This is a genomic window from Desulfovibrio sp. MES5 (assembly GCF_002237645.1).
Classification (GTDB): Bacteria; Desulfobacterota; Desulfovibrionia; order Desulfovibrionales; family Desulfovibrionaceae; genus Desulfovibrio.
Genome location: NZ_MJUZ01000022.1, coordinates 57672 through 114001 on the forward strand (window position 1 = coordinate 57672; position 56330 = coordinate 114001).

A 56330-nucleotide genomic window follows, 5' to 3' on the forward strand; every position below is an offset into this window, starting at 1 on the left:
CCACAAGCGCAGGGCTGTTGCCGCCGTGGAGCTGGACGCGCCTTCCATGCGAACAATGGCAAGCACAAAGCGGGCGCGGCGCTCGCTTTCCTGCGCAAAACGATTGAGAAAATCACCGTGACCGCACAGCGTGGCCTGCCCGGCGTCTGCGGCATATGCGGCATTTGCGGCGTCCACGGCATTCAGGGCAGCCACGGTATCTGGCGCAAGGGCGGCGGGTTCGCCCTCAGCCTGGGCATGCCCTGCCGTGGCGCTTCCTGAAGTTGCCGTAAAGGATGCGGCAAAGGATGCCGCTTTGCCAGCGTCCCGCTCGGGACTGGCCCCCGGGGCGGGGCTGGCTGCCGGGGCCACGGAATCCGTTTCGACCTGCTGCCGCGCGTGCCCGGGTATTTCGGCAGCCGGAGCAACGTCGGCGTTCTGTTGCCCGGCAGTAACGGATGGCACGGGCGGTATGGAATGCATACCCTGCGCGTCGGAAAAATGCAGCACGGGATCATGTCCGTCGAGGTCAGGACTGAGCACCGGGCTTTGCCCAAGAAGCGCCAGACTGTCGCCGGGCGCAGGCAGGAACGTGGTGTCGACCAGATGCAGAATTTCGGCAATGGAATCCCTGTCGCCCACACGCAGCAGCACGATTTCGCCCTTGTGGCGCGCCTTCTGGTCGGGTTCGGCGCTCCACACGGCAAAGCGCATGCCTTCGCGGGCCTTGGCCTGTCGCCCAAGACTGATGCGCAGACGACCCACCGGCAGTGTTTCCAGCACAAGCCCGCCCTCTTGCAGGATGCGCGCAAAAGGCATGACGCGCCCTTCGCAGGAACGGCTGGCTGCTGCTCCGGCAGCGGTCTGACCCGCAACATCCGCCGCAAGCCGGGCTCTGGCCATGAGCAGCCGGGCCTGCTCATACATGCCAAGCCTCATTTCTGCTCCCTGCATGTCCTGCGGATACAGGGCGTGCCCGGCGCACAGGCGTGGAGCCACCCCTTGCTTTGTCAGGGGCGGGACGGGACGCAACGCCTGCATGCGGGCCAGAACGGCGCAGGCCAGCTTGTGGCATGCGCCACGCCCGCTGGCGGAAAGCAAGAGCGCCATCTCGTGCGTTCCCACCCGTGCGGCAAGCACGTCCGAAGGCAGAACGGCGCGACAGGCGGCGGCAAGCTGGCGCATGACATTCTCGTCAAAGGCATAGCCATACCGCCGAATCATATCAGGCCCGTTGCTCAGGCGCAGCAGCACGATGCCCATACACATGCGGTACATGGGGGCTGCAAGGCCTTCCGGGGCTGAAGGCTCTTCAAGATGGGCGCGCACCCTTTCAGCCTCGCCTTCCATACGGGCAAACAGGCTTTCCTCCGTGGCAAGACCAGTAACGGCGTCTGTGCGTACGGCCTTGGCGCGGGCCAGATTTTCCAGACACAGGGAGGCAAGGGCAGGCAACACCTTCAAAAGAGGCCGCACCTCACGGACACGCACGCCGTGCAGCATGACCATGCCAAGCTGACGCCCGCCCCAGTGCAGGGGCAGAAGCAGCCTGCGCTCGCGCGTCAACAGCCGTGGTTCTTCCGGGGTGTGCTCTCTGGGAAAATAGAGCGCGTGACCGCTGAAGCTCAAGAACGCCGATAACTGGCGGCACAGCAGACCTTCCATTTCCATAAGGTCTTCACGGGCCAGCTTTTGTATGGCCACCAGTTCAGACCACTCCCGCGTGAGGCTGCTGTCGCCGTGTGCTTGCACGCCCCAAAAATTCTCTGTCCCGCCCGTCCAGTCCAGATGGGGAGCACCGGCGGGCATATCCGCCTGGGCGGCTGTGCCGGGCCTGGAGTCCGCCATGTCATGAGACCTGCCCTTGGGGCTTGCTCCGGCGATTTTTCGCGTTGTATTCCGGGTCATTTACTCAAATCCTTCTGCGGTCGGCAAACTCTGTTTTATGGCGGCAGTGTAGTGCGCTGACAGAAGCTTGTCTAGAAAATATCTTGAAAAACCGCCTCTGGCGCGTCAAACACTCCACACAGGCTTGCCCAGCGAAAATTAAGAGGGTAGTATCTGGTCTGCGAAAGTTGTTATCGCGCTGCGGATCCGCAGCGTGCCGCCGACATCCGAACCGCAATCCCCACATACAAGGAAAACCCACATGGCAGTTGCTGCTTTTCCCATAGGCCCTTTACAGACCAACAGCTACCTTATCCACACGGCTTCCAAGGCCGTGGCCATTGACGTAGGCGGCGACCCCGCGCCCATGCTGGAATACATGAATACGCACAACCTGAAGCTTGACGCCATCTGCATAACCCATCGCCACTTCGACCATATGTACGGTGTGGCCGCTCTGGAAGAAGCCACCGGCGCGCCGATATACATTCCACAGGACGACGACAGCCTCGCGGGTACGGAATCCGGCAAGGGCGGCGTCTGGGGCTTTCCGCCGGTTCCGGAGTTTACGGCCAGCCCGATGCCTCTGGGCAAAACAATCTTTGGCGACATGGTTTGCGATGTTCTTAAAACGCCTGGTCATACCCCCGGCGGCGTCTCCCTTTACTTCCCTGACGAGCATGCGGTCTTTTCCGGCGACGCCCTGTTCTACCGCTCCATCGGACGCACGGACTTTCCCGGCGGCGATCACGACACGCTTTTGCACTCGGTCAAGGATGTGCTCTTCAAACTGCCCGCCGACACCACGGTCTATCCGGGACACGGCCCGGCAAGCAATATCGGCGACGAAATCGCCAATAACCCCTTTTGTGGTGAGTTCAGACCATGAGCAGGCCGCTAACCCTTCTTTGCAGTCCGCACCCCAATGGGGTGTCTGACACTGTGGCCCGCCTTGTGGTCGAAGGGGCGGCCGAGGCCGGAGTCGATTGGCAGCTTGTGGCCTTGCGCGACTACGCGTTTGAAGGATGCGTCGATTGTGGCGGCTGTACCAAGCCGCCATACAAGTGCACGCTGTCGGGACGGGATTACGGCGGCATGAAAGACAGTGCGGATGAAATATTTTCACTTATTGAAGCCGCGCCCCTGCTCTTCATATCCGCGCCCATCTATTTCTATTCCCTGCCCGCGCATTTCAAGGCGCTCATTGACCGCACCCAGCGCTTCTGGGCCGCCCAAAACCTCAACCCGGCGCCCAAGCCCATATTTCCCCGTCCGCCGATCAAGCCCACACTGGTGAGCCTCGTAGCCGGAAGGCCGCGCGGCAACCTGCTGTTCTCGGGCTCCCTGCTGACGCTGCGCTATTTTCTTTCTCCGCTGAACGCGACAATCAGCGAAACACGGCTGCTGCGCGGGCTTGAAAAGGTGAAGGATCTTGAAGAACGCCCCGCTGTGCGCGCCGCGCTGCACGCCTGGGGGCACGATTGGGGTTGCAGGCTCATGGCGGGCAAGGTGCCGGGATATGACCCGGCCGCCAGCCCCGGTTCGGGCTGCGCCAAGGACAGCCCTTCTGCCGTCTGCTGACCGTGCCGATCCGGGGCCCTGACCCCTTGGCCCCCTTGCTGACCAGGTGGCAAACACAATCGTCAGGTTGCCCGGATGAGCATACAATTTACCCGAAAAATCTCCACAGCCGCCCGTTTTCTGGGGCTTGCCCAGGCCCGGTGCTTTCACTGCCTGCGCCCCTTCAGCCCTGACGCGGAAAAACGCTCTCCCGACAGTGCTTCGCCGCCTGCGGGTCTTTTCGACCCTGCCGCGTCCCTGTGCCCCTCGTGCCGCAACCTGCTTGCCCCCTACAGAGGCCCGCGCTGCCCATTGTGCGGCCTGCCCGCCCCTGCGCCCAACGGCCTGCCCGCTCCTGTGCCAGCTGGCGACTGTGAGGCTTCACAGAAAGAATACCAGGGCAGTTTGTGCGGGCGTTGCCTCACAGATCCGCCACCCTGGACGCAAGCCGCGTTTTATGGGCTTTACCGCGAATCCTTGCGCCATGCGCTTTTGCGGCTCAAGTTTGACGGGCATATCTACCTGGCCCCGCTGCTTGGCGCATTTCTTCTGGAGGCCGCACGCTGTCTGCCCGGTCCCGACGCCCTGCTGGCTGTGCCCCAGTATCCGGGGCATCTGCGGCACAGGGGCTACAACCAGGCGCATGAGCTTGCAAAGGCCCTGCATGTGCAAACCGGCCTTGCGCTTGCTCCCGACCTGCTCAGCCGCACCCGCCCCGGCCCTGCCCAGGTTGGCCTCAACGCCCGCTCGCGGCCTGAAAACGTGCGCCACAGCTTTGCGGCCTCCCCTGAGGTAAAAGGGTTGCGCCTGTGGCTGGTGGACGACGTCATGACAACGGGCAGCACCCTCCGCGCGGCGGGCCTCGCGCTGCTCAAGGCGGGGGCCAGCCGTGTGGATGTGCTGGTGGTGGCCCGCACGCCCAAAGAAGATATGGAATTCACCGACAACAGCACGTCAGCAGAGGCAAACTGGCCAAAAAGTCACAGGTCTGCCACATGACAATGCGAAAACGTTCTGCTATGTTCTCGCAAACGGGACGATCCGCCCCTGGCTCCGGCATATCCGGGGCTGCAGGGCTCACATCCGGCATTGCAGGAGCCTTCATGCCGCGCTTTTCTTTTTCATCCAGCCTGCCCCACACGGTGGGCGCCATTTTGTCCGCTGCCCTGTGGGCTGTTGTGTGCTGCGCCTTTACTGCTGTCTCAGCCAACGCCCAGGTAACCTTGCTGGTGCCGAGTCAGCCCAGCATCGAGGCTCCGGCCAAAACCGACAAGGCAGACCCATCCGCCAAGCGCGACGACAAAAAGCAGGAAAGCAAGCAGCCTGCGCCCAAACCGGAAAAAAGCGCTGACACCGGCAAGACCGCTGCCAGCGCCCGCAAGCCGGAAGCAGCAAACGCGCCCACAGCCAAAGCCGCTCCCGGCGCTGAACAAGGGGCCGCAAAAGCGCCCGCGCCGCAGGGAACGCCGCCTCAGGCAACTCCCCCACAGGGAACGCCTCCGGTTGCGGAGGCCCCCGCGCCGCCGCCACCCCCGGAGCTTCCCGCCATCGACGAACAGGTTGATGTGCTTATCACCATGATGCGCCCCTTCCAGTATCAGAGCATCGTCATGGATATGCCGCAACTGTTTGCCGTGCTGCGCTATGACAACGCCAGCCCGGTCAAGGACGGCCTCATTCAGCCGGAACGCCGCGATCTTCTGGGCGATGTGGAAGAAATAGGCTACCTTGACCAGAAAGCCTGGGGAGCCAACGTAGCGCTGACCATTCCGGGCCTTTACCAGTTCATCATTGAAGGCCGCCCCTGGTGGGACGCCGCCCGTGGACAGTTTTTGCAGCACTACGTAAAAACCATGCTGCCAGTACACGGCGTTGAACGCGGGTGGGAGCAGCCCGTTGGTCAGGTGTTTGAAATCCAGGCCCTTACCCGCCCCTTCGGGCTCACCGCGCCGGCCCTCTTCACTGGCGTCGCCCTGCTGCACGGCAAAGCCCTGCCCAACGCCCCCGTGCGCATGGTTCGCATCAATACGGAAAAACGCCCCGTCCCCACGCCCTGGCATGAGGAGATGGAGGCGCGCACCGACAAGGCCGGTCAGTTCTCCTTTATTCTCAACCAGCCCGGCTGGTGGTGCTGTATGGCAATCGCGCCTGGTGACCCCCTCAAGGGGCCGGACGGTCAGCCCAAGCCCCTGAATCTGGGCGCGCTTTTCTGGCTGTATGTTGATGGCGCCGCCGATGCCCGCAAGCGCTGATTCAGGGCGGGACGTAACGGCGGCATGACGGTTGGGCGCAGTATGCCAGCGCCATGGCACATAGAATAAAAAACCGTCAGGGCAACTTCAAAAATAAAATTGTACTGGCCAGCCATAAAAATATTTTTGACGTTTCACTGCAGGGCCGGGCGAAAATCCGGCCCTTGCCTTTTCTGTCACAATGTTTATGGTAAGTAAGGCTAAACAGAAGGTGCGACTATCGCACCCTGCAACCCAACAACCCCCTCCCGGGAGCTGTTCATGAAATTAAGTGCCTTTCTGACCATTGTCCTCTTTCTTTGCTGTTCCATCATGCTTGCCGTGCCCGACGCTACTGAAGCCGCCCGCCTGGGTGGCGGCAGTTCCTTTGGCAGCAAGCCCTTTATGAGCACCCCTGCGCCAAGACCCACCATGCGCCAGGACGCCACGCAAGCGCCACGGCAGTCCATGAACCAACCCCAGGCTGCGCCTCAGGCTTCCCGACCCGGCATGTTCGGCGGTATGGGCGGTCTTTTCGGCGGCCTTCTGGCCGGCACCCTGCTTGGCTCGCTGCTGGGCGGTCACGGTTTTGCTGGCGGCGGCTTTATGGATATCATCATCATTGGCCTCCTGGTCTTTTTTGGGCTCAAGCTCTTTGCCCGGTTTCGCGGTCAGCAGGCTCCTGCTGGCGCGGGAGCACGGAGCGGGCAAGGCGAACAGGACGGCGCGTATGACGACCGCCAGGGCATGCGGCGCGAATCTACGGGCAGCAACGGATGGGATGTGCTGCGCGGCGACGGGTCTGGCTCGTCATCGCAGGCAGCCGCTGGTCCCAATATCCCCATGCCCGAGGGATTTGACGCTGAAGAATTTCTGCGCGGGGCCAAGATGGCATACACCCGGCTGCAAAAAGCCTGGGACAAGCGCGACATGGACGACATCGCCCAGTTCACCAGTTCTGCCGTGCAGCACGCCGTGCGTGAACAGATGGAAGCCGACCCCAAACCCGGCAATACTGAACTCCTTCTGGTCAATGCCCAGCTGCTTGGTGTGGAAAATGAAGGCAATGAGCAGTACGCCCAGGTCTTCTTTGATGTGCTGATGCGCGAAAGTCCCGACCAGCAGGCTCCGTCCACCGTGCGCGAAGTATGGCATTTCATGCGTCCTGTGCAGGGCGGCAGCTGGAAGCTGGACGGCATCCAGCAGGTAGAGTAACATAGGCCTTCCGCAATGGCGGAAATGCTCCAGCATACAATATGCCGGAAGCCTTTGGCTTCCGGCTTGTTTTTGGCAACCTTGGAGAATATATGAGAAATTATGTCGAAAAACACGACAAACTGCTACGACACCTGCAAATGACCATTGAAACCGCCACTCCTGATTTTGCCAGAGTGACGATGCCCCTTACCGAAAACCACAAGAACGGCATGGGCTGCGCCCACGGCGGAGCCATCTTTTCGCTGGCTGACGTGGCTTTTGGGGCTGCGGCCAACGCAGGCAAGGATATGGGAGTGGTGAGCCTTTCGACCACCATCGAATTTCTGCGTCCCGGCAAATGCGGTCCTCTGGCTGCTGAATCCTATGTGGTACGTAAGGGTCAGCACATACAGAGCTATACCGTGAAGGTTTTTGACGGCAATGGGGAGCTTATCGCCCAGTGCATGGCTTCCGGATACCAGACAGACATTTTGCTGCCAACCTAGATTACACAGCGACAACACGCTTTTCAGCCCGGCGGCCTTCAAGGTTTTGCCGGGCTGCTTCCTTTTTATGCCCCCGGACTTATATTCACCATACGGGCTGCCGACAACTCGGCCAAAAAAACAGGGAGGACGCCATGGCAAGCGGTTGGGCCGGAGACGGCGCAGTACAGGACCAGATTCAGGATTCCATCAATGACGAAGTCGCCCGCGCGCGGCGCAACCTCCCCAGCGGCGAAAGCCTGAGTCATTGCGAAGAGTGCGGGGAGCCTATCCCGCAGGCCCGGCGTGAGGCCCTGCCGGGCGTGCGCCTGTGCGTCGCCTGCCAGCAGGAGGCGGACAAGGAACAGCAGGCGGTTTCTCTCTACAACCGGCGCGGCAGCAAGGACAGTCAGTTGCGGTAGCGCATGCCGCTGGCCCCGGCCCGATAAACGTTGTTTCGCGCTTTTTTCATGCTCTCAATTGCGTCCGGCCAGATATGTCACGGGATCACAGAAGATTCTGTTGCGCGCGTAGGGAGCTGGCGGCGCGCCTGCAGGCCCGTGCAGCCGCCAGAACAGATATCCCTGAAAGACATTCTCAGAGCCTACGGAACGCCCGTTACGGCGCGTAACAGTACCCCATAAACCGCGATTGCGCCTTTGCGCGTTCGCCTGCCCCCACAGATCCCAGAACACATTCAAAATGAACTTTCCCCTGCCCGCCACTTCTGGCGGCACAGCCTGCTGCGTTTCCGTGCAGCATGAACTGGCTCCAGAACGCTGACAGTCGCCCGCCTTTAAGGTACCGTGCTGCGCATGAGACAGCACTTCAGTGATTTCAGCCAAATTGAACAGCATCTGGACAGTCTTGGGCTTTTTCATATGGACATGGGCCTGGACCGCATGCGGCGCGCCCTGTCAGCCCTGGGCCTTGCCCGGCCCCCCTTTGTGACTGTGCAGGTACTCGGCACCAACGGCAAAGGGTCCACCGCCTCCTTTCTTTCTTCCCTGTGCGCTGCCCACGGCCTGCGCACGGGCCTGTACACCTCCCCGCACTTTGTCAGCCCGACGGAGCGCATCCGCATTGACGGCAGGCCCTGGCCGCAGGAATTATGGGCCAGCCAGGCCAATAAGGTCATGGATGCCGCCCCGGAACTGACGTACTTTGAATTCATTACCGTGCTCGCCTTGCTGGCCTTTGCGGAAGAGCGGGTAGATGTGGCCATTCTCGAAGCAGGGCTCGGCGGCAGCCACGACGCCACCACAGCCGTCAGCGCCGACGCGCTCTGCTTTACCCCCATAGCAATGGACCACAAGGACGTGCTTGGCGGGAGCCTTGCGGCTATCGCCACGGACAAGGCCGGGGCCATCCGTTCGGCGGCTCCCGTATGCTCGACCTTTCAGTTCCCTCAGGCTGCGCAGGCCATTGAAGCCGCCGCGCTCGGCCACAAGGCTCCGCTGATCTGGGCTGGCGCGGCCGACGCATCACTGAAACTGGGCCTCCCCGGGCCGCATCAAAAAAACAACGCCGGCCTCGCGCTGACCGCGTGGCAGCTGCTGGCCCCCAAGCTGGGCAAAGACCCGCAGGATGCTCAGGCGCAAAAGCGCGGCCTTGCCCAGGCCTTTATTCCCGGCCGCCTGCAGTATGTGCCCGGCACGAACGCCATGCCGCCTCTTCTGCTGGACGGCGCGCACAACCCACACGGCATGGCCGCGCTCATAGCGGCCCTGCGGCAGGCGGACACACAACCCGCCGCCATTGTGTTTTCCTGCCTGGGCGACAAGGACTGGCAGACAGCGGCGGCCATGCTGAAAAAGCAGACAGGCGACGCCCCCATCTTCGTGCCCCCGCTGGACAACCCCAGAGCGGCCAACGTGCAAGACGTGGCGCGCTTTTTCAACGCCACGCCTCCGGCAACCGCCCAGGCCATGCCCGACGCTCGGGGCGGCCCGGTCAGCGGGTCCGCCGATGTCCCGCCGCTGGCGCAGGCCCTGGCCCATGCCGCAGCAGCGGCGCGGTCCTGCCCGGGCTGCTCGGGCCGCCCGGTGCTGGTCACAGGCTCGCTCTATCTGCTGGCAGAATTTTTCAGCCTCCACCCCGCTTGCCTTTCGCCTCAGGACGCAGATTGCCAGAACGCCAATCACCAGGACGCAACTCAAGGGAGAAAAGCCCATGAATAAACTCTTTCGCGCCATCCCTGCCATGGACCTTTGCCTTGCGGCCCTTCATGAGGCCGACCCTCATATGGCCGATGCCCCGCGTCCCCTTGTGCGAGACCTGGTGACAGCATACTGGGACCAGCAGCGGCAGGCCATCCGGGAAGGCCGATACAGTTCCGCCGATGAGCTGGAGCTTGAAGCACGTCTGCAAGACCTTGCGGCCTTTGTACGGGCGGGCCTGCGCAGCCGCTTCAGCGCGGCGCTCAACGCCACCGGGGTAGTGGTTCATACCAATATGGGCCGCTCGGTGCTGGCAAAAGAAGCGCGGGAGGCGGTCATTACCGCCGCCACAGGCTACTGCAACCTTGAACTGAACATGGCCACCGGCGGGCGCGGCAGCCGCCACGCCTTGGTGGAAGACCTGCTCTGCCGTCTCACAGGGGCCGAAGCCGCCCTTGTGGTCAACAATAATGCCGCCGCCGTGCTGCTTGTGCTGGATACCTTTTGCAAGGGCGGCGAAGTGGTGGTCTCGCGCGGCGAACTGGTGGAAATCGGCGGCAGTTTCCGCATTCCTGAAGTTATGGAAAAAAGCGGCGCGACGCTACGCGAAGTGGGAGCCACCAACCGTACCCATCTGCGCGACTACAAGGCTGCCATCAATGAAAACACCCGCGCCCTCATGCGCGTGCACACGTCAAACTACCGCATTGTCGGCTTCCACTCCGCCGTGTCCTTGCCGGAACTGGCAGAGCTGGCAAAGGAGCATGCCCTGCCGCTTATTGAAGACCTGGGCAGCGGCAGCCTGACGGACTTTTCGGCCATTGGCCTGCCCAATGAACCCACGGTTCCCTCAGTGCTCGCCCAGGGCGCGGATATTGCCACATTTTCCGGCGACAAGGTGCTGGGCGGCCCGCAGGCCGGCATCATCACGGGCCGCAAAAGCATGGTGGACAAGCTCAAAAGCAATCCGCTCACCCGCGCCCTGCGCTGCGACAAGCTTTGCCTCGCCGCCCTTGAAGCCACCCTGCGCCTTTATCTTGACCCGGAAAAAGCCCGGCAAAGCGTGCCCACCCTGCGCATGATCTGCCGCACGGCCGACGAACTCCACAAGGACGCCCGCTCCCTGGCCACCGCCCTGCGCAGGGGCCTTAACTCCAACCCGCAAACGTCCTGCCACATAAGCCTGCAGCCCGATGTTTCCCGCGTGGGCGGCGGGGCCTTCCCCCAGTCCGACCTGCCCACCACCCTGGTGTGCCTCAAGCCTGCCGCGTGCAGTCCCACGGCGCTCAAAGCCGCCCTGCTGCGCACTGAACCACCCCTCATAGGACGGCTGGAAGACGACAGCTTCTGCCTTGACCCCCGCACCCTGGACCCTGCCGACAGGCCCGTACTGCTGCGCGTATTGCGCGAGGCACTGGCCCTTGCCGCCACTGGTCTTATATAGGTATCAAGATTGATCGCCGCTCAGCGCGGCCATAAAGGAAAACACCATGGAAAAAACGCTGACCTACAAGCCCAGAAACGCCTGGGAAGACGCGGACGCCAAGACACGCAAGCAGATGGAATCTCTGGCTCTTCGTTATATGGACTTTATCACGCGCTGCAAAACCGAGCGCGAAACAGTGGAGTACGTGCGCGAACGCCTGGCCGCCCAGGGCTATAGCGAAGATTTCAGCGGCGACCGCGTCATGCGGCCCATGCGCGGCAAAGCCATTTTTGCCGCCCGTCACGGCACGCTGCCTCTCGATCAGGGGCTTGCCCTTGTGGCAGCCCACGCCGACACTCCGCGCCTTGACTTCAAGCAGCGCCCTCTTATCGAACAACCCGGCGTAGCCCAGGCCAAAACCCACTATTATGGCGGCATACGCAAATACCAGTGGCTGGCGCGCCCTCTGGCGCTGCACGGCGTGGTCATACGCGCTGACGGTTCAACGCTTGAGGTCACCATTGGCGAAAAGCCCGGCGAGCCTGTTTTCTGCATTGCGGACCTTCTGCCCCATCTGGCGCAAAAACAGGTAACGCAGACCGTCAGCGACGCCTTTGAGGGCGAAAAGCTCAACATCATACTGGGCCACAGCCCCAAGGCCGCCAAGGGCAAAAAAGACGACGCGCCCAAGGAACCCATCAAGGCCCAACTACTTGAAATCCTTAATAAAAAATATGGCATTACGGAAGAAGACCTTATTACTGCCGAGCTTCAGGCAGTGCCCGCCGGGCCCGCGCGGTTTGTGGGTTTTGACAAGGCTCTGGTGGGCGGCTACGGGCAGGACGACCGCATCTGCGTGTTCGCGGCCCTTGAAGCTCTGCTGGAAGCCGAGGCCACTGGGCGCAGCATGGCGGTGATCTTTTGGGACAAGGAAGAAATCGGTTCCGACGGCGCAACCGGCGCGGCCTCGCGTTTTCTGCAATACTGCATTGAAGACCTGAGCCAGGCGTGGGCTCCGGGCCTGTCCGCATCGCGCGTTTTTATGGAAACCCGCGCCCTTTCCGCCGACGTTCAGGCCGCTCTGGACCCTGATTTTCAGGAAGTGCACGAAAAGCAGAACGCCGCCCAGTTGGGCTACGGCCCCTGCTTCTCCAAATTCACGGGCTCGCGCGGCAAATACGGCGCCAGTGAGGCCGATGCCGAATTTTTCGGCGCGCTGCGCAACCTATTCAACAGCAAGAATATTCCCTGGCAGGCGGCGGAACTGGGCCGCGTGGACCACGGCGGCGGCGGCACGGTGGCGCTCTTTCTGGCGGCCTATGGCATGCACGTCATTGACCTTGGCCCGGCCGTGCTTTCCATGCACAGCCCCTTTGAACTGGCAAGCTGCGCGGACCTGCACACCACGGTTCAGGCGTACCGGGCTTTTCTTGAGTCAAGCATCTAACTGACCTGGGCGGTTTATCGGAGCAGACAGGCTTTGAGATGGTGTGATGCCTGAAAGGCTCTGTCTCTGCCCCCGCTTCCGAACAGAAAAATCTTTGTAGTATTGCATTATACTATAAAGGTTTTAGGGGGTGGGGGCGTGGGGGAGGAGACCCTTTTGCAAAAGGGCCCCTCCCCCGCAAAGTTTGCTCCTGCATTGCAGGGGCACGGACTTGCGCGGCTTCTTGTTTCCCCTCCCCCACAAAAATTACCCCTACCCTGCAGGGCTGACAGCGCCAGCCCCAAGCGGATACCCTATGGATATCGACAGTCAGAAACTGGCCCTGCTCAACAGCGGACAGGCCGCCTCAAGCAATCTTGCTGAAGCCCTTGCCGTGGATTTTGCCGCTCTTATGGCCGCCGCCATTCCCGATGTGCCCGCCAGCGGCATTGACGCCCTGCGCCAAATGGCGGATCAGGGCGTTTCCAAGAAGATGCGTCTGGCCGGAAAACTGCTGTATGAAACCTTTGGGCCAGACGGTCTGGCCCCCTGCGCAACCCACCCTTCGGACACGGTGCGCGGCTGGGCCTGCTTTGCCCTCGCCCTCTGCCCGGCCCGGAATATTGAGGAAAGGCTCGAGGCCGTGCGGCCCCTTGCCGATGACGGGCACTTTGGCGTGCGCGAGTGGGTCTGGATGGCCGTACGACCCCACCTTGCCGAACACCTTGATGCGGCCATTCCCCACCTCGTGGGCTGGACGGCAGATGCCTCCGAGCGGGTGCGCCGATTCGCCAGCGAAAGCATACGCCCGCGCGGGGTCTGGTGCAGCCATATGGAACGGCTCAAACAGGACCCTGCCCTCGGCCTGCCGGTGCTGGAACCGCTGCGGGCAGACCCGGCGGCCTACGTGCAGGACAGCGTGGGCAACTGGCTCAATGACGCGGCCAAGTCTCAGCCGCAGTGGGTGCAGGACGTCTGCGACCGCTGGCTGGCTGAAAGCCCCTGCAAGGCGACGGAGCGCATCTGCAAGCGTGCCCTGCGCAGCATCAAGAAATAATATGATCAGCGTGATGGCGCTTTGAAGAACGTTGTGGGGGAGGGGCCCTTTTGCAAAAGGGTCCCTCCCCCACGCCCCCACCCCCTAAAACTCTTATTTTTTGGACAGTTGACTTTGTAAAAGTGTAAATGCTCCTGCGCCGCACTTTCGTGCGGTGCGACGCAACGTTCTGAATGCAAAGAGGCGCGCCATTGGCGCGCCTCTTTAGGACATTTAAGGAAGCACTGATTAAAGAGCTCCTGGAAACGCGCAGTTATTTCGTTTGGCAAGGCGCGATCTTTTTTTGAAGCAGGAGTGGACTCTTCCGTCCTCGACTGTTTCAAAAAAAGTGAAGCAACACCGCCAAACGGAATAAATCAGCGTTTCCTTAACACTTGAAATACTCGCGTACGGCAGGCAAAAACCTGCCTACTCGCATTTCGCTGCAAGGATTTTCAAGAAATCCATGCAGAGCAGTTAACTCATTTCATTCGTAAACTGCGCTCACATCAAAAGTAGTCTGAAAAATAGGGTTTATCAGGCGGAATCAGCGCTTCAAGCGTTTTAAGCAGATGGTAGTCCATATCAATGCGGTCATTGTTATAGAGGTAGGTTGGCCGCTTATAGCCCATAAGCATGGCGGTCAGCGTCTGGATGTCCAACGCGATGCGGTGACCCGAATGGCATGTGTCCACCCGCTCGCAGACAGCTTCATCGTCTTCCCACCGAACGTGAAAAATGCCGTTATTCCAGGGCGCTATGGGATCTTTTACCTCAAAATCCAGGGTGAGCCTGAGATCGCTGAACTGGAAGGGATAAAACTCCATAAAGCGCTGCACATCCACAATGCGGGCCATGCCGTAGGGCTGTATGGTCTCGTCGATCTCGCTGTCCTCAAGCTCAAAAGCCATGGCCTCGCCCGTGTAGTTGGCCCCTTCCACCTTGGTGATCATTGAAAAATGCGCGCTGATATAGTTCCAGATGCCGTACTTGGCCTCCTGGTTCAGGTAGACCATTTCCTTGATGCTGAAAATTTCATTCTCAATGTAGTAAATCACATAGCCCAAGGGCTTGCGGTCAGCGCTGTAATACACCGCCGCCATGACATCATCCGAATCCCAGCGCCAGTATTCCTCCCACTCCAGCGCGCCGCGTATGAGCGCGCCGTGTTCCTGCAGCGCAAAATATTTGTAGACCTTGTGCAGGTCCTCATTTTCTATGTCCACACGCTCTATCTGTCCCTCCACCGGGTGCCGCGCCGGAAGCTGCGTATCCTTGATGGCGAAGGTCATTTTGTCCGACATGATTTCCCAGCCGTGCTTGCGGTAAAGCGGGATGGAATAGGGGCACAGGTAGGAGATGATCTGCTGTTGGTTGCGCATGTACTCTAGGCTTTTTGCCAGCAGCGAGTGGATAAGGCCCCGGCCGGTATACTCCGGATAGGTCGCCACCCCCGTTATGCCGCCCATTTTGCAAATCTCGCCCTGGACGTTCACTTCCATAGGATAGATGACCACTTGCGAAGCCAGCCTGCCCTTGTAAAACCAGCCCATGACGTGCGATGCCTCGAAAATGGGCTTTTTGGACTGCTTCATCTCCTTGTCGGACCAGCCGATGCGGGCCATTTCAGACGTGCTCACCTGAAAGGCATACCGCAGCAGGGCTTCAAACTGCTCAAAATCGTCCTTGCCAAGCTGGCGAAATTCAAAGGCGTCGTGAACGCCATTGGGCGGTTGTCGGTCCTCGTCCTTGCGTTCGCTGTTCACGGCTTCTCCTTCACCGCGTTCCTCTGCGGCCATGGCTGTCCGGCGGGCCTCAAGGCCACGTTCCCGGCGGTTCACGGGCACCAGCGGCGCGCCATTGCTTTTGTCGGGCGGCGTGCCTGCGGCGCGAAATGGGTGGGGTTCCAGTCGTGGACCATCAAGAGGCGGCAAATGCTGTTGCTTGTGTAGAATGCGCATGCCTGTTTATTCCGGTAACAATCCGTAAAAAAATACCTGGTTACAACCAACACGCCCGGCGCGGACCGCATGTCTGCACCCTGACGGCCCGTTTTGCGGGGCAGGGGTGAAAAAAATACTCCCTCAAGGCCGCTGTACCGCGCTCGACAGTTTTACGCAAGGCATGAAACCATGGCAAAATGAAGAAAAATAGATAACGATAAAGCATGGTTGAAAAACTACAGGAACCCTTGCCGTTGTGCTTCGACATATGGGCAAAGTATGGGCAAAAACTGAAGAAAAAGAGACGAGGCAGTTTTGGAAAAAAAGCACGGCTGCGCCGTAAAAGCTGTCAGACGGGCAGGCCCGCAGCCATTCGACGTTGGCGCAGACTTTCCAGCACGTCCATGCCGACGCGAAGTTTGCCGTAACCCTTGCCGAGGCAAATGAACGGCTTATTTTCGCCATGATAATCCGAACCGCCGCTGATGCCCAGGTCGAACCGCTTGGCCAGAGCGAGGCAGGCGCGAACGTCCGCTTCAGAATGCTCACTGTGCCACGCTTCAATGGCATTGAGCCCGCAGTCTTTAAGGCGCGCCACCTGCGTGTCCAGCCAGCCCGACGGGCCTTTCCACAGCATGGGGTGAGCCAGGCTGACGGTTGCGCCAAGGTCGGCCAGAAGGCGCACGCTTTCTTCCGGTTCCAGCACTTCCTTGGGCAGGTAGGCCTTGCCGTGACAACCAAGATACTCCTTGAACACTTCACGGGAGTTTTTGGCATATCCCTTGCGCAACAGGACTTCAGCGATATGGGGTCTGCCCACGCTTTCGCCCGTGGCCGTGGCCAGCACCTCTTCCATGGTGATGTCCAGCCCCAGGTCCTGAAGCTTGCGCACTATGCCTTCGTTGCGCTCCGCGCGCTTGAGCCGCAAAAATGCCAGTTTTTCCTGCAAAGGTTCAGGATTTTCCGGCAGCCATAATCCCAGAATGTGCAATTCTCCCAGTTCCGTACCCGTGGAGATTTCGCACCCGCGTATGAGTTCGACACCGTACTCGCTCCCGGCGTCAGCGGCTTCATCCAGACCAGAAAGCGTATCATGGTCAGTCACGGCCACGGCCTCAAGACCCACCTGGGCGGCCTTGGCCATGAGAAGCGCCGGAGAATCCGTGCCATCGGAAGCAGTAGTGTGCGTATGCAGATCAACCAGTTTCATGAGACATAAACCTTACTAAAGATGAGTTTTTATTAATAGCGCAAAATATCAATAGGGTGCAAGCCTTGAACTGGCCCCTGCATCTCTGTATACTCGTTGCCCCATGCCGATATACTAGGAAGGATATATGCCCATCAACACTGACGAACTTTTGCGGATACTGGCCTGCCCCAAATGCCTGGGCACCCTTGCCGCCATGGAAGAAAATAATAACACATCAGGTTTTGCCTGCGCGGCCTGTCAGGTTATCTACCCCGTTCGCGAAGATATACCTGTCATGCTGGTAGAAGAAGCTGTGGATATGCCCACCTGGAACGCACAGCACCCTCAGGCAAAGGAACGCGCCTGATGCGCCTGCTTATAGCCTCCGATCTGCACGGTTCCATTGAAAGCCTGCGCTTTCTGGTGGAAAAAGCGCGGCAGATGGAGCCTGACATGCTGGTGCTGCTGGGCGACCTTGTTTATCACGGCCCCCGCAATCCCCTGCCCGCAGGCTATGACACGCGGTTGGTGATGCGTGAAATGCCCGACCTCACCGCACTGCCCTGCCCGGTTGCCGCCGTGCGCGGCAACTGCGACGCCGAGGTGGACCTGGGATTGCTGCCCTTTCCTGTGGTCGATACCACATGGCTTGAGGCCGATGGACTACGCATCTTCGCATGCCACGGCCACCGCCTGCCCGAAAATCCGCCCTGCCCCGGCTTCAAGCCCGGCACTGTCATCCTGCGCGGGCATACCCACGTTCCGCGTGGCGAAACCCTTGATGGGCTGCACTTCTGGAATCCCGGTTCCCTTTCGCTGCCCAAGAGCGGCTTTCCCCACAGTTACGGCCTGTATGAAAACGGGCTCTTCCGCGTGCTGGACATGCAGGACAAGGAAGTTCTGCGCCACGCCCCGGCCTGATCACCCCGTGCCCTTGCCTGACAGCACTATATCATTATGACCGCTGACCCCACATCGCGACAGCCGCTGTTCTCCCTCACCGACGGGTTCAGACTGGTGCTGGCCTCTGGCTCGCCACGCCGCCGCCTGTTTTTGTCCGAGTGGGGTCTGCCCTTTGAACTGGCCCGCCCGGACGGGGCAGAGCCCCTGCCCCTGCCCGGAGAACACCCCGATGCCTACACCCGCCGGGCTGCCGCGGCCAAGGCATATGCCGTTGCCGCCAGCATGAACAGAACAGGCGCGGCAGCTTCCACGTCCACGCAAGAAAAAGCCATAATCCTTTCCGCCGACACGGTAGTGGCTGTGGATGGCGATATTCTGGGCAAGCCGCATGACGCCGCCCACGCCCTCTCCATGCTGCAGCGCCTCACCGGACGCGGGCATGAGGTCATCAGCGCCGTATGCCTGCTTTTGCCCCCCGCAGCGGACACATCTGAACAAGTATCTAGGGACACTTATGGGGGTGCATGTGGGAACGCGTTTGACGCCACACCAGGCAACAAACCAGATCGCGTGCCCAGCCCTGAGAAAAACAGCGTGTACCAGGGCTGCGGCGCGGAAGAGCTGATTTTCAGCGACGTAAGCCGTGTCTACTTTCACCCCTGGCCTGAAAATGTTTTGCGGGCCTACGTGGATACTGGCGAACCCCACGACAAGGCCGGAGCTTACGCCATTCAGGGTCAGGGAGCTTTTCTGGTGGACAGGATAGAAGGGTCGTGGAGCACGGTGGTGGGGCTGCCCGTCACCCAGCTGGCCCACCTGCTGCTGGATCGTGGCTTCATGCGACCCTGCCCCTCACTTCGCTTGCCGTAGACTCAAAGACGTTAGCCATCACGGCAGAGTATGCTTGGCGGGCCGATGCCCGGCCTCAGCCGCCAGGACGCCGCCAGAGAACGATGCAGGACACGCAACGCAGCTGCCAACCTGGGCGTCAGTTCTTGTGCTGCCCGGCAGGCTTGCCGTATTGCAGCGCACAAACTTGCGCTGAACCGGCCTTGCCGACCCATCGCGCAATGCCCTCAGGCCTGGGCTGCCCCGCCCTCGTCGCCAGCACAGCGACCCGCCTATGCGCCCGTTCTTGTACTGGCCCGGCAGTCTTACCCCTCTTGCACAGCCCCGGCATATGTCGACCCGATATTGCCGACCCATCGCGCAATGCCCTCAGGCCTGGGCTGCCCCGCCCTCATCGCCTTTTTTTCTGACCTGGCAGCATTCCGCCATGCCGCACTTCCCGAAGCCCGCAGCATTGCCACTGCAGGCAAAAAATCCCTGTTGCCCCTCATGCTGCACCAAACCCTCTCTGTCCCGCCAGGTCGCCATGCGTCCCCCCGTATCCCCTTTGTCGACCAGGTCGCCATGCGCCACCATGCGTCCTACCTGCCCCGACACCCCCTTTCGCTCATGCCGCCCTATACCGACGCCACGTTCAGCCATCCCTGCCTGTTAAAAAAGCCCTCCTCAACACGCCAAAAAGACCAAAACTCCCCATTTTTGTCGTCAGCTTTGCCCGTCGCCACAAAATTTAAGAAATATCTATATTTTTTTATTCCAAGATTGTGAAAATTTTCTTCAATTGTAATGGCGTTACAATCCGCGCCGCATGGTGGAATTGACCATTTTTTTGTAGATTTGTAACTTCTTTCACAACTATGACTGAAAGCACAAACAAGAATCTGCCTCTTGACTGTTCTTTAAAATCTCTTTACTCGAGTATCATGGCCAATTCTCAACTTTTCAATTTACAGTTTAGACAGGATGGAGGTCTGGATCATGTCTCAGGAACGGATCACGACACTGTTGAATGAAAATCGCAGCTATCTTCCACCAGAGCACGGCAAAACTTCTGCCTGGGTATGCGGAGCAGAAGAATACGATGCACTGTGCCGCCGTGCCTTGGAAGACCCCAGTGACTTTTGGGGTGCTCGAGCTTCGCAGTTAGTCCATTGGTTCAAGCGCTGGGACAAGGTACTAGAAGCCGATGAAGTAAACCACAAATACAAATGGTTTACTGGAGGCAAGCTCAATGCTTCATTCAACTGCATTGACAGGCACCTTATTTCAGGCCGGCGCAACAAGGCAGCCCTCATATGGCAGGGCGAGAAAGAAACGGACGTTCGCTGCTACACCTACCAGATGCTCTATACAGAGGTCTGCCGTGTGGCTCATGCACTGAGCTCGCTGCGCATCCGCAAGGGCGATCATGTGGCCCTGTATATGCCTATGATCCCGGAACTGTTTATCGCCATGCTGGCCTGCGCCCGCATCGGGGCCATACACACGGCCATCTTCTCCGGCTACGCCGAGGGCGGCGTGCGCAGCCGTATTCAGGGCTGCAAGGCGCGCGTGGTCATCACGGCCGATGCGGCCGTGCGTGGCGGCAAGTTCAAGCCCCTCAAGGCCAACCTTGACCCCATCCTTGAAAAATGCCCTTCCGTGGCGCATGTGGTGGTGGTCAAACATGCCGGGATTGAAAATGTCCATATGCAGCGTAACCGGGATATCTGGTGGCACGATCTTATTGACGACTTCACGCTCAACCCCGACTTTCCCTGTGAGCCGATGGACGCCGACGACACGCTCTTTCTGCTGCACACCAGCGGCAGCACGGGCAAACCCACGGGCGTCATGCACTCCACGGGCGGGTATCTTACCTACGCGGCCCACACCACCCAGTGGTGCTTCGACATGCGCGACGACGACGTATACTGGTGCACAGCCGACGCAGGCTGGATTACCGGGCATACCTACGGCGTATACGGCCCTCTGTCTCTGGGGGCGACCACCCTCATGTTCGAGGGCATACCCACTTGGCCCTATCCTGACCGCTACTGGCGCATTGTCGAGAATTTCCGCGTCAACATTCTCTACACGGCCCCCACAGTCATACGTTCGCTCATGCGCATGAACGAGGCGTGGACAGAACGCTACGACCTGCGCAGCCTGCGCATCCTGGGCAGCGTGGGCGAACCCATCAACCCCGAAGCCTGGCAGTGGTATCACAAACACATCGGCAGCGGCGAACTGCCCATTGTCGATACCTGGTGGCAGACGGAAACCGGCGGGGCCATGATCGCGCCCATGCCCTATGCGACCAAGCTCAAGCCCGGTTCGGCCTCCAAACCCCTGCCCGGCATTGACGCCACGGTTATGGGTTCGGCGGCGCGCGACGGCGAGGAGCCTGAAGTGGGATGCAAGGCCGGACACCTGGTCATACGCCGTCCCTGGCCCGGCATGATGCAGGGCGTCTTCAATGACGAAGAGAAGTACCAGTCCTATTTCACCCGTTTTGGCTGCTACGCTTCAGGTGACGCCGCCGAAATTGATCAGGACGGCTACTTCTGGATTCTGGGCCGTATCGACGACTCCATCAACGTATCGGGGCACCGCCTCTCCACTGCGGAAATTGAGGCCGTGCTGGCCACCTGCCCCGAAGTGGGCGAGGCCGCCGTTGTGCCCATGCCCCACGCCCTCAAGGGCGAAGCCATTTACGCATACGTCGTCACACGCGATGAGGTGCCCTGGAGCGCCGACCTGCGCACCAAGCTGCGCGAGGCAGTGCGGCGTGATATCGGTGCGCTGGCAACCCCGGAATACATACAGTTTGTGGACGGCATGCCCAAAACGACCTCGGGCAAGATCATTCGGCGCATGCTGCGCAAGATCGCCGGCGACAATTATGAAGATATTGGCGACACCACTTCGTTGGCCGAACCCGAAGTCATACCCAAGATTATCGACGGGCACCGCAACCTTGTGGCCGGTCGGCATGAGACAGAAAGTGCCCCCGAAGGCGGCGACAACGCCAAAGCAGAAGAATAGCCGCAGCAGCGGCAGGGGGCGCACGTCCCCTGCCGCCTGCTGACGCCTGATGCCCAGGGCCATATGCGCAAATGCGGCACACCACGGGCCCATCAGGAACTGATGCCGTGCACGCGCGCCTGGGCATGACCCAGCGACCACACACCTTCCAGCAACAAGCAGAGGCCGGGGCAAACCGCCCCGGCCTCTGTTACAAACAACGTGTCTTTAAAAACAGGTATTCTTGTTGCGTGATCTCGCCCGCACCGGAACGCAACAGACTGATACACCGCCCTTGCGCCTTCGCGGCGAGCGCCTGTCCCCGCAGGGGCGAGCCGTTTCTAGCTGAAGCAATTTCAACGTGAATATGCTCAGGAAGAGTGTCGTTCCCGCAGTCGACAGACGAACGCAGGGTCGTCTTTCAAACGGAGTCGCGGAGAACGCCGCCCACGCAGCCCCGGGCATCTGCAATGTGAGCCTGCTCCGGCTGGAGCATTTAACACTTGCGATGCTCGCGTATGGCAGGCAAAAGCCTGCCTACTCGCGTTTCGTGGCAAGAATTTTCAGGAAAATCCTTGCAGAGCAGTTAACACACTTCATGTGTTAACTGCTCTAAAAAACCGCCTGCCCTACAGCGCCTTACGGCGCACCCACACGTGGCGGGTCGCCAGCGTGGCCCAGGCAAGGCCTGCCGCCACATGCAATCCCTTGCCGCCCGCAAAACCGGCAAGCAGGCAAAGACTGCCCGCGCCAAGCATGGTGCGTACCTCAAACTTGCGCGGGCTTATGCCCATAATTTTACCCTTGCCCTTGCCAGACACAAAAGGCTGTAAAAACGACGGCACCTTCATATCGCCGAGCATGTCGCCAAGGCCCGTGCCGTGAACTGCCCCCTTGCCCCTGTGGCCTGCCTGCTTTGCGCCGTGCGACCTGCGTTCGGCCTTGCGAACTGCCTCGACCTCGGCTTTGGGCCTGAGAAGATCCGGTATTTTTTCTTCCAGCCGCTGACAGATGGCGGCAAAGTCCGTGCCGGGGTTCATGAGCAGTAAAATCGATTCCGAGCCAAAGCGCACTTCATTGACGTCTTTTTCATCCCGCAGCACGGCCTGCGCCTCGCCGCGCGCCCTGACATCTGCCAGGGCGGGATGGCGCAAACGCGCTCTGCCCTCGATGGCATGTACAACATAGGATGATTGCATGGGGCCTCCTTGCCAGAATACGGGTCGTACAGGCCCGGTTTGAAATTGACTTTCTTTTCTCTTGACACATCTTACTATTGACGGCAAGGTAATCCCCAAGCCTGAAGAAATAATTGGCGCCCATGCTGAAGCTGCGCCGTTGCACCACGACTACGGTGGTGGTTTATGCATGGGCCGGAACCCATAATTTCACTATAGCACAGCCGCAAGGCTAAAAAAGAGAGAGCACGCATGAGCCAGATTGTCAATCTGCGTCAGATGCAGGTAGGCCAGCAGGGCAAGATTGCCGCTGTGGAAGCCCTTGGTGAAATGAACCGCCGCATTCGCGACATGGGGCTCATCCCCGGCACAACGGTTTCAATCGTTGGTCGCGCGCCCCTCAAAGACCCTGTCGCTCTGCGCCTGTCTGGCGTTACGATTTCACTTCGCAACAGCGAAGCCGACTTCATCAAGGTCGACTTGGCGGGTTCCGGCAGCTAGACTTCCAGACTTACCCCAATTATCATGTTCTCGCCTATTCCCTGCCACGTTCGCGTGGCAGGGAGGGCTTGATTTTTCTCTGCCGCCCTGCGCAACTTGCCGTAAGGACGGTTTACAATGTGATCATTAAGGAGGCATGTTATGAATAATGGTCTGAAGTGCGGCCTGTGGTTTCTGGGTGGACTGATTGTCGGCGCTGTGGGTGTTGCGGCTGCAAGCCGCGCCAAACTCGACTTCAAACCTCTGGCCACTGACCTCATCAGCCGCGGCATAGATGTTAAAGATGCCCTGCTGACCAAGGTTGAAGCCCTTAAGGAAGATGTGGAAGACCTCACTGCCGAAGCCCGCATGGCCTCTGACAAGCGCAAGGCCACCAAAGGCAAAGCTGAAGCCTAAAAAGTCCCGCATTGGTACGGTCAGCCGCTGGAACAGGCCAGTCTGAAAATGCGGTCGGTTCCGGCGGCACGGCTGCTTTGCCGTGTCTCGCCCGAATCTGCGGCAGCCCCGTACAAGGATTGGACATGGGGCGCATCCGCCCCAACAGCACAAAAATCTGGCGGCGCACTACCGGGGAGGGCTCATGCCCTCATCTTCCCCGAACAGACGCCGTATCGCACAAATTCAATAGCTATATATGGAACAGGAGCGCGCGCATGCGTTTTTACATTGTTCATGAACTGCGTGGCATCTCCACGCCCGATTCAGGCAGAATGCGCGTGCGCGCCTCTTGCCCCCTCGGCCTTGCCCAGGCCGAAGCTCTGGCAGGGGCGCTGGCCACATTGCCCGGCATAGGCGAGGTACGCGTAAACCCTCGCCTGGGCAGCCTGCTTTTTTATTATGAAGACGCCAAAAGCCGTGAAACGGCCCTGACACTCTTTGTGGGCGCTGGCGGCGTGGATGGCCCCCTGGCGGACATGGTTGACGATCCCGCTGCCCCGGGCCCCGGCGAAGCCACGCTCACTGAAGGGCTCATGCCCGTGTTTCAGTATGTTTTCGTCCGTCCTCTGCTGCCCATGGCCTTACGCATCGTCAACAGCGTGGTCAGCGCGGTGCCTTTTATTTTCAAGGGCGTCCGCGCCGTGCTGCGCGGCGCGCTCAACGTGGATGTTCTGGATGCTGCCGCCATTGGCGCGTCCCTTGTCATGCGCGACTTCCGCACTGTCAGCCTGCTCACCCTGCTGCTGGGGCTCGGCGAAACGCTGGAATACTGGACGCGCCGCCGCTCCATGGCCACGCTCACCGAAAGTCTGGCGCTCAATGTTGAAAACGTATGGCTGCTGGCCGACGGCACGGAAATATCCGTTCCTCTGGCGCAGGTGAAGGAAGGGGACCTCGTCGTTGTGCGCGACGGGGGCAGCATCCCCGTTGACGGCGTGGTCGAGGAAGGCTGCGCAGTGGTCAACCAGTCGTCCATGACTGGGGAGCCCCTTGGGGTTCGCCGCACCACTGGCGCGTCTGTCTTTGCCGGCACTGTGGTGGAAGAAGGACGCCTTGTCATCCGCGCCCGCCATGTGGGCGATGGCACACGTCTGCGGCAGGTCGTAAAATTTATTGAAGAATCAGAATCTCTCAAGGCAGGCATCCAGGGCAAGTATGAGCGCCTGGCCGACATGGCCGTGCCCTTTACCTTCGGCCTGGCCGCTGTTGTCTGGCTGCTCACGCGGGACTTTCGCCGCGCGGCCTCGGTGCTGCTTGTGGACTACTCCTGCGCGCTCAAACTGGCGACCCCGCTGGCGGTGCTGGCCTCCATGCGCGAAGGCGCGCGCCACGGCATGGCCATCAAGGGCGGACGTTACCTTGAAGCCCTTAACGAGGCCGACACTGTCGTTTTCGACAAGACCGGCACGCTCACCCAGGCCAGCCCCGAAGTCGTGGAAGTCTTTCCCGCGCCGGGCTTTGAGCGCACTGAAGTGCTGCGCGTCATGGCCTGTCTTGAGGAGCATTTTCCCCACCCGGTGGCCCGCGCCGTTGTTCGCAAGGCCGATGAAGAAGGCCTCAAGCATGCAGAAGAGCACGCCCATGTGGAATACGTGGTGGCGCACGGCGTGGCCTCCTCGCTGTACGGCAAAAGGATGCGCGTGGGCAGCCGCCACTACATCGAACATGATGAAGGCGTGGACCTTTCGCCCCTGGATGCAGTGATTGAAGAGCAGACTGGCATGGGCCGCTCCCTGCTCTTCATGAGCGAAGACGGCAGGGTGGCGGGCATGGTCTCCATTGAGGATCCCATGCGTCCTGAAGCGCCCCGCGTGGTGGAGGAACTCCGCGGCCTGGGCTTCAACCGCGTTCTCATGCTGACGGGCGACGACGAGCGCACCGCCAGGGCCGTGGCTGCCCGTGTAGGCATCAGCGAATACCGCGCCCAGGTGCTGCCCACCGACAAGGCCCGTATTGTTCAGGAACTCACCGATCAGGGATGCAAGGTGCTTATGGTGGGAGACGGCATTAACGACGCTCCCGCGCTTTCCGCTTCGCATGTGGGCGTGGCCATGAGCGACGGCACGGACCTGGCCCGCGAAGTGGCCAACGTGCTGCTGACCCACCCCAATCTTGAGGGCCTCGTCAACGCCCGCCTGCTGGGCACACGCACCTTGCGGCGCATCCATTTCAATTTCGTGACCACGCTTACGCTCAACAGCGCCTTTCTGCTGGGCGGCCTTTTCATGTTTATGGGACCTGGCGTTGCAGCCCTGCTGCACAATGTCACCACGCTGGGCGTGGCTCTGAACGCCATGCGCCCCCACCTGCCCAATAAGGCCCTGCCAGGCGAGGAGAGCCATTTTGAAATCCCTGCATCTTCTTAAATATGTACGCAGCTTCGTGGACGGCCGGGTGCGCATACGCCACCCGGCACTGCACGATACTTCCGTGGCGGCCCTTGCCGAGGCCCGCATGAAGGCCATTGCCGGGGTTGCCTCAGTGGAGTGCAACCCTGTGAGCGGCTCCGTGCTCATCACCTATGACAGCAAGGTCATTCCCAAAGACCGCCTCTTTGCCATTGGCGAAGCCTGGGCTGTCTATCTCGACAAGGTCAAAGCCGGAAAGCCCGCTGACGTGCCGGAATTTTGATTTCACTTTGAAATACTTTTGGGGGAAGAACCCTTTTGCAAAACGGTCTCCTCCCCCACACCCCCTCCCCCTAAAACTCTTATTGTATTTTGCGCGTTCTCACAGCCTTACGGCTGAGCTGTTTATGCATATCCCTTTTATGACAAAAGCGCCCCGGAACCCTTGGTTCCGGGGCGCTTTTGCACGTAAAGGCATGATCTGTATCGTCGGCTTACACTGTATCGCGCAACCATGCGTCCAGTATGGCCAGGTTCTCGGCAAAGCTTTCGCGCCCAAACCCCATCCGCACATGTGGCTCCGTAACTCCATACACGCTGCCGGGCAATAACAGCACCCCGGCTGTTCGCGCAAGACGCACACAAAAATCCTCTGTCTTCTCCTCAAGGTGCAGCGAAGGAAATCCCACAGGGCCAGCCTGGGGTCTGTTGAAGGTAAACCTGTTCGCATGCCGGGCAAAAAAGGCATCGGCAATTCGCAGATTTTTCTGGATGATGTTTCTGTTACGTTGCAAAATGTGCGGTCCGTGCTTCAATGCCAGCAGAGCCAAGCTTTCAGATGGCGCGGCCCCGCATATGCTCAAATAATTTTTGTAACGGCTGATGCCGTCCATTAAGGCGCTGTCGGCGCAGGCCAGCCAGCCCACACGCAGCCCGGAAAGCCCGTAGGCCTTGCTCATGACGCCGAGGGAAATACCACGTTCATAGACGTCGCATATCCAGGGCGCTCCCTCTTCGCATCCGCTGTCCCCTTGAGCCGGAAGGCTGTTGCGACCCAACCCCCTGTAAACTTCGTCGGCAAACACCCATATGCCGTGTTGTCGCGCCAGATCACAGAGTTCACCAACTTGATGCGCATCAAGAGTAAAACCTGTGGGATTGTGCGGCGTATTGACAACAATAAGCTTGGTGTTTGGCCGGATCAGGGCCTTGAGCGCGTCCACTGAAAGCTGCCAGCCTTCCGTGCCGCCCGAAGACTCAAAACGCCAAAAATCCACCTGGCAGCCCACGGCGCGCGGCAATTCATACAGCGACTGGTAGGCCGGAAACATGCAGATCACATGGTCCTGCGGTTCAAGCAGGACGTTCATACAGGCAAATATGCCCTCCTGCGCGCCGCTGAAGAGCAGCACATCCTGCCAATCCATTTTTTCATAAAGACCAGACAGGGCCTGCCGCAGTTCCGGCACGCCATCATTGGGGCTGTATCCGAGCCACGTCTGCATGAAATCCCTGCGGGCTTTTTCCGGATCAGGCTCCAGAGCCAGCAGGTCCTCGATGCGCATAGATTCACAGTCCGACTGGGCCAGCAGATATGGAGTTGAAAATTCATACTTGCCAAAAAACACTTCAAGCTCAAAATCGGGCAAACGCATGGCATTCCTGCTGATAGAAAATTATTCTGCCGAAATTGGACGGCGGATCTGGAAAAGGAAGGATAAAATTTCTGGAGGTCAGCGTTCAGATACGGGACCAAAAACACCCAGCGCCTTCAAGGCCTCAACCACGTCATCCACAGGCAGCCCCTCAAGACAGGACGCAAGAGGCTTGGGGTACTCATGCCCAAGATTAAGATAGGCGCACCGCCCGGTGCGGGGCAGCAGACTCTGGACAGCCTTGCCCCACGGCCCCCAGCGCAAGGGATTGGTAGGCCCGTGCAAGCCCACCGTGGGCGCTCCCGCCAGAGCCGCCAGGTGCATGGTCCCCGTATTTACAGAAACCACGGCGGCCGCCCGGGAGAACATCCAGGCAAGCCCCGGCAACGAAAGTTCTCCAGCGAGAGACACTGCGGCACAGCCCGCATGCGCTTCAAGAAAAGCCGCATTGCGCTGCACATCACCCGGCGCGCCAGTAAGGCAGACCTGGAACCCGCGTTCCTGTAAGATTTCGGCCAACTCGGCCCAATGTTCGGCGGGCCATTCCTTGAGCCAGGCGTGGATGCCTGAAGGCCACATGTGCATATAAACACGAGGAAGACTGCCGCCAGACAAAGCCTCAAGCCTGCGGTCTACCCTGGTCGCATCGACAGGGGATTCTTGCGGCAGATTCAGTTCCGGAACCCCCTCAAGATCAGGAAACAGGGCTTTGCCCAGAGCCATGAAGTTTTCCACTTCATGCCTGTCAGAACAGTGCGGAACCTTATGGGAATAACCGCAGGAGCGGCACTGCCCAGGCGTGCTAAAGCCTACCGTGCGGTTTGCTCCGGACAGATTGCTTAAAACAGCGCCCAGTCTGGGCCACTGGCTGCTGTCGATCAATACGTCCAGTCTTTTTTCACGCAGCCATGTTAGCATGGCTGGCACCTGGCGCACGCTGAAAGCGGCGCTCTCGTCAATTTCGGGAATGAGGGGGACTGTGGCTGCATTGCCCTTTGTGGTCAGAAGATAAAAACGCGCATTGGGCAGACGTTTGCGCAATGCCGTAATGACGGATGAAAACAGCAAAAGGTCGCCGATAGCGCCCAGACAAAGAAAACCAACCCGTTGCGGCTCCACTAGCGCGTTGAGTGACGAGGTGCCTGCCGCAGCCCGCAAACCGGCAGAGCACAGAGTCAAAGGAATGCCTGCCCAGCGGTCAAGAAAACGGTGAAGCCTGTTACCGCGCTCTCGCATCAGTAGGCTCCGTATCCGAGGGTCACCACGGGCACAGTTTTGATCAATATCCACAGGTCCATCCACACAGACCAGTTATTGATATAGTATTGATCAAAATTCACGCGTTCCTGATAGGTGGTGTTGTTGCGCCCCGAAACCTGCCACAAACCCGTAATGCCGGGCTTGACCATGCAATATTCCTCAAAAACCTGGCCGTACTTGTCCACTTCGGGCTGCACGATTGGGCGCGGCCCCACAAGGCTCATGTCGCCCATGACAACATTGAGAAGCTGCGGCAGTTCATCAAGGCTGAGTTTGCGAAGCATGTGGCCCACACGGGTAACACGGGGGTCGCATTTGAGCTTGCGGTCGCAGGTCCATTCCTTGTGCAGAGCCTCGTCGCAGGCCAGCATGTCTTTAAGAACCTTGTCCGCGTCATTGACCATGGTACGAAATTTAAAGATGCGGATCTCTTTGCCGTGCTGACCAATGCGCTTCTGGCGGTAAAAGACCGGCCCGGGGCTGTCCATCTTGATGATAAGAGCCAGGGCCGCCCCCAGCGGCAAGAGTACCACCGAGCCCAAAAGGCATAAAACAAGGTCAAGACCGCGCTTGATGAAAAGCCGCCGTTTGTCGCGCAGATTCTGCCGCACCAGCAGGCCCACAGCGCTGCCAAGATCACGCGGCGTCAGCCAGTGTACCCTGAAGCCGCCGCCAAAAGACGGCACGACCAGTGTATTGCTGAAATAACGGCAAGCTTCGGTAATGACATCCGTCTTTTGCGCCTGCCCTATTTTTTGCAGAAGCAGGGCCATGGCCTTGGGATAGCGCGCTGATATCGAAGCAAACAGCACGCGCATTTCTTCAGCAGTATCTGGCAGGTCAAAAATGGCTATGGGGTTCAGACCTCTTTCGGGATGCCGTTTGAGATAGCGCCACAATTCGCGCCCTTCGCTACAGTGGTCGAAAATAACCAGAGGCTTGCCCCACCAACGCCTGCGGGCGTAAAGACGCCGACACAGATACCGCGCAAGAGGCATGGTGACCAGCGTTGCCGCCCAACTGCCCATAATGACGATGCGCGAGTATGCGTCGCCGGTTTTTGACAGAAAAAGCACGGCGAGAATAATGGCGTACAACAGGCTCACCAGCTGGAACAGCGCCCTGAGTTCACGGTGCGGTGCGGGACTTATGCTTTGATAAAGCCCCAGGCCCGCTCCAAAAATGGGGCCGATCAAAAGCATGGGCACGACCCAGTGGTACAGCACCGGGTCAAGACCGCCAAAGGCCGCGCGCGCAAAAAAAACAAGCATGGCTGTTCCCAGGAGGGCCAGCATGTCAAAAAAACAGAGTAAGAGCTTTTGGGCTGAAATGCCAATAAAAGCGGAAAGCGATTCCCAACACGAGGTTTTCGTCATAATCATTAAGCCCAAAAAACGTTGTGGGATAAAAGCTGGTCGGAGCCAGTCAGATTATTCAGGGCCACGATATGCTGAGCATTCGACAGGTTTTGCAATACGCGATACGTACTGTCACATAAATACATTATATTCATTCCTCCTGCAAATAACAACATGGCCGCCTGCCCCGCCCTTGCGTCACGGGCAAGCATCTGTTAGATAAATTCCTTGTTTTGCCGTAGACCGCGCGGCGGCAGGCCCACAATCTGCCAGCTGACGCGCCTGTGCGTTTTGTGGTTTTGTCCGCAATGCGCATGTCCATCCTTAGACGGTTGCCGCCATGTCCGGCATGGCTCAACCGCCAACGGCCACCGCCATATTCCGAGGGGGAAACTGAGCATGAAAAAATTTCTTGTCTGCGCCCTGCTGGCTGCCGTTATGGCCGCCGTGCCCGCTTTTGCCAAAAAAAGCTATGTGAACGGCATTGACCCCAACTATCCGCCTTTCGCCTATGTGGACGAAAAGACCGGCCAGCCCGCCGGGTTTGACGTGGACTCCCTCAACTGGATCGCCAAAACAATGGGCTTTGAGATAACCCATAAGCCCATGGCCTGGGACGGCATCATTCCCGCTCTTGTGGCCAAACAGATCGACATGGTGGATTCGGGAATGAGCATCACCCCCGAACGCGCCAAGGTCGTGGAATTTTCCGATCCGTACTGGACGGTTTCGCGCGTGTTTCTTGTGCCCGCAAACTCCACGCTGACCCCGCAGGACGTGCTGACCAAGAAGGTCAAGCTCGGCGTGCAGCGCGGCACTTCCGAAGCCAACGCCATCAAGCAGGAACAGCAGGAAAAGGGCTATCCCTTTGAACTGCGCTTCTATGAATCCGCTCCGCTGGCGGTGGAAGACCTGCTCAATGGCCGCATTGATGCGGCCCTTATGGACGAACTGCCCGCTGACGACGCCATCTCCAAGGGACGGCCCGTCAAGAAGGCCGGCACGCACGGTGAACCCGACAAGTTCGGCGTTGCCATGCGCAAGGGCGACAAGGACCTGCACAAGCTCATCAATGACGGTTACAAGAAGCTCATGGCCGATCCTTACTGGCAGGAGCTTCAGAAAAAGTATCTGAGCAAGTAAGCAGCGCAAAAGCGCAGACCGGCAGACGCGGATCGTCGGATATCCCGGCGGTCCGCGCTGTTCTGCCCAACCTACGGCAAACTCCACAATGGATTCACTTCTTGTAGTTTATAACGCTCTCCCCTCCATACTGGGCGGCGGTCTGGTCACAGTTGGCAATGTGACCATTTCTCTGGCCATGGGGCTCGTGCTCGGCGTGCCTCTGGCTGTGGCTCAGGTATACGGCGGCCCATGGCTGCGCCGGATGGTGGCGCTGTATGTATGGTTTTTCCGTGGCGTACCCATTCTTGTGCTGCTTTTTCTGTGCTACGGATTTTTCATCAGCCTGGGCCTTCCGGCAGATCCTTTTCTGATCTGCTGTCTTGTGCTCGGCTGTACCAGCACGGCCTACCAGTCACAGATTTTTCGCGGCGCCATTGAAAGCCTGCCCCAGGGGCAGCTTAATGCGGCCCGCGCTCTTGGCATGGGCGAAGGCACGGGCATTTGCAGCATCATCCTGCCCCAGGCCATGCGCCTTTCCATACCCGGATGGGCCAACGAATTTTCCATCCTGCTCAAGGATTCAGCCATCTGCTACGTTCTCGGCACGCAGGATATCATGGCCAGAACGTCCTTCGTGGCCGCGCGCACGCACGAACACCTGGCCCTTTACGCGGCGGCGGGCTGCATTTATTTTCTGCTGACTCTGGTGGTGCTCAAGCTTTTGCGCCGCCTGGAAGACAAAGTCCATGTGCCGGGCTATTCCTCAGGAATGAGCATGGAAGGCATGGGTGTGGGATAAGCCATGAATGTGGACGAACAAGCTATTCTGCGCGTTGAGGGCATCTCCAAGATGCTGGGCGGCAAGCCCATTCTGAACAATTGCAGCCTCTCGGTGCGCCGCGGGGAACTCAAGGTGCTCATCGGGCCTTCAGGCGCGGGCAAAAGCACCCTGCTTCAGAGCATCAACTGCCTCATCCCGCCCGATGCGGGCGACATCTACCTTGAGGGCCAGCGGCTCGACCGCACAAGCAAACCCGCCCTGTGCGCCTTTCGCGCGCAGGTGGGCATGATCTTTCAGGATTTCAACCTGTTTGACCACCTCACGGCTGAAGAAAACGTGGCCATAGCTCTGCGCAAGGTGCGCGGCATGAACCACAAGGACGCCAAGGCCCGCGCGCACGAAGAACTCGCTCGCGTCGGCCTTGCCCGCCGCGCCCTGCTCTACCCCGCGCAGCTTTCGGGCGGCCAGAAACAGCGTGTGGCCATGGCCCGCGCTCTGGCCATGGACCCAAAGGTCATTTTGCTTGACGAGCCCACCTCGGCTCTGGACCCCGAACTGGTGGGCGAAGTGCTGGCCGTCATACGTGACCTTGCCGGCGGCGGGATGACCATGATCATGGCCACCCACCAGATGGATTTTGCCCGCGCCTTGGCCACGGAAATCATATTTATGGAGCAAGGCAGGCTTATTGAACAGGGCGCGCCCGATGTGCTGCTGGCCGAAGGCTCCGCCACGCGCACGCGCGACTTCTGCCAGCGCCTGCTGGAGATGGGGGGCTAGAGTGCTGGACACGGCCTTTTTCGGCAATGAGCTTATCCCTGCCCTTAACAGGGGGCTGCTCGTTTCGCTGGCTCTCATTATTCCCGCTGGCAGCCTGGGTTTTGTGGGCGGGGTGCTTCTCGGCTGCGCCCGTTCTTTCGGCCCGCGCTGGCTGCGACGCCTGGGCGACTGGTTTACGGCCATAGTACGCGGCGTGCCTCTGGTCGTGCAGTTGATGATGATCTATTACGCCCTGCCCAAGCTTGGCATATTCTTTCCGCCCTATGGGGCTGCGCTTACAAGCTTTATTCTGTGCACCGCAGCCTATCAGAGCGAATACGTGCGCGGGGCGCTGCTTTCCATCCGCCAGGGGCAGATACGTGCCGCCGAGGCGCTGGGGTTCAGCACATGGCAGACCGTGACCTGGATCATCATCCCCCAGGCCGCCCGTCGTGCTCTGCCCGGCTGCGGCAATGAAATAATCTATCTCATCAAGTACAGCTCCCTGGCCTACCTCGTCACCTGTATGGAACTTATGGGCGAAGGCAAGGTCGTGGCCTCGGACACCTTCCGCTTTACCGAGGTTTTCATCACAGTTGGGGCGTACTATTTGGGCATGGTCACTCTGGCCACCTTCTTTCTGCGCTGGCTGGAGCACCGTTTCCACGTGCCGGGCTTCGGCGCGCGCTAACGCGCTAACGCGACTTCATTTTGAAATGCTTGGTGGGGGAGGGACCCTTTTGCAAAAGGGTCCCTCCCCCACACCCCCCACCCCCTAAAATTCTTACTGTCTATTCGCGCCAAGGGTTTCCCTTTTGCGCTTTGGCCGCAATGCCAAAATAATAATATGAAAGGGCGCACGGTAACGTGCGCCCTTTCATATTTCAATTCTTTGCCAGCGGGGGGTCAGTACCGCCCAGGGCAAGTTTAAAATAAAATCGCCCTAGGGGTTGTTTCTAAATAAATGATTTTACTCCAAGGGCAAGGAAAAAGGCTTTTTTGCGAAAGGAATGTACTCTTACGGTACATGACCGGAGTAAAAAAGGGCCTTTTGACGCAGCCAGTTGGACAAAAGAACTATTTAGAGACAGCCCTAACCTTCGTGCCACCCCAGAAACATCTTATAGGCCGAGTTGTCCGTCTCTTCCACATGGGGGTAGCCCATGCGCTCCACACGCTGCAAAAAGTCTTCAAAGGCCTCGCGCTTTTCTTCCGGAGCCTCGAAGCCCACCAGCACCCGCCCAAAATCCGCTCCGTGGTAGCGGTACTGGAACAGGGTGATGCTGAAATCCACGCGCATGGCGTCCATAAAGTCCAGCAACGCGCCGGGCCGTTCAGGAAAGGTAAAGCGCAGCAGCCGCTCGTGCAGAATCTGGGGCGCATTGCCGCCCACCAGATGCCGCAAATGCATCTTGACGAGTTCGTTGTCCGTCAGGTCAATGGCCTCAAATCCCTTACTGCGCAGTTCAGCCAGAACTTCGGCGACATCGTCGCGCCCGCTGATCTTGATGCCCACCAGCACACGCGCTTTTTCCGGATCAGAAAAGCGGGTGCACAATTCGGTAATATTGCGGTTGCCAAATGAGGCGCACAGCGCGCGAAAGCTGCCCACGGCTTCCGGGATGGTCACTGCCAGAAGGGCCTCACGGTGCGCGCCGATTTCTGAACGGTCAACCACATGGCTCAGCCGGTCAAAGTTCATGTTGGCTCCGCTGACAACAGCCACCAGGGTGGCGTCGCGCAGGCCGCTCTCTGACGCGTAGGCGCGCAGGCCAGCCAGGGCCAGGGCTCCAGCGGGTTCGGCCACCAGGCGCGTATCCTCAAAAATATCCTTTATGGCGCCGCAGATGGCATCGGTGCTCACCACGATGATATCGTCCAAAAGGTCGCGGCACAGGCCAAAGGTATGCTCGCCCACAAGCTTTACAGCCACACCGTCGGCAAAAAGGCCCACATCGTGCAGCTCAACCCTGTGCCCGGCCATGACCGAGCGGCGCATGGCGTCGGAGTCAACAGGCTCCACACCGATAACCCGGATTTCCGGGCGCAGGTTCTTGATATAGGCGGCCACGCCAGCCGCCAGGCCGCCGCCGCCGATGGGAACAAAGACGGCATGTATGTCGCCGGGATGCTGGCGCAAAATTTCCATGCCTATGGTGCCCTGCCCTGCAATGACGTCAGGGTCGTCAAACGGCGGAATATAAATGCAGCCGCTCTCCTTGATAAGGTCAAGCGTGTGCTGCCAGGCATCGCTGAAAGACTCGCCTGAAAGCACCACCTGCCCACCCAGACGGCGCACCGCATCCACCTTGATGGCAGGCGTGGTCACGGGCATGACGATGGTGGCCTCGCAACCGAGGCGACGGGCCGCCAGAGCCACGCCCTGAGCGTGGTTTCCGGCTGAGGCGGCAATAACGCCGCGCCGCAGATCCTCCGGCGACAGGCGGGCCATCTTGTTGTATGCGCCGCGCAGCTTGAAGGAAAAAACAGGCTGAAGATCCTCACGCTTGAGCAAAATTCGGTTGCCAAGACGCCGGGAAAGGGTTTTGGCTTCATCAAGGGGAGTTTCCACCGCCACGTCATAGACGCGGCTCAACAGGATGCGGTTCAGGTACTCGCTGTGCTTGTGCATGCATATATCCTTGCGGCAGCAAAAAAATGATACGGCCGCCATGCAGCCGTTCGGGAAGGGGTATTTCACCCGTTTCACTTCCTATATACCTGCCGCCGCCACACCTCAAGCCCCGAACAGCGCGATGACGCTGAATTTTGCCGTCAAAGCGATGCCGCAGCAGGCGCGCGCGACGCAGCAACCACGATAAGCGGGCACAGTACGCAGTGCGGGCAGATTACCGGAACATGCCGTAATCATATGCTGAAGCAGCCGTATGCCCCTTGCTGTACGCTCTGTACACGCTCACCCCATTAGGCTATGCTCCGTAAGAGAAACATATGCCATCAGAACATCCGCACAATGAAGACAAGGGACTCCAGGCCTATCAGCCGCACATAACAGTGCGCGCCGCCGGGCGGCTGTGGCAGCTCAGCCGCGCCGCTGACCTTGAACAGCTTTGGGAGGCCATGACCGCCGATTCCCGTGACTTCGAGGATGAGCGTCTGCCCTACTGGACGGAGCTCTGGCCCTCCAGCGTGGCTTTGGCCTCATGGCTTCACAGCCGCCAGAAAGAAATCGCGGGGCAGGATTGCCTTGATCTGGGCTGCGGTCTGGGGCTCACGGCCATGGTCGGCCAATGGCTTGGCGCGCGCGTCACCGCTATGGACTATGAAGAAGATGCCCTGCGCTTTGCCGCGCTCAACGCCAAAATCAATGACGTTCCCCAACCCCTGTGGACCGTTATGGACTGGCGGAGCCCGGCCCTGCGGGCCGGAAGCATGCACCGCGTATGGGGCGGCGATATCATGTATGAAAAGCGCTTTGTGGCCCCGGTGCTGCGCTTTTTACACCACGCGCTCGCGCCGGACGGCGCAGCCTGGGTAGCCGAACCGGGCCGCTCTGTATACGAAACCTTTCTGCACGCCCTGCAAAGCGGCGGCTGGCAGGGCAGGCGCGTATACGGCCAGAAAGTGGAAGCCCTCTACGCCCAGCCTGTGCCTGTCACCGTGCAGGTATGGGAAATCCGCCGAGGCTGACGCGGCGACAACACAAACAACGCACCCGTTTTCATAAAGAAAACGGCGCAGGATACTGATATGGGAAATCTGGCACGCTTTGGGGTTTCGCTGGATGAAGACCTGCTGGAACCTTTTGACGAACTTTGCCGGCGCAAGAGCTATCCCAACCGTTCAGAAGCCATACGCGACCTCATCCGCAAGGCTCTGGTGGAAGAAAAGTGGAACAGCGACGCATATGGCGCGGGCACTCTTACCCTTGTATACGATCATCACAAGAACGACCTTTCGCGTCGTCTCATGCAGATACAGCACGATGATCATGACCTGATAGTCACCACGCTGCATGTGCATCTTGACCACTACAACTGCCTTGAGGTCCTGGTGCTCAAAGGGGAGCCCAACCGCATGCGCGCCCTGGCCGACAAGCTCATCGCCTGCCGCGGCGTCAAGCACGGCACCTTTACCGGCACTACCACAGGAGAGGACCTGGCATAATGGAAGACGTGCAAAGCCATGCCCCGCAGGTGGCCCTGAACATAAACCGCGTAGGGGTGCGCGAACTTCGCCTGCCCCTGCTGGTACGCGACCGCACCAAGGGCACGCAGCAGACAGTGGCCAGCGTGGACCTTGGCGTGGACCTGCCCTCCGCGTTCAAGGGCACCCACATGAGCCGCTTTGTTGAGGCCCTGGAACAGTGGAACGCTGAAATAAGCTATCAGTCGGTGCGCCGCCTGTTGCTGGACATCAAGCAGCGCCTTGAGGCCAGGCGGGCCTACGCGCGTTTCTGCTTTCCCTATTTCATAAAAAAATCAGCTCCCGCTTCGGGCATCCCAGCCCTGGTCAGCTATCAGTGCCGCCTCACCGGCGAACTGGACGATGAGGGTCAGCACTTCTGCCTTGAGGTCGACGTGCCGGTTATGACCGTCTGCCCCTGCTCCAAGGCCATAAGCGACGAGGGCGCGCACAGCCAGCGGGCAATGGTGCGCATGAACCTGCGCATGAAGGTTTTTTCATGGCTTGAAGATTTTATCGACATAGCCGAAGCCTCCGGGTCTTCAGCCGTGTACACCCTGCTCAAGCGTGAGGATGAAAAATTCGTCACCGAGTATGCCTTTGCCCACCCCACTTTTGTGGAGGATGTGGTGCGCAATGTGGCGCAGCGTCTTTCAGAGCATGGACAGGTCGAATGGTTCAGTGTTGAAGTGGAAAGTATGGAGTCAATCCATAACCACAATGCTTTCGCAAGGATAGAGCGACACATGAGCGACAAAAAACCGGCCTGACCCCGGCGCTGCATACAAAAAAAGTTTTTTGCAATCATCTGATGGTTGTGCTAATTCTGCCGTAAGGTACAAGTGATGAGCAGTATCAGCACCAGCATGCAATTGGGCGCATCAGCCATGAACACCCATTCCTGGGGAATGGCCGTGGCGTCTCATAACGTGGCCAATGTCAGCACAGCTGGCTTTGAGCCGCAGCGTGCCGTCTATGCTACCGGCCCTGCGGGACAGGGAGTACGCCTTGATGCAGTGCTTCAGGGCGGCGCTTCTTCTGGCCCCGGCGGCACGTCATTCAACGCGGCCCAAGCGGTTTATGACGTGACCTCAGGCCTGCCCCTTGAGGCTTCAAGCCCCAGCGGCACGGACCTTGGCCGTGAAATGGTTTCAATGATCACCACCCAGCACGCGTATAAGGCCAATGCAGCGGTCGTTCACGCAGGTGACGCCATGCTTGGCACCTTGCTGGATATCAAGGCCTAGCGCCACAAGCACAAATGCTCCGGTCTCACGGGACCGGGCCAGACACCAAAGGGCTGAGCCCTGACCGTTGACGCCGGGCATGCCCGCATTCTGACTGACTAGCCGCCGCTTTCAGCGGGCGGCACAACATTTGTGGAGCGCTGATGGGAAAATGTCTTAAACTATGCGTGTTGATGCTGGCCTGCATGCTGGCTTTCGGCTGCGCCTCCAAAAGTGGCTCGCGAGACAATGGCATCAACACCCCGCATGCGGAGCGGTTCCGCCGCTCTTATGAAGCTGCATTCGACTCCAACCAGCAGGAATCCAGCCAGCAGTTACTGCGTAAGGCCAGATCCGCCATCGGCACCCCCTATGTGCGCGGTGGAACGACCCCGGACGGTTTCGACTGTTCGGGTTTTGTGTGCTGGACGTATAAAAGCGTTGGCGTGCAATTGCCCCGGACTGCCCGTGAACAGTCCGTCATCGGGCAGCGCATCAACAATGTGGAGGATATGCGCGCAGGGGACATTGTGGCCTTCCGTCATCCCCGCCGTGGCTATCACACCGGCATCTATGTTGGTGACGGCAAATTCATCCACAGTCCCCACAAGCGTACACGCGTGCGCATCAACTCGCTTGACGATCCCTACTTCAAGAGCACCTTTCTTGGGGCGCGCCGCGTAAAGGTTGAGGGCGGCGACACCATGATAGCCCAGGCAGAAAGCCGCCTTAACGACTATGCGGAAGAACGGGCTGTGCGCGAACTGTCCCGCGAAAAGAAAAAGGCTGGCAAAACCAGCTCGCGCGGCGACAAACGCGATGACAGCCGGGGCAAGAAGAAGGACAAGGTAGTACAGGTCGCCAGCAACGATAAAAAAAGCAGCTCGACGACACGGCAGCAGACTTCTGCTTCGGAAAAATCCGGCAAGACTTCCGCTTCTGAAAAATCAGGCAAGGCTTCCTCTTCTGAAAAGTCCGGCAAAGCTTCCTCCTCCGAAAAATCCGGCAAGGCCTCTGCTTCTGAAAAATCCAGCAAGGCTTCCTCATCTGAAAAATCCAGTAAAGCTTCCGCCCAGGCCAGTTCGGGAAAATCCAGCGCCCAGGCAAGCTCAAGCAAGGCTTCGGCAGATAAGGACAAGGCCGCCAAGTCTTCCAGCCAGAAGGCCGAGACCAAAAAAAGCGAAAGCAAGAAGTCCGCTCCGGCCAAGGTGGCTACCAAGGCAGAGCCCAAGAGCAAAAAAGACCAGCCCAAGGGCAAGGGCGATAATTCTTGACAGGCAGTGATTGATTGCGCGGCGGGCCTTGCCCGCCAGCGCATGCAGGACTGAAATCAGAGCACCGGCGCTGCCCAGCAGGCAAAACGCCCTTGGCATCGCCCTGAATCCCACCCTGAGCGTGCGGCATCAAAACAAATGCGCCTGCGATATTTCACCGTAGTATATTTTTGCTGACAGCGGCAGCCACTGCCCACCAAGCCACACCAGCAGCCATGCATCAAACATCGAGCCCCTGCGGCAGACTTGCGCCAAGCCCTACCGGCCATATCCATATGGGCAACGCCTGGGCTTTTTTGCTGGCCTGGCTGGCCGCGCGGTCGCAAGGCGGGCGGCTGGTCATGCGCCTTGAAGATATCGACCCGCAACGGTCACGGCCCGAATATGCGGCGTCCCTTCTGGAGGATCTGCACTGGCTTGGCCTGGACTGGGATTATGGCCCCGATGTGGGTGGGCCTTGCGGCCCATACGTGCAGAGCGAACGCGGATCAATATATGCCGGGGTTCTGGCGCAGCTGGAAAAGGCGGGGGCCACCTATCCCTGCTTTTGCACCCGCAAGGAATTGCGCCAGCTTGCTGCGGCCCCGCACCTTGATGACGCGGGCGCGCCCTACCCTGGAACCTGCCGCAACCTGGGCAAAGAACATATCGGGGCGCTGATCCGCAGCGGACGTCGGGCCAGCATACGCCTGCGCTGCCCTGAAACGCCCATATCGTTCACCGACCTGCTGCTTGGGCCGCAAACATTTTTTCTTACCGACTGCGGAGGCGATTTCGCTCTGCGCCGCTCTGACGGCGTAGTGGCGTATCAGCTTGCCGTTGCTGTTGATGACGCTCTTATGGGCGTGACGCAGGTCGTGCGAGGACGAGACATCCTGCCCTCCACGGCACGCCAGATTGCGCTTCTTCATATCTTGGGCTATGGTGCGCCTTCCTACGCTCACGTGCCTCTGCTTCTTGACGAAGAAGGAGAGCGCCTGGCCAAGCGCCACAACAGCCTGTCTCTGCGGTATCTGCGGGAACAGGGGGTTGATCCGCGCCGTATCGTGGGCTTGCTTGGCATGTTGGCCGGTCTTGGAGCTTCCGCGCGCGCCGTCAGCCCGGCGGAGCTTTTGCCAGCCTTTGACTGGAGCCGTCTGCCAAGGCAGGACGTACGCCTGCAAAACAGTCATTTGCGTGATCTGCTGTAACAGACCGCCACGGGTGTGAAGCGGCATGGGGCAAAAGCTCCCGCTTTGCAAAAGTGAACGGCCAGGAGCAGATTGCCCCTGAGGATGCCATTCTCAAAGGGGTACGACACGCCGGTTGCAATGCTTAACCACGCACATAAATTACGCTAACGCCTTCACGGCGGGCGTCTGATCCGCGGTCTTTTTTCAACGACAGCGAATCCCGTAACCTGATGGGGGGAGTGCATGACTTCGCAAAATCTGAATCAAACTTTACTGGATGAAATATTCCCTGCTTCGCGGGCGGATGATTTTTTCGACGCGCTCTTTGGCGGCGCTGAAGAAGGCGCTTACGATATTGGCCTTGTCTGCCGCGAGGTAAGCCCCGATAAAGCCCAGTTGGCTTTTGAACTGCGCCAACGCCCCGGCAAATGCCTCGTCTGCAACCTGACCTATGGCCTGCCGCAGGTATTCCAGCGCCATCCCATCCTTAACGTGGCAGGGGTCGCGCGCGCGGTGGCCCAGGAACTGGGGTGGCCGGCTGAAAGCGTCCACTGGAAGCTGGGGCATACTGAAGAAGTCAGCCGTGAACTGCACGCTATTCCCCTGATTATCGAAAAGGCATGACCTTGCCCGCCAGCTTGCCTTGACAAACGGATATTTTTTTGGCAATAGTTCCCGGTCGCCGGTTTTGGTTTACGGACTGAGCCGCTGAAGCGCCTCATGGGGCTCGGCAGCAGTTTTTCCGCATAGACCTGATGGACGGATTGCTGCCACGAACATGATTCAATGGCCCTTTCGCCCGGCACAAAAAACATTTCTCAAGCCGCCTTGGCTCAGTTGGTAGAGCGACTGATTCGTAATCAGTAGATCATCAGTTCAAATCTGATAGGCGGCTCCATAAAATCAAAGGGCTTACGCACAGCGTAAGCCCTTTTTTTATGGAAAATTCCAGCCTGGCTGCATCCGCGCCATACCAGACCCTTTTTATCGCACCCAAAATCCACTATGGGGCGTCCCCGTCGGGCGAGCCTGCACGGGGGCACCGTAGGCCCCGCCTGATGCGCCCCCAATACACGCATACCGTTGCCTGTGTTTGTATCCCTGTGCAACACACGCAGCACTGTTGACGCCGATGGCGTAAACTGCACGCAACTACACACAGCTGGACGCAAAGATGCCGGACAGCCCGTGCCATATTTTCACAAAATATGGCTGCGTTGTTCGCAATACCCTTGATTCGCCCGATCAGGAAGTTCTCCAGCGCAGCATCAACTGCCCGAAAGCTGAGGCCACATCCGCGTACATGGCCTCTGCTTCCGCACCAAAGCCGCGCTGTCGTTTGGCCGCAAGAATGAGCACAGCGTGCAGCCCATGCTCGGCGTAAAACGGCTTGGCAAAATACGAACGGATGCCCAATGGGGCAAACAAGGCCCAGTCAATGGATTTAACACTGTCGAGCGTATCTTCAACAATAAGCGAGCTGAGGCTGTAGCGCTGAATATCCTGGGCTATCGTGCCTTCATAGGCATGGAGGGTCCCCCACTCAAGGCTGTCGAATACCGAACCCACACCATATACGGCCACACGCCCGCTGCCCATCTGAATATGCGACAGCATCAGCCCGTCAACTTCCGGCTTGCAGAGATTGTGCAACTTTTTGAGCGCTGGACGCAGTTCTTCAGTGCAGAGCGACAGCGCGCCGTCTTCTTCAAGCTTCGGGGGCCTTGCATCAACATTGACCAACGCAACCCGCACCACTTCCTTGCCTGTCTCACCCCACAAGGTAAGCCGCACATGGGCGGAAAACAAACCCCGCTCGCCATTGCCAAGCAGCAGTTTTCCCGACCATGCGTCCCGCTCCACAGCCTTTTCCATTGCTGCTGAAAAACCTGTCATCAACGATTGCGGCACCACATCATCCAGCACGAGCGCCCGCTCTGCCTGCTCCTCGCCCAAAAAGAGCGTCTGCGCCGCCTTATTGGCGTCATACAGCGTCTGATTTTCCAGATCCACGGTAAATACCGGATAGTCGGCGTCCCCCAGGCGCATCTTCAACTGGGCGTTATAACAGGCGGAATTATATCCCCCAGGCAAATAGGCCTCTTTGAGAAAGCCGCTGTAAACGTCCTGCTCCGGTTCAGGCCAGCCCTGCAGGATCAGCGGCTTGCGTCCATCGTCATGTTTCAGCCGAAAGATTACGGCGGCTGGCCTTCCAGCATGAATCATATCCCAAAATTCCACAAGCAGGGGATAATCGTGCTCCATTACCGCATTCTTTCTGAACGCGGCGTTTTTCAGCAACTGCGGGGCGTCAAAGCCTGCGTCGCGCCAGCGGGTAAACACCTTAATCCGGGACTCACGCTGGCAGATGCTCCACAACAATCCGGGGAAGCCCTTTCGCCACTGAAGGAAACTTGCCATGCCATCTCCATATATTGAAAATAAAATTCACGTAGACGTATTGGCAGTAAAATAGACGCAAGCCATGAGCAAGCCTTTTTTATGATGGCCTGTGGTCTGACCACTGATACGCAACCACGCATATTATAGCAAATTCACCCCTCTAATCTGCATCTTTTCTACAATTTTTTGCATCGCATTATACCGTGGTCATACCAAATCATCAAAAATACTTCATGTTTTTCATAATGTTAAAAAGTATAGTACTTTTTTTTACAAGTCTGTTGTCAAAAAAATCGCAGACGCGCAGTATGAAGTTACACAAACGCATTTGAATACGCTTTGCCTGGAGGACGCCCATGATCACGCCAGCAAATGCCGAAAACCAACTGGAACACGCCCTGTTGCAAGGACGCTGGACACTGTTTGAGCGGCTGCCCGCCGAACGGCACCTGGCCGAAGAGCTGGGTATCAGCCGCGCTACGCTGCGCACCGCTCTGAGCACCCTGGTGGGCAAGGGAATTCTTGAAACCCGCCGCAGCAAGGGCACATTTGTGCGCGCCCTCCCCTGCAACCCCAATGCAGCCAGTCTGGGCGACAGCCTGAGAGCCATGCGCATAGTCATGACTCCCCTGCTTGCCGCAGCGTCAGGTTCATATGCGCCTTCTGTCATGCTGAAGCTCGAACGGCACCTGCCTTCCATTGGCATGGCGCTTCACAGCGGCGACATGCGCCTTCTGGCGCAGCATCACCTGCGTTTTTTCTCCATACTTTTGCAGGCTATCAGCAACGATTGTCTTGCGCAGGCAGGTGCGGCCACCCTGCCCGATGCCTGCGCGCTTTCCCGGCTGCTGCAGGAGTGCAGCCAGTCCCGGCTTGAAGAAATCTTCAAGCATCTTGCCCGCACGCTGCATGGCTTGCGGCATGCGGACTCCCAAGCCTGCGCCTCTTCTGTCTCGGCCTATGTCTCATGCCTTTTGCAATGCCTGGGGGAAGAAGAATGATGAACCGGCGGAGGCGCGATTTTTTACGGGGAAACTGGCGCGCGGTTTCCCCATGCAGGCTCGGCGAAAACACCGATGCTGAAGCGCTGGCCAGCAGCGACGAGGCGCTGCTGCCGCCAGAGTTTTCGCCAAGCATGCTGCGGCTTGAAGGGCAGCGACTGGGGCTGCCCGTGGATACGATGAGCGAAGAGGCGTTGATTAGGGCCGTTGCACGGGCCATGCACACACAAACGCGTCCCCCCGTAACAATGGAAACCCCGCAACTCTGAGGAGGGTTCGATGGCTGACCACGACATTCCCTATCTTGAGGAGCGCAAGCTTACCAAGCGGTGGCAGGGGCCTTGGCCCATATTGGCCAATATGGCGTTCACACTTTCCATTTTTGCCGTAACCTGGTGGATTTTTCAGGATCCGCGCGGCATCATGCGTTTTTACACACCCTATGTGGGGTATAACTATTGCCGCTGGTGGCTGATCATTCTCATCTGGATGGCCTATATTTTCGACTTCTGGCCATTCAAACGCAACTGGATACGCAATGCGCATCCCCTGCAAAAGGGCCTTGTACTTTCACTTGTATCTGTTGGCCTGATGATGCTGATGATTCACGGTTTTTTTGAAAATGTTCTTGGCAATTTTGCATTTACTTATTTCAGCCCGCGCCAGTTGCAAAAGCTGCCAGGGCTCACCGAATTCTATTCCACAGAATATGCGGCCCAGGCCTGCATGATGTTTGCCGTTATCGCCTCATGGATCAGCCCTGCCTGGATAGTGGCGCTTGAGGGCCGCCCCTGGCAGAATGAAGCCCAACCCGTCAAAGGCTTCAGCATATGGCTGGGCACGTTCTGCCTGAGCCTGGTCATCTACTTTATGACCATGCACAACCATATGGGCATCCTGTATTATCCTTGGCAGTATTTTACGGCAATTACCCCGCCCTACTGGGAGTCCTTTGCCCAGACAGTTTCCGCGAACTTTCATGTAGCCTGGATCATGTGCTGCACCGTTGTGGTGTGGTTTATGGAAGGCATATGGGAGCGGTACCCCTTCTGCCTTATCAAAAGGCCGGGCTTGCGCCGCTTTGCCCTGTTCTTCGGTATTATCGCCATTTCCCTCGCTCTGTGCTTCTTCTTTTGGTACATGCAGGAGTTGGTCTGGGGCGACGCGATCCGTGGTCACCGGCGTGATGCAGCCCCTGACTGGCGCTGGCTGCATGTGGGCGAAACCGCCATCTTCTTCCTGGTTCCCGCCTTGTTCCTCCAGTTCTACGGCGGCAACTGGCCCAATAAGTTCAGCACCCCTGTCAATGTGCTTATCCGTACTGTGCTGGTGGCCATTGGGGGCATTGCCGTCTACTGCCTGTACTACAAGTACGCCCACTTCGCGCTCGGCACACAAAAGGGCTTTTCGCACCCGCAGCAGTTCCCGATGATTCCCATGATCTGGCTCATCGACATCTGGCTGATCAACTGGTGGTTTATGGATGGCTGGCCCGGCTGGAAGCGCGAACTCCGCACCAGCGAAGAAATTGTCGCCGAAGAACACGCCTTTGCCGACCGAAGCGCCTGGAGCCCCGCCATGATTCCGGGTCTTGCGGTGGGGATTCTCGCTGGCGTCATGCTGTACTTTGCCATAGTGGCCGCGCTGCCATGGTTCAGCGCACACTTCACCCTTGTGCAGTAAGGAGAGCAACATGGACAGACGAGAATTTATCAAGGGTGCGGCATTAGGAGTCGGCGTGGGCGCCATCGGCGCTATGGGCGCGTATTCGTACTCCCCCATGCGCAGAACTTTTCTCAAGGAGGTAAAACGCGGAACGGAAAATATCGGCGTTTGCAAGGCCGTCAAGATTACCAACATCTCCGAGACAAGCTGGTTCGACAACGGCACTTTCATGCAGGATGTGACCGGCGCTGGCGGCCTGCTGGTAGACCAGTACACCTTCAACTGGCCCCCCTTCGGCAACGGCAAGGGCGTTGGCAAGGGCAGCTATGCCGACGGCATAAAGCTGATCAAGCATCTGCTGCCCCACAAGCTGGACGAAGCCTGGCAGATCGCGCGCGAAAACAGCGTACACCCCGACAATGCCGGCGGCTTTTCCTGCCTTATTGAAATTGAGGGCATGGACGGCAAGGTGACAAAGTACCTTTTTGACACCGGTTGGAATTACCAGTGGATGGAAACCTGCTATAAGCGGGAAGGCATCGACACCATGCTGGCCAATAATGAAATTGCCGCCATGATCCAGACGCACGAGCATATGGACCATTTTTTTGGCCTGCCCGCCGTGACAAAATACAATCCCGATATTCACATCTACACGCCCAACACCTTCTATCCCAGCGGCAAACAGTACATCAAAGACAGCGGGCATGTGGGCAAGTGGACCGAAGTGCCCAAGGGCCTGCACAAGATTCAGGACGGCGTGGCCCTTTACGGTTTCGATTGCCCCATCATTTTCAAGGTATTCGGCGAAATCTCGCTGTACTGCAACGTCAAGGACATTGGCCTCGTGAGCATCACCGGGTGCTGCCACCAGGGCATCATTCTTTTTGCCGATACGGCCTACAAAACCCTTACCTATGAGAACGATCAGTTTTACGGCCTCTACGGCGGCCTGCACATCTCGCCCTTTGACGACTGGGACCCCAAATATGACGACCTCGTTATCGGTCTCAAAAAGTGGGATCTGCAAAAGGTGGGCTGCAACCACTGCACAGGGCTCATTACCGCCCAGAAGTTTGTGGATGCAGGCTACCCGGTTGTGAAAGGCACGGCGCGTTTCCGCTCCAAGACGACCAACTATCTTGGCAATGGAGACGTCATAAAGTTTCCCTCGTAAACGGCGCAGCCGGAAGGGGGCAGGTCTGCCCCCTTCCGGCTGGATTTCAAAAACCGCCACAACGATGGAGGATCGCCATGCGCCTTGATGCCCTGCTGCCGCGCCCCCTTTCGCCTGAAACAGACGCCGAGAGTCCTTCCATACTCAGCTGTCTGCTCACAGGCATACACCTTGACCGCAGGCGGGCGCGGGGGCTGGGGTGGCGGGGGGTGCACCCTTCCAACCAGCTCTACGCGGCCTGGACCTGCCGGGTGGCCGGTTCTCCACATATTTACGGTCTGGTTTTTCTGAAGGAACACACAGACCCGTCCTTTCTTTACGGCACGTTTACGGCACACGTTTTTCCCCCTGCGGCGAATTCCTTGCTCGACAGGTTCCCTTTGCAGGCTCTTTCCATTGCCCTCGGCGAAAACTATGAGGAGCGCATGCGCAATCTCTCGCTGCACGCTCCCGAGCTTGCCCCTTTCTGCATGGGCAACGTGCAGCTTGTGACGGCTCTGGACGGCACGGGGCTTTCCTTGTCCCTGTCCGCTCTGGCCAGATACCGCCATATTTCGCGTGACGGAATCGCGGCGCACCCCTCCCCGGCTTCAGGCAGCCGCGCGGCAGACCACGCGGCAGGCGACGCGCAAGACGAACGGTGGATTGTTCCCCCCGGCGGTACGGAATGCGACGTTCCCGCGTTCAGGCTGCTGTTGCCGCTCTTCACAACACTGACGGCTACGGCCGCATCGTTGTTTGAAGAAACCCCGCGCCTCAGCCTGCATATGACCCCGCAAAAACCACGAGACACAGCAAAAGGGGACGCCTCCCCCACCCTGTCGCTAAAGGCGGAGATGGGCTCATGCCCGCAACCTCAGCCCCAGGCAGTTTTTCCCGGCAATGACAGCCCCATAAAATTTCCATCCCTGTCTTGCGAGGGCAAGGTTCTGGAGCGCCTGCCCGGCCGCCGACGCCAACTTCCGGCGACGCCTGGCGCTGATCTGCCGGTCATGCACATTCTTACAGGCTTTCTTGGCGCGGGAAAAACCACATTTCTGCGCCGCTGGCTGGACTATCTGAATGGCCGCGAACAGTTCGCCGCAGTCATACAGAATGAATTCGGGCGCATCGGGCTGGACGCCGCGCTCACCCGCAGTGAAACGCATGTGGAGGCCCTGGACGAAGGTTGCGTATGCTGCTCGCTGGCGGAAAGCTTACGGCCCGGCCTGCAACGCCTTCTGGAAGCGGCCCCTGCGGAACAGATCATTCTTGAAACCACAGGGTTGGCCAATCCCGCCAATGTGCTCGAATCACTCCACGATCTTTCCGACATGGTGCGCCCCGGACTGGTCATAACCGTGGCCGACGCTCTGGCATGGGACGAGGCGGGATCAGGCATCGGCATGGCGCAGGTGGCGCAGGCCGACGTCATTGTTGCCAACAAGGCCGACGCGGTCTCCGAACAGCGGCTTGAAGCGGTGCTGCGCGACCTGCGACGCCGCAACCCCAGGGCTGTCATCTTTCCCGCTGTGGAGGGAAACATCACCTTCGCCAATCTTGAAGCACTGCATACGGCATGGCTCGACGCCCACAGCCTTCCCCCTTCACGCGCGCCCCGTCTGCTGCCCCTCGCCACCCGCAACATAGACCACACAGCCGAGGGTTTTGGCTCATTCTGCCTCACCCTGCCGCAGACTGTCAGCATAGAGGACATCTGGCGCATGGTGGATGGCGCTGGCCCGGGGCTTTGCCGCGCCAAGGGCATTGTCAATCTGCGCAGGGACGGCGCGGTGGTTCCCGCTGTTGCCCAGTATGCCGCCGGACGCCTGGAATTTGAGGACGCCCCGGACGGAGCGGATGAACGGTACATGGTGTTTATCGGGGTGAATCTGTCGCAGCCTGACACGTCCTGGCAGGGAGCGTCAGCCGCGTGCTGACGGCAGTGTCCTCTCCCCCAACGGCCACGCCAGTGTACGGGGCGAGCCCCAAACAGTTAACCTGCCGGTTTCGTATGCCGGTTGTTGCAGCAAGGAGGCAGATATGAACATCATTGCTTTGGGGGGATGGATGATGTGGCCCCTGCTGGCCGTCTCCATCCTGACCCTGACGGTGATTGTGGAGCGCCTGCTGCTGTATGCGTCGTGCCCCCTGCCCGACGACGCCTTGCGGGGGGATCTGCTCAAAGCCACAAGCAGCGGCGATGTCGACACGGTAGCGGAGCGCATGGCGGCCGTACCCCTGTTGCAGGCCTTTGCACAGCAACTTACGGCGGCAAGCTCCAACCGCGAATCCTCCCTGCGTCTGGCTGGAGGGCAGATACTTGAACAGCTGGAGCGGCGGCTCGGCCTGCTCGGCGCCATTGCCAGGCTGGCTCCGCTCATGGGCCTGCTGGGAACGGTGAGCGGGATGATCTCCATTTTTTCCAGCATTGCGCACGCTTCCAGCGGTGTGGATATGAGCATGCTGGCGGACGGCATCTGGCAGGCCTTGCTCAACACGGCATCCGGCCTGTGCATTGCCATTGTCGCCCAGTTTTCACTGGCATTTTTTAGCGCACGTCTCAAAAACATCTCCAGCATGCTTGATGCGGCAGGCAACGCGGCCTTGCTGCAACCTGATCACGGCACTGCGTGCTGATTTTTATGGCATGGCCAGCAGACGCAGATTATCCAACGGGTTTCCTCTAGAGCGATTTCACTTTGAAATTGCTCTGGCAGCTGCGTGAGTAGACGCCCGCCGCGGAGGCGCAAGCGCAGCTTCAGCCGTTGCCCGTAGGGCTTACGGATGAAGACAGCACCGCTATTTATTTGCGCGCCTACACGCCGAAGCGGGCGTCTTGGAAGCATTGCTTCAGGCGTTGTGACGCAGGAAAATGCGCCTGAAGACAGTAGTTTATTACGCGACATCTAAGTTAAAGAACCGCTGTCGCTATCCGTAAGCCCGCAGTATCGAGGAACGGCTACCGAGAGAATGGATATTCTCAATGCAAAAATGCTATAATTGCGCCAAGGAGACAATGCCGATGCTCCGACTGACCCGCCCACTGAACACGTCATGTGATTACGACCTCATACCGCTCATTGATATGCTGTTTATTCTGCTTATATTTTTTGTCATTGCAGCGGCCTTTGCGGTTCGTGGGCTTGAAGTCGATCTGCCCACCGCCCACAGCAGCAAAACTCTGTCGGGCCGGGTAATTGAACTGCGCCTCACGGCTGATGGCGGCATTCTTTGTGAAGGGGTGCCCCTGCCCCGGCAGGAGGTCAGGGACAAACTGCACGATCTTGTGCGCGGCTTCAGGAGCAGACCGGGAAGGCTCGTTCTGGTGGCTGACCCCAAGGCTCCGGTGGAAGGTCTGATATTTCTTGTGGATGAAGTGCGTATGCAGGGCGGGGAAAAGCTGCTTATTGCCACGTCAGGGCAACCCGCGGCGGACGCGCCATGACCGCGACCGAGCGGCTCTACGCCGCGCTGGCCATCTCATGCCTTGTACACTGGGGGCTTTTTCACCTGCTTGGCGCATCGGCAGAGTTGACCCCCGTGGGAACGCTGACCGTGATCAGCATGGATTCCCTGGGGCTGGGAGCATCCCCGGAGGGCGGCGCAGGCATCAGTATGGAGGCCGCCCCAACCCGCACCGAGCCGCAAAATACCGCTGACAAAAGACGTCAGGCATTTTTCGCCTTTCTTGATGATCTTGACGCGGCAGTGCACGCTCACCGCATGGACGGCGGCGAGGCACATTTTGTCGGGGTTGCGGCCTATGCCTTCACCGTACGCCCGGACGGCAGCTTTGCAGCCCCGGTACTGCGCCAGTCATCTGGTTCACCAGAGCTCGACGCGGCGGCGCGCCGCGCGATTATTGCGGCAAGCGGCAGCGTAAAACGCCCAGACATTCTTGGAACGGCTGATATTCCTGTTTTATTGCACGTAAAATATCAGTACGAACTGCGGTAACTATCAGGCGGCATTCGTTTAGCACGGTTTGCAGAGCACAAATGCATTTGTAGCCATGCCACAAGATGTGACGTTACATTTACTGCACCATTCCAGCAGGCTGCCCGCTTTTTTCTCATAGAGGCAAAGAGAGAACGGGAAAATACTAGATAGTGTCTACACGAGCTATGATAAAAGTTTCAGCCAGAGAGCAATGCACCGTATCTGCACGGCGGCAGCGAATGCTGCGAGTGTTTTTGCATACCTGGTAGCAATGCCTCGCCACCTCTTCAGGTGCAGAAAAGCATTCTCTACCAGGTGACGGACGCGATAGACATACTTGTCATAGCTGCGCTGTTCCTTGCGATTCTTTTTGGGCGGAATAACGACTTCGCAACCCGACTCAAGCGCTTTGCCAATGAGTTCGTTTGTGTCATAGCCCCGATCCGCCAAAAGAAATTGAGCGGCAATGCCGTTGATCAAGGCTGTGGCTTGGGTGCAATCCGCTGTGGTACCCGCTGTAACAATAACTCTGACCGGCATACCATGCGCATCCACGGCCAAATGTATTTTACTGTTGAGCCCCCTTTAGTGCGCTCCATCCCTTGGTTGCCGCCCCTGGCTCCGGCGGCATGAGGGTGAACTTTGCAGTGACTGGCGTCAATCATCAGCCATTCAAAGTCAGGCTCATCAATCAGTATTTCGAGGAGGCTTTCCCATATTCGCTTATCGCGCCAACGGATGAATCTCTGATGCACAGTTCCCCATCTCCCGTATTCAGGAGGCAGGTCGCGCCATGGCGCCCCTGTGCGCAATATCCAAAAAACGGCGTTGATAAACAAACGGTTGTCTTTTGCTATTCCACCCCATTGCCCGCTTTGTCCAGACAGGTGAGGTTCTAGGAGAGCCCAAGCTTCATCGGATAAGTCATGTCGACGCTGTATGTTTTTCATGAGAACACCCTCCGCATGTGGTGTCCCCTTATAACACAAAACTCGTGTAGACACTACCTAGAGCAGATTAACTTTGAAATGTGAAGTAGTTCAAAGTGTTCATTCAACCGAAAAATGCGATTTTCGGCTGAATCCACGCCACGTTGTGGCACGCTGCACTCTCGTGCAGCGTTAGAGCATTTACACTTTTTCAAGGTTAAAATGCTCTAAGCTACGTGAGAGAGACGGCGGGCAACCTGTTGAAACACTGCATCCTGCCCCGCGTGTCATTATTGCCAGCATCAAAAATGCGCCAGAGCAATTTTAAAAAAATTGCTCTGGCGGCTGTCGAAACACGCGCAGAGGTAAACGCATACGGCCATAACAGCCTGCGAAAACGCTGCAAGTATACACGTACCGTTGAAAGACCCTAACGCCTGTCCCACAGCATCTTCAGCTTGGAGCCGCTGAATCTGTCGCCGTCAGGCAGCTTCATATGGGCAAGCCCCTGAAACACCACCTTGCGGTAAAACTCGTTACCCGCAGCGACAACCTCAGGGATGGAATAATAGTCCTGATCGTCAATGCTGAAAGAAATTTCCAGCGCCATGGGCGCTCCGCCCCAGGAATCCGTCCAGGCCTCAAACGTGATCTCCGCTGCAATCCCCGCCAGTTTCACCGAGCCCATCTTGGCCGAATAGGTGCAGACGGTTACGGGCGCAAGCACAGCGTCAGCGGCAAGACCGCTCCTGTCCAGCGCAGGCACAAAGCGTGAAAACTGCCGCAGACGCGGGCGGTCAAGATCGCCGAATGTCTTCGCATCACCCTGGATATTGACGCTTTTTTCCAGCCTGACGCCCATGTTGCCCTGGGCGTCGATATAGGGATGATCTTCAGCGGAGATTTCCCCCCTGATGCCCACCGGGTCCAGGGACGTTCCCAGAATAAAGGCCGGATCCTTGCCGGAGGTTTTTACTGTAAGCTTTCCGCCTTCTTTGGCGCTGCCGTCCTTTTTATAATTTGTGGTGACGCGCACCACAAATCCCGCATCCCGCAGGGCGAGATCGTCTGTATCATAATAGCTTCGCGTGCGCAGGCGCACCTTGCTCTTTTCGGACTTGGTCAGAAGAAAGCCGTTCTTTTTGGCCGAAGCGGCAAGGGCAGTCCAAAGAGTGTTGAACGATGCTGCTGTCCTGTCTGTGGCAAACAGCGCCGGATCAAGAGCCATCTTGTACTCGACACCGTTCACAGCCCCGTAGGGCTTCCAGGCCGCGACATTGTTTTCATATTCAGACGGCCCGGCGGCCTGGGCGGACAACCCAACTATGGCAACTATGGCGGACATGGCGGCCAACAGCACGCACATGACGCAGGCAAACATGGTTTTATGCATAGGATTTCCTTGGGTACTAGAGTAGGATGACAATGAAATGCTTTACATTTCAATTTGTCATTTTACGAAAAATGCGATTTTCAGCTGAACATACGCCACGTTGCGATCCGCGACAGGCCCCAAATCCGCATTGACGGCCCAACCCCAGAGCCCGGCGCGCTGCATCCGGCACGCGGCACAAGCAAGGCAGCATCCCTGCCATGCTGAAGACAGGCCGCGCTTACATAAGTTACATAACTTTCAAAACTTCAGAAACGTATTATAAAGTTACATAAAAAGATTTTGCGGGATTGCGGGAGTAAACAGAAGACAAATTCTGTCAGGAGGGTTTACTCATGCAACACGCAGAAACAACGTCCGGCGGTCTGCTGGACAGACTTTGCAGCTTCAAGATCGGGCCGGTTCCCCTGCCCCTCTACATCTGTTTCGCCATCATCATCTTTGCGGCCTCATACTTTGGCAAGCTGCCCAAAGATATGATCGGCGGCTTCGCCGTCATGCTGGTTATGGGCATACTCCTTGGCGACATGGGACTGCGTATTCCCATTCTCAAGGACATCGGCGGCCCGGCCATCCTTTCCATCTTCATTCCTTCGGTTCTTGTATATTACAGCCTGCTTGACGGCCCCGCCAAGGAGGCCATCATACACTTTACCGCCAACAAGAACGGTGGAGCGAACTTTCTTTATTTCTACATAGCCTGCCTTGTGACAGGGAGCATACTTGGCATGCTGCGGCAGGTTCTTATACAGGGCTTTTTGCGCATGTTTGTGCCGCTTATTCTGGGTACCATAGCCAGCTGCCTGATTGGCACAGCTGTGGGCACCCTGTTGGGGCACGACCTGTTTGAAACCTTCTTTTATATTGTAGTTCCCATCATCTCCGGCGGCGTGGGTGAAGGCATTCTGCCCCTGTCGGCTGGCTACGCCGAAATTCAGGGTACCGACCCGGGCAGATTCATAGCCATGGTAGCCCCGGCCGCCATGCTTGGCAACGTCACCGCCATTATCTGCGCAGGCATACTCAAGCGCTACGCGGTGAAAAATCCTCACCAGACCGGCAACGGCAAACTGGTGCGCGTGGGCGACGACAACCTGGATCTCACGAAAAAAGAAGAACCCATTGACGTGACCATTCTGGGCATGGGCCTGCTGACCGCCTGCTGCTTCTACCTGTTCGGCATGCTGGTGAACCTTGTCATCCCCATCCCCGCGCCCATCATCATGATTCTCTCGGCCGCCATTGCCAAGGCCACGAGCATCATGCCCAAGGTGGCGGAAAAGGCCGCGTACCAGTTTTACCTCTTCGTTTCCAAAAACCTCACCTGGGCGCTCCTTGTGGGCGTGGGCGTCTGCTATACGCCGTGGAAGGACGTTGTGGCGGTCATTCAGCCGAGCTACGTCATCACCGTTGTCTGCACGGTGCTGGCCATGGTGGGCACTGGATTTTTCAGCGCCAAGTTCCTTAACATGTATCCCGTGGAAGCGGCTCTGGTTACCGGATGCCACAGCGGCCTCGGCGGCACGGGCGACGTGGCCATTCTCTCCGCCGCCGGACGTATGGAACTCATGCCCTTTGCCCAGATATCCACACGCATTGGCGGCGCTGCCGTGGTAGTTCTGGCCGTCATCCTCATGCGTATGTTCTACGCGGGCTAAAAGCGGTACTCTAGAACTGAAGCTGCCGCGCTTGCATGGCGCTCACCCTTTTTCGCCGCCCCGGTCATACAACCCTATGGCCATGGCCGGGGCGGCGGAAAGAACGCAGGAAGGCATATGCAGGGCTATTTTGAAATCATTACCGACCATGACCTCGCCCAGGCTGAAGCGCTGCTCGCAGCGTCGGGCCTGAGCCTGCCCGCAGGGCGCACCTATGGCCTCGGCTTTTACGAAGACGGCCAGTTGGCGGCCTGCGGGTTTCTTGCGGGCACTGTTCTTTGCGGCATCTGCGTGGCGGCCCATGCCCGGGAGGGGGGTCTTGCCACCTCCATTCTGAGCCGCCTTGTGCTGCACGGCAGGCAGGAAGGCGCAAGCCATTTCTTCATCTTCACCAAGGCCTCGGAAGCGCAGAAATTCAGGGATTCCGGCTTTGACCTTGTGGCGGCGACGCACGATTCGGCCCTGCTGGAACAGGGACGCCCCAACTATGCCGACTGGCTCAATGCCGCCAAGGCAGCCCTGCGCGATCACGGCTGGAAAACGGAGGCTGCCGATGCGCCCCCTGCGGGGCTTTCGCCGCATACACGGCTTGGGGCCATTGTCATGAACGCCAATCCCTTCACGCGGGGGCATGAGTATCTGGCCCGCACGGCTGCCGCAGCCTGTGAAAAGCTGCTGGTCTTTGTGGTGGAAGAGGACATTTCCGTTTTTCCCTTTGCCGTGCGTCTTGATCTTGTACGCAAGGGCCTTGCCGGGGTGGACAATATTCTTGTGCTGCCCGCCGGGCCGTACATGGTGTCGCGCGCCAGTTTTCCGGCCTATTTTACGGCGGATGCCAAGGTGGGCTCGGTTCACGCCGCGCTTGACTGCGCCATATTCGCCACGCGCATTGCCAAAGATCTGGGCATAAGCCTGCGCTTTGTGGGCACAGAACCGCTTGATCCCGTCACTGCCGCCTACAATGCCGCCATGGCGGCCGTGTTTGAAAAACACGGTATTGAACTGCATGAAATTCCGCGTCTGCAGACCGACGGCCAGGCCATCAGCGCTTCAAAGGTGCGGGCGCTCTTCAAGGGCGACGTCTGCGAGGCAGACTGGCAGGAGATGGCGCAGTTGCTGCCTCCAGTGACTCTGGATTTTTTGCGCTCAGCCGACAGCGCGCAGATACGGCAAAAGCTCAGAGATTATGTCGGACGACACTGATATTTTTTAAGCATTTTACCTTTGAAAAAAGAAAAAAGCTCTAACACGGCACGAGAGCGCAGCGCGCCACAACGTGGCGTGGATTCAGCCTAAAATCGCAAGTTTGGGCCGAATGACAATTTGAAGTGTAAAGCATTTCAGTTTCAATCTGGCCCAGTTCCCAAATGGCGACCCTGGCCGCCGCAGGAGACACAATGAACAACCAATGCAGTGCCATGGCAGGCACACTGGAATCCAACGACATTTTCATCACCATCACCGCTGTGGGCGGAACAGATACGTCCATCAGCCTTTCCAGCATCGTCATGAACCAGTTTGGCGAGGCCATCCGCGCGGTTGTCGCACAGTGCATGGCGCAGTCCGGCCTCAAGGGCGTTGAAGTTACGGTTCAGGACAAGGGCGCGCTGGAATGCACCATCAAGGCCCGTATGGAAACGGCCATCGCCCGCTTTAAGGAGAAAATGTGATGCGCAACAGAAC

54 protein-coding genes and 1 tRNA gene (2 of these 55 cut by a window edge) are annotated in these 56330 nt (G+C 58.7%); 44 read left to right on the forward strand and 11 right to left on the reverse strand.

Translation table 11 applies throughout. The features are described 5' to 3' along the window. Positions 1-1887 carry the 5' portion of a diguanylate cyclase gene (locus tag BCS36_RS07170; protein WP_291302222.1) on the reverse strand. 1014 nt of this gene lie to the left of the window's left edge, so only the first 1887 of its 2901 coding nucleotides appear in the window; it begins with the start codon at positions 1885-1887; the stop codon falls past the left edge of the window. A 241-nt stretch (positions 1888-2128) separates the two neighbouring features. Here BCS36_RS07170 and BCS36_RS07175 point away from each other — a divergent pair, with 241 nt between their 5' ends. From BCS36_RS07175 to BCS36_RS07225, 11 genes are all read left to right on the forward strand, one after another. Continuing rightward, a complete protein-coding gene (locus BCS36_RS07175) occupies positions 2129-2755 on the forward strand; it encodes an MBL fold metallo-hydrolase (RefSeq protein ID WP_291302223.1) in 627 nt (208 codons plus the stop codon). After that, positions 2752-3447 carry a flavodoxin family protein gene (locus BCS36_RS07180; protein ID WP_291302224.1) on the forward strand — a complete coding sequence of 232 codons (696 nt, stop codon included), beginning with the start codon at positions 2752-2754 and terminating at the stop codon, positions 3445-3447. The genes BCS36_RS07175 and BCS36_RS07180 overlap by 4 nt, the downstream gene beginning before the upstream one ends. A 75-nt stretch (positions 3448-3522) precedes the next feature. Further along, a complete protein-coding gene (locus BCS36_RS07185; protein WP_291302225.1) occupies positions 3523-4425 on the forward strand; it encodes a ComF family protein in 903 nt (300 codons plus the stop codon). A gap of 2 nt (positions 4426-4427) precedes the next feature. Then, positions 4428-5678: a DUF4198 domain-containing protein gene (locus tag BCS36_RS07190; RefSeq protein ID WP_291302226.1), complete on the forward strand. Its 1251-nt coding sequence runs from the start codon at positions 4428-4430 to the stop codon at positions 5676-5678. A gap of 261 nt (positions 5679-5939) precedes the next feature. Then, positions 5940-6872 carry a TIM44-like domain-containing protein gene (locus tag BCS36_RS07195; protein WP_291302227.1) on the forward strand — a complete coding sequence of 311 codons (933 nt, stop codon included), beginning with the start codon at positions 5940-5942 and terminating at the stop codon, positions 6870-6872. A gap of 92 nt (positions 6873-6964) precedes the next feature. Then, positions 6965-7360 carry a PaaI family thioesterase gene (locus tag BCS36_RS07200; protein ID WP_291302228.1) on the forward strand — a complete coding sequence of 132 codons (396 nt, stop codon included), beginning with the start codon at positions 6965-6967 and terminating at the stop codon, positions 7358-7360. Between the two features lie 134 nt (positions 7361-7494). After that, positions 7495-7761, forward strand: a complete 267-nt coding sequence (locus BCS36_RS07205) for a DksA/TraR family C4-type zinc finger protein (RefSeq protein ID WP_291302229.1) — start codon at positions 7495-7497, stop codon at positions 7759-7761. Between the two features lie 393 nt (positions 7762-8154). Next, positions 8155-9519, forward strand: a complete 1365-nt coding sequence (locus BCS36_RS07210; RefSeq protein ID WP_291302230.1) for a cyanophycin synthetase — start codon at positions 8155-8157, stop codon at positions 9517-9519. Then, positions 9512-10942 (forward strand): L-seryl-tRNA(Sec) selenium transferase, encoded by a 1431-nt coding sequence (gene selA / locus BCS36_RS07215; RefSeq protein ID WP_291302231.1) that lies wholly within the window; start codon positions 9512-9514, stop codon positions 10940-10942. The genes BCS36_RS07210 and selA overlap by 8 nt, the downstream gene beginning before the upstream one ends. 46 nt (positions 10943-10988) lie before the next feature. Next, positions 10989-12371: an aminopeptidase gene (locus BCS36_RS07220; RefSeq protein ID WP_291302232.1), complete on the forward strand. Its 1383-nt coding sequence runs from the start codon at positions 10989-10991 to the stop codon at positions 12369-12371. 295 nt (positions 12372-12666) lie between these two features. Next, on the forward strand, positions 12667-13407 hold the full coding sequence (locus BCS36_RS07225) for a HEAT repeat domain-containing protein (RefSeq protein WP_291302233.1): 741 nt from the start codon (positions 12667-12669) through the stop codon (positions 13405-13407). A gap of 488 nt (positions 13408-13895) precedes the next feature. Here BCS36_RS07225 and eis read toward each other — a convergent pair whose 3' ends face one another. Together eis and BCS36_RS07235 are read right to left on the reverse strand one after the other, a co-directional pair. Further along, positions 13896-15347 carry a GNAT family N-acetyltransferase gene (gene eis, locus BCS36_RS07230; RefSeq protein ID WP_291302234.1) on the reverse strand — a complete coding sequence of 484 codons (1452 nt, stop codon included), beginning with the start codon at positions 15345-15347 and terminating at the stop codon, positions 13896-13898. 331 nt (positions 15348-15678) lie between these two features. Continuing rightward, entirely contained in the window at positions 15679-16539 is an 861-nt protein-coding gene (locus BCS36_RS07235; RefSeq protein ID WP_291302235.1) for a PHP domain-containing protein, read from the reverse strand. Between the two features lie 127 nt (positions 16540-16666). Here BCS36_RS07235 and BCS36_RS07240 point away from each other — a divergent pair, with 127 nt between their 5' ends. The 5 genes from BCS36_RS07240 (at position 16667) to acs (ending at position 21300) form a co-directional block, all read left to right on the forward strand. Next, the gene (locus tag BCS36_RS07240; RefSeq protein WP_291302236.1) at positions 16667-16888 is read left to right on the forward strand and encodes a Trm112 family protein; all 222 of its coding nucleotides are present in this window, start codon (positions 16667-16669) and stop codon (positions 16886-16888) included. Then, positions 16888-17442 (forward strand): phosphodiesterase, encoded by a 555-nt coding sequence (gene yfcE, locus BCS36_RS07245; protein ID WP_291302237.1) that lies wholly within the window; start codon positions 16888-16890, stop codon positions 17440-17442. The genes BCS36_RS07240 and yfcE overlap by 1 nt, the downstream gene beginning before the upstream one ends. Before the next feature lie 36 nt (positions 17443-17478). Continuing rightward, entirely contained in the window at positions 17479-18294 is an 816-nt protein-coding gene (locus BCS36_RS07250; RefSeq protein ID WP_291302238.1) for a Maf family protein, read from the forward strand. Between the two features lie 342 nt (positions 18295-18636). After that, entirely contained in the window at positions 18637-19041 is a 405-nt protein-coding gene (locus BCS36_RS07255) for a hypothetical protein (RefSeq protein ID WP_291302239.1), read from the forward strand. Positions 19042-19251: 210 nt separating this feature from the next. Continuing rightward, a complete protein-coding gene (gene acs, locus BCS36_RS07260) occupies positions 19252-21300 on the forward strand; it encodes an acetate--CoA ligase (protein WP_291302240.1) in 2049 nt (682 codons plus the stop codon). Between the two features lie 608 nt (positions 21301-21908). Here acs and BCS36_RS07265 read toward each other — a convergent pair. After that, the gene (locus BCS36_RS07265) at positions 21909-22478 is read right to left on the reverse strand and encodes a hypothetical protein (RefSeq protein WP_291302241.1); all 570 of its coding nucleotides are present in this window, start codon (positions 22476-22478) and stop codon (positions 21909-21911) included. Positions 22479-22709: 231 nt separating this feature from the next. On the opposite strand from BCS36_RS07265, the gene BCS36_RS07270 reads away from it, so the two are divergent. The 4 genes from BCS36_RS07270 (at position 22710) to BCS36_RS07285 (ending at position 26027) form a co-directional block, all read left to right on the forward strand. Next, on the forward strand, positions 22710-22958 hold the full coding sequence (locus BCS36_RS07270) for a FeoA family protein (RefSeq protein ID WP_291302242.1): 249 nt from the start codon (positions 22710-22712) through the stop codon (positions 22956-22958). Positions 22959-23099: 141 nt separating this feature from the next. Continuing rightward, positions 23100-23354, forward strand: coding sequence for a hypothetical protein (locus tag BCS36_RS07275; RefSeq protein ID WP_291302243.1), 255 nt, complete (start codon positions 23100-23102; stop codon positions 23352-23354). A 257-nt stretch (positions 23355-23611) separates the two neighbouring features. Next, complete coding sequence (locus tag BCS36_RS07280; RefSeq protein WP_291302244.1) at positions 23612-25762, forward strand: heavy metal translocating P-type ATPase; 2151 nt, start codon at positions 23612-23614, stop codon at positions 25760-25762. Next, entirely contained in the window at positions 25740-26027 is a 288-nt protein-coding gene (locus tag BCS36_RS07285; RefSeq protein ID WP_291302245.1) for an HMA2 domain-containing protein, read from the forward strand. Before BCS36_RS07280 ends, BCS36_RS07285 begins: the two co-directional genes overlap by 23 nt. 211 nt (positions 26028-26238) lie before the next feature. On the opposite strand, the gene BCS36_RS07290 is transcribed toward BCS36_RS07285, so the two are convergent. The 3 genes from BCS36_RS07290 to wbaP form a co-directional block, all read right to left on the reverse strand. Further along, the gene (locus tag BCS36_RS07290) at positions 26239-27399 is read right to left on the reverse strand and encodes an aminotransferase class I/II-fold pyridoxal phosphate-dependent enzyme (protein WP_291302246.1); all 1161 of its coding nucleotides are present in this window, start codon (positions 27397-27399) and stop codon (positions 26239-26241) included. 78 nt (positions 27400-27477) lie between these two features. Continuing rightward, the gene (locus BCS36_RS07295; RefSeq protein ID WP_291302247.1) at positions 27478-28635 is read right to left on the reverse strand and encodes a glycosyltransferase family 9 protein; all 1158 of its coding nucleotides are present in this window, start codon (positions 28633-28635) and stop codon (positions 27478-27480) included. Then, complete coding sequence (gene wbaP / locus BCS36_RS07300; protein WP_367209277.1) at positions 28635-30041, reverse strand: undecaprenyl-phosphate galactose phosphotransferase WbaP; 1407 nt, start codon at positions 30039-30041, stop codon at positions 28635-28637. The genes BCS36_RS07295 and wbaP overlap by 1 nt, the downstream gene beginning before the upstream one ends. 375 nt (positions 30042-30416) lie before the next feature. On the opposite strand from wbaP, the gene BCS36_RS07305 reads away from it, so the two are divergent. The 4 genes from BCS36_RS07305 (at position 30417) to BCS36_RS07320 (ending at position 33373) form a co-directional block, all read left to right on the forward strand. Further along, the gene (locus tag BCS36_RS07305; RefSeq protein ID WP_291302249.1) at positions 30417-31160 is read left to right on the forward strand and encodes an ABC transporter substrate-binding protein; all 744 of its coding nucleotides are present in this window, start codon (positions 30417-30419) and stop codon (positions 31158-31160) included. 88 nt (positions 31161-31248) lie between these two features. After that, the gene (locus BCS36_RS07310) at positions 31249-31941 is read left to right on the forward strand and encodes an amino acid ABC transporter permease (protein ID WP_291302250.1); all 693 of its coding nucleotides are present in this window, start codon (positions 31249-31251) and stop codon (positions 31939-31941) included. 3 nt (positions 31942-31944) lie between these two features. Next, positions 31945-32703 carry an amino acid ABC transporter ATP-binding protein gene (locus tag BCS36_RS07315; RefSeq protein ID WP_291302251.1) on the forward strand — a complete coding sequence of 253 codons (759 nt, stop codon included), beginning with the start codon at positions 31945-31947 and terminating at the stop codon, positions 32701-32703. 1 nt (position 32704) lies between these two features. Then, the gene (locus BCS36_RS07320; protein ID WP_291302252.1) at positions 32705-33373 is read left to right on the forward strand and encodes an amino acid ABC transporter permease; all 669 of its coding nucleotides are present in this window, start codon (positions 32705-32707) and stop codon (positions 33371-33373) included. Positions 33374-33775: 402 nt separating this feature from the next. Here the strand turns inward: BCS36_RS07320 and ilvA are convergent, their stop codons facing one another. Then, on the reverse strand, positions 33776-35314 hold the full coding sequence (ilvA, locus tag BCS36_RS07325; protein WP_291302253.1) for a threonine ammonia-lyase, biosynthetic: 1539 nt from the start codon (positions 35312-35314) through the stop codon (positions 33776-33778). Positions 35315-35634: 320 nt separating this feature from the next. Between ilvA and BCS36_RS07330 the strand changes: the two genes are divergently transcribed. The 8 genes from BCS36_RS07330 to BCS36_RS07365 all read left to right on the forward strand — a co-directional run bounded on the left by BCS36_RS07330 (position 35635) and on the right by BCS36_RS07365 (position 41398). Beyond that, a complete protein-coding gene (locus tag BCS36_RS07330; RefSeq protein ID WP_291302254.1) occupies positions 35635-36333 on the forward strand; it encodes a methyltransferase domain-containing protein in 699 nt (232 codons plus the stop codon). Between the two features lie 60 nt (positions 36334-36393). After that, entirely contained in the window at positions 36394-36810 is a 417-nt protein-coding gene (gene nikR, locus BCS36_RS07335; RefSeq protein ID WP_291302255.1) for a nickel-responsive transcriptional regulator NikR, read from the forward strand. Beyond that, complete coding sequence (gene folE2, locus BCS36_RS07340; protein WP_291302256.1) at positions 36810-37598, forward strand: GTP cyclohydrolase FolE2; 789 nt, start codon at positions 36810-36812, stop codon at positions 37596-37598. Before nikR ends, folE2 begins: the two co-directional genes overlap by 1 nt. 75 nt (positions 37599-37673) lie before the next feature. Further along, complete coding sequence (locus BCS36_RS07345; RefSeq protein ID WP_291302257.1) at positions 37674-38075, forward strand: flagellar basal body rod C-terminal domain-containing protein; 402 nt, start codon at positions 37674-37676, stop codon at positions 38073-38075. Positions 38076-38218: 143 nt separating this feature from the next. Next, positions 38219-39328 (forward strand): C40 family peptidase, encoded by a 1110-nt coding sequence (locus tag BCS36_RS07350; RefSeq protein WP_291302258.1) that lies wholly within the window; start codon positions 38219-38221, stop codon positions 39326-39328. A 215-nt stretch (positions 39329-39543) separates the two neighbouring features. Further along, positions 39544-40518: a tRNA glutamyl-Q(34) synthetase GluQRS gene (gluQRS, locus tag BCS36_RS07355; protein ID WP_291302259.1), complete on the forward strand. Its 975-nt coding sequence runs from the start codon at positions 39544-39546 to the stop codon at positions 40516-40518. A 225-nt stretch (positions 40519-40743) separates the two neighbouring features. Then, entirely contained in the window at positions 40744-41124 is a 381-nt protein-coding gene (locus BCS36_RS07360) for a hypothetical protein (protein WP_291302260.1), read from the forward strand. Between the two features lie 198 nt (positions 41125-41322). After that, positions 41323-41398 (forward strand) — tRNA-Thr (locus tag BCS36_RS07365). Positions 41399-41745: 347 nt separating this feature from the next. Here BCS36_RS07365 and BCS36_RS07370 read toward each other — a convergent pair. After that, on the reverse strand, positions 41746-42921 hold the full coding sequence (locus BCS36_RS07370; RefSeq protein ID WP_291302261.1) for a hypothetical protein: 1176 nt from the start codon (positions 42919-42921) through the stop codon (positions 41746-41748). Positions 42922-43259: 338 nt separating this feature from the next. On the opposite strand from BCS36_RS07370, the gene BCS36_RS07375 reads away from it, so the two are divergent. From BCS36_RS07375 to BCS36_RS07410, 8 genes are all read left to right on the forward strand, one after another. Beyond that, on the forward strand, positions 43260-43904 hold the full coding sequence (locus BCS36_RS07375) for a GntR family transcriptional regulator (protein WP_291302262.1): 645 nt from the start codon (positions 43260-43262) through the stop codon (positions 43902-43904). After that, positions 43901-44173, forward strand: coding sequence for a hypothetical protein (locus BCS36_RS07380; RefSeq protein WP_291302263.1), 273 nt, complete (start codon positions 43901-43903; stop codon positions 44171-44173). The genes BCS36_RS07375 and BCS36_RS07380 overlap by 4 nt, the downstream gene beginning before the upstream one ends. 10 nt (positions 44174-44183) lie before the next feature. Further along, the gene (locus tag BCS36_RS07385) at positions 44184-45587 is read left to right on the forward strand and encodes a hypothetical protein (RefSeq protein ID WP_291302264.1); all 1404 of its coding nucleotides are present in this window, start codon (positions 44184-44186) and stop codon (positions 45585-45587) included. Positions 45588-45597: 10 nt separating this feature from the next. Next, positions 45598-46746 carry a twin-arginine translocation signal domain-containing protein gene (locus tag BCS36_RS07390; RefSeq protein WP_291302265.1) on the forward strand — a complete coding sequence of 383 codons (1149 nt, stop codon included), beginning with the start codon at positions 45598-45600 and terminating at the stop codon, positions 46744-46746. 77 nt (positions 46747-46823) lie between these two features. Further along, on the forward strand, positions 46824-48665 hold the full coding sequence (locus BCS36_RS07395; protein ID WP_291302266.1) for a GTP-binding protein: 1842 nt from the start codon (positions 46824-46826) through the stop codon (positions 48663-48665). 103 nt (positions 48666-48768) lie between these two features. After that, complete coding sequence (locus BCS36_RS07400; protein WP_291302267.1) at positions 48769-49365, forward strand: MotA/TolQ/ExbB proton channel family protein; 597 nt, start codon at positions 48769-48771, stop codon at positions 49363-49365. 385 nt (positions 49366-49750) lie between these two features. Beyond that, positions 49751-50173, forward strand: a complete 423-nt coding sequence (locus BCS36_RS07405) for a biopolymer transporter ExbD (RefSeq protein WP_291302268.1) — start codon at positions 49751-49753, stop codon at positions 50171-50173. Beyond that, positions 50170-50685, forward strand: coding sequence for a TonB C-terminal domain-containing protein (locus BCS36_RS07410; protein ID WP_291302269.1), 516 nt, complete (start codon positions 50170-50172; stop codon positions 50683-50685). Before BCS36_RS07405 ends, BCS36_RS07410 begins: the two co-directional genes overlap by 4 nt. Before the next feature lie 165 nt (positions 50686-50850). On the opposite strand, the gene BCS36_RS07415 is transcribed toward BCS36_RS07410, so the two are convergent. Together BCS36_RS07415 and BCS36_RS07420 are read right to left on the reverse strand one after the other, a co-directional pair. Beyond that, a protein-coding gene (locus BCS36_RS07415) for an IS5 family transposase (RefSeq protein WP_291302270.1) occupies positions 50851-51617 on the reverse strand; the annotation gives its coding sequence in 2 pieces (ribosomal slippage) (positions 50851-51254 and positions 51254-51617; 768 coding nt in all). Positions 51618-52026: 409 nt separating this feature from the next. Continuing rightward, positions 52027-52989, reverse strand: coding sequence for a hypothetical protein (locus BCS36_RS07420; protein WP_291302271.1), 963 nt, complete (start codon positions 52987-52989; stop codon positions 52027-52029). Positions 52990-53324: 335 nt separating this feature from the next. On the opposite strand from BCS36_RS07420, the gene BCS36_RS07425 reads away from it, so the two are divergent. From BCS36_RS07425 to BCS36_RS07440, 4 genes are all read left to right on the forward strand, one after another. Further along, a complete protein-coding gene (locus BCS36_RS07425) occupies positions 53325-54647 on the forward strand; it encodes a 2-hydroxycarboxylate transporter family protein (protein ID WP_291302272.1) in 1323 nt (440 codons plus the stop codon). 117 nt (positions 54648-54764) lie between these two features. Continuing rightward, positions 54765-55850, forward strand: a complete 1086-nt coding sequence (locus BCS36_RS07430; RefSeq protein ID WP_291302273.1) for a hypothetical protein — start codon at positions 54765-54767, stop codon at positions 55848-55850. Positions 55851-56044: 194 nt separating this feature from the next. Next, on the forward strand, positions 56045-56317 hold the full coding sequence (citD, locus tag BCS36_RS07435) for a citrate lyase acyl carrier protein (RefSeq protein WP_291302274.1): 273 nt from the start codon (positions 56045-56047) through the stop codon (positions 56315-56317). Then, positions 56317-56330, forward strand: partial view of a CoA ester lyase gene (locus BCS36_RS07440; RefSeq protein ID WP_291302348.1) — the beginning only. It continues 841 nt past the right edge of the window; only the first 14 of its 855 coding nucleotides appear in the window; it begins with the start codon at positions 56317-56319; its stop codon lies off the right edge, out of view. Before citD ends, BCS36_RS07440 begins: the two co-directional genes overlap by 1 nt.

What these genes read in the sequence shown, in the direction of transcription:
- nikR (WP_291302255.1), top strand. Translation starts at nt 36,394, where the DNA reads ATGGGAAATCTGGCACGCTTTGGGGTTTCGCTGGATGAAGACCTGCTG.
- BCS36_RS07315 (WP_291302251.1), top strand. Translation starts at nt 31,945, where the DNA reads ATGAATGTGGACGAACAAGCTATTCTGCGCGTTGAGGGCATCTCCAAG.
- BCS36_RS07310 (WP_291302250.1), top strand. Translation starts at nt 31,249, where the DNA reads ATGGATTCACTTCTTGTAGTTTATAACGCTCTCCCCTCCATACTGGGC.
- BCS36_RS07265 (WP_291302241.1), bottom strand. Translation starts at nt 22,478, where the DNA reads ATGCAATCATCCTATGTTGTACATGCCATCGAGGGCAGAGCGCGTTTG.
- BCS36_RS07345 (WP_291302257.1), top strand. Translation starts at nt 37,674, where the DNA reads ATGAGCAGTATCAGCACCAGCATGCAATTGGGCGCATCAGCCATGAAC.
- BCS36_RS07175 (WP_291302223.1), top strand. Translation starts at nt 2,129, where the DNA reads ATGGCAGTTGCTGCTTTTCCCATAGGCCCTTTACAGACCAACAGCTAC.
- BCS36_RS07410 (WP_291302269.1), top strand. Translation starts at nt 50,170, where the DNA reads ATGACCGCGACCGAGCGGCTCTACGCCGCGCTGGCCATCTCATGCCTT.
- BCS36_RS07430 (WP_291302273.1), top strand. Translation starts at nt 54,765, where the DNA reads ATGCAGGGCTATTTTGAAATCATTACCGACCATGACCTCGCCCAGGCT.
- ilvA (WP_291302253.1), bottom strand. Translation starts at nt 35,314, where the DNA reads ATGCACAAGCACAGCGAGTACCTGAACCGCATCCTGTTGAGCCGCGTC.
- BCS36_RS07220 (WP_291302232.1), top strand. Translation starts at nt 10,989, where the DNA reads ATGGAAAAAACGCTGACCTACAAGCCCAGAAACGCCTGGGAAGACGCG.
- acs (WP_291302240.1), top strand. Translation starts at nt 19,252, where the DNA reads ATGTCTCAGGAACGGATCACGACACTGTTGAATGAAAATCGCAGCTAT.
- BCS36_RS07375 (WP_291302262.1), top strand. Translation starts at nt 43,260, where the DNA reads ATGATCACGCCAGCAAATGCCGAAAACCAACTGGAACACGCCCTGTTG.
- BCS36_RS07350 (WP_291302258.1), top strand. Translation starts at nt 38,219, where the DNA reads ATGGGAAAATGTCTTAAACTATGCGTGTTGATGCTGGCCTGCATGCTG.
- BCS36_RS07270 (WP_291302242.1), top strand. Translation starts at nt 22,710, where the DNA reads ATGAGCCAGATTGTCAATCTGCGTCAGATGCAGGTAGGCCAGCAGGGC.
- BCS36_RS07280 (WP_291302244.1), top strand. Translation starts at nt 23,612, where the DNA reads ATGCGTTTTTACATTGTTCATGAACTGCGTGGCATCTCCACGCCCGAT.
- BCS36_RS07425 (WP_291302272.1), top strand. Translation starts at nt 53,325, where the DNA reads ATGCAACACGCAGAAACAACGTCCGGCGGTCTGCTGGACAGACTTTGC.
- BCS36_RS07330 (WP_291302254.1), top strand. Translation starts at nt 35,635, where the DNA reads ATGCCATCAGAACATCCGCACAATGAAGACAAGGGACTCCAGGCCTAT.
- BCS36_RS07390 (WP_291302265.1), top strand. Translation starts at nt 45,598, where the DNA reads ATGGACAGACGAGAATTTATCAAGGGTGCGGCATTAGGAGTCGGCGTG.
- BCS36_RS07360 (WP_291302260.1), top strand. Translation starts at nt 40,744, where the DNA reads ATGACTTCGCAAAATCTGAATCAAACTTTACTGGATGAAATATTCCCT.
- yfcE (WP_291302237.1), top strand. Translation starts at nt 16,888, where the DNA reads ATGCGCCTGCTTATAGCCTCCGATCTGCACGGTTCCATTGAAAGCCTG.
- BCS36_RS07240 (WP_291302236.1), top strand. Translation starts at nt 16,667, where the DNA reads ATGCCCATCAACACTGACGAACTTTTGCGGATACTGGCCTGCCCCAAA.
- BCS36_RS07385 (WP_291302264.1), top strand. Translation starts at nt 44,184, where the DNA reads ATGGCTGACCACGACATTCCCTATCTTGAGGAGCGCAAGCTTACCAAG.
- BCS36_RS07400 (WP_291302267.1), top strand. Translation starts at nt 48,769, where the DNA reads ATGAACATCATTGCTTTGGGGGGATGGATGATGTGGCCCCTGCTGGCC.
- BCS36_RS07295 (WP_291302247.1), bottom strand. Translation starts at nt 28,635, where the DNA reads ATGCGAGAGCGCGGTAACAGGCTTCACCGTTTTCTTGACCGCTGGGCA.
- BCS36_RS07185 (WP_291302225.1), top strand. Translation starts at nt 3,523, where the DNA reads ATGAGCATACAATTTACCCGAAAAATCTCCACAGCCGCCCGTTTTCTG.
- BCS36_RS07190 (WP_291302226.1), top strand. Translation starts at nt 4,428, where the DNA reads ATGCGAAAACGTTCTGCTATGTTCTCGCAAACGGGACGATCCGCCCCT.
- folE2 (WP_291302256.1), top strand. Translation starts at nt 36,810, where the DNA reads ATGGAAGACGTGCAAAGCCATGCCCCGCAGGTGGCCCTGAACATAAAC.
- BCS36_RS07205 (WP_291302229.1), top strand. Translation starts at nt 7,495, where the DNA reads ATGGCAAGCGGTTGGGCCGGAGACGGCGCAGTACAGGACCAGATTCAG.
- wbaP (WP_367209277.1), bottom strand. Translation starts at nt 30,041, where the DNA reads ATGATTATGACGAAAACCTCGTGTTGGGAATCGCTTTCCGCTTTTATT.
- BCS36_RS07180 (WP_291302224.1), top strand. Translation starts at nt 2,752, where the DNA reads ATGAGCAGGCCGCTAACCCTTCTTTGCAGTCCGCACCCCAATGGGGTG.
- eis (WP_291302234.1), bottom strand. Translation starts at nt 15,347, where the DNA reads ATGCGCATTCTACACAAGCAACAGCATTTGCCGCCTCTTGATGGTCCA.
- BCS36_RS07200 (WP_291302228.1), top strand. Translation starts at nt 6,965, where the DNA reads ATGAGAAATTATGTCGAAAAACACGACAAACTGCTACGACACCTGCAA.
- BCS36_RS07405 (WP_291302268.1), top strand. Translation starts at nt 49,751, where the DNA reads ATGCTCCGACTGACCCGCCCACTGAACACGTCATGTGATTACGACCTC.
- BCS36_RS07380 (WP_291302263.1), top strand. Translation starts at nt 43,901, where the DNA reads ATGATGAACCGGCGGAGGCGCGATTTTTTACGGGGAAACTGGCGCGCG.
- BCS36_RS07420 (WP_291302271.1), bottom strand. Translation starts at nt 52,989, where the DNA reads ATGCATAAAACCATGTTTGCCTGCGTCATGTGCGTGCTGTTGGCCGCC.
- BCS36_RS07210 (WP_291302230.1), top strand. Translation starts at nt 8,155, where the DNA reads ATGAGACAGCACTTCAGTGATTTCAGCCAAATTGAACAGCATCTGGAC.
- BCS36_RS07255 (WP_291302239.1), top strand. Translation starts at nt 18,637, where the DNA reads ATGCCCTCAGGCCTGGGCTGCCCCGCCCTCATCGCCTTTTTTTCTGAC.
- BCS36_RS07235 (WP_291302235.1), bottom strand. Translation starts at nt 16,539, where the DNA reads ATGAAACTGGTTGATCTGCATACGCACACTACTGCTTCCGATGGCACG.
- BCS36_RS07290 (WP_291302246.1), bottom strand. Translation starts at nt 27,399, where the DNA reads ATGCGTTTGCCCGATTTTGAGCTTGAAGTGTTTTTTGGCAAGTATGAA.
- BCS36_RS07305 (WP_291302249.1), top strand. Translation starts at nt 30,417, where the DNA reads ATGAAAAAATTTCTTGTCTGCGCCCTGCTGGCTGCCGTTATGGCCGCC.
- BCS36_RS07250 (WP_291302238.1), top strand. Translation starts at nt 17,479, where the DNA reads ATGACCGCTGACCCCACATCGCGACAGCCGCTGTTCTCCCTCACCGAC.
- citD (WP_291302274.1), top strand. Translation starts at nt 56,045, where the DNA reads ATGAACAACCAATGCAGTGCCATGGCAGGCACACTGGAATCCAACGAC.
- BCS36_RS07225 (WP_291302233.1), top strand. Translation starts at nt 12,667, where the DNA reads ATGGATATCGACAGTCAGAAACTGGCCCTGCTCAACAGCGGACAGGCC.
- BCS36_RS07370 (WP_291302261.1), bottom strand. Translation starts at nt 42,921, where the DNA reads ATGGCAAGTTTCCTTCAGTGGCGAAAGGGCTTCCCCGGATTGTTGTGG.
- selA (WP_291302231.1), top strand. Translation starts at nt 9,512, where the DNA reads ATGAATAAACTCTTTCGCGCCATCCCTGCCATGGACCTTTGCCTTGCG.
- BCS36_RS07275 (WP_291302243.1), top strand. Translation starts at nt 23,100, where the DNA reads ATGAATAATGGTCTGAAGTGCGGCCTGTGGTTTCTGGGTGGACTGATT.
- BCS36_RS07195 (WP_291302227.1), top strand. Translation starts at nt 5,940, where the DNA reads ATGAAATTAAGTGCCTTTCTGACCATTGTCCTCTTTCTTTGCTGTTCC.
- BCS36_RS07395 (WP_291302266.1), top strand. Translation starts at nt 46,824, where the DNA reads ATGCGCCTTGATGCCCTGCTGCCGCGCCCCCTTTCGCCTGAAACAGAC.
- gluQRS (WP_291302259.1), top strand. Translation starts at nt 39,544, where the DNA reads ATGCATCAAACATCGAGCCCCTGCGGCAGACTTGCGCCAAGCCCTACC.